This is a genomic window from Dactylosporangium sp. NPDC005555, assembly GCF_040605635.1.
Taxonomy (GTDB): domain Bacteria; phylum Actinomycetota; class Actinomycetes; order Mycobacteriales; family Micromonosporaceae; genus Dactylosporangium.
The window spans coordinates 55,486-111,807 of record NZ_JBEXDG010000012.1; the positions used below are offsets into that span (position 1 = coordinate 55,486).

The 56,322-nt window shown below is 71.6% G+C and carries 54 protein-coding genes, 1 pseudogene and 1 riboswitch (2 of these 56 cut by a window edge); of the genes and pseudogenes, 21 read left to right on the top strand and 34 right to left on the bottom strand.

The features are described 5' to 3' along the window. Both ABZS58_RS16100 and ABZS58_RS16105 read right to left on the bottom strand, forming a co-directional pair. On the bottom strand, positions 1-635 hold the 5' portion of the coding sequence (locus ABZS58_RS16100) for a TIGR03943 family protein (RefSeq protein WP_354781974.1). Its footprint begins 151 nt before the window's first position; only the first 635 of its 786 coding nucleotides appear in the window; it begins with the start codon at positions 633-635; the stop codon falls past the left edge of the window. Positions 636-888: 253 nt separating this feature from the next. Continuing rightward, complete coding sequence (locus tag ABZS58_RS16105) at positions 889-1,881, bottom strand: permease (protein WP_354782240.1); 993 nt, start codon at positions 1,879-1,881, stop codon at positions 889-891. Between the two features lie 48 nt (positions 1,882-1,929). Between ABZS58_RS16105 and ABZS58_RS16110 the strand changes: the two genes are divergently transcribed. Next, the gene (locus ABZS58_RS16110; protein WP_354781976.1) at positions 1,930-2,364 is read left to right on the top strand and encodes an XdhC family protein; all 435 of its coding nucleotides are present in this window, start codon (positions 1,930-1,932) and stop codon (positions 2,362-2,364) included. On the opposite strand, the gene ABZS58_RS16115 is transcribed toward ABZS58_RS16110, so the two are convergent. The 3 genes from ABZS58_RS16115 to ABZS58_RS16125 form a co-directional block, all read right to left on the bottom strand. Further along, positions 2,361-3,743 (bottom strand): glycine--tRNA ligase, encoded by a 1,383-nt coding sequence (locus tag ABZS58_RS16115; RefSeq protein ID WP_354781978.1) that lies wholly within the window; start codon positions 3,741-3,743, stop codon positions 2,361-2,363. The genes ABZS58_RS16110 and ABZS58_RS16115 overlap by 4 nt on opposite strands. Positions 3,744-3,891: 148 nt before the next feature. Then, the gene (locus ABZS58_RS16120) at positions 3,892-4,386 is read right to left on the bottom strand and encodes a hypothetical protein (protein ID WP_354781980.1); all 495 of its coding nucleotides are present in this window, start codon (positions 4,384-4,386) and stop codon (positions 3,892-3,894) included. A 30-nt stretch (positions 4,387-4,416) separates the two neighbouring features. After that, positions 4,417-4,740: an antibiotic biosynthesis monooxygenase gene (locus ABZS58_RS16125; RefSeq protein ID WP_354781982.1), complete on the bottom strand. Its 324-nt coding sequence runs from the start codon at positions 4,738-4,740 to the stop codon at positions 4,417-4,419. A 49-nt stretch (positions 4,741-4,789) separates the two neighbouring features. Between ABZS58_RS16125 and ABZS58_RS16130 the strand changes: the two genes are divergently transcribed. The 5 genes from ABZS58_RS16130 (at position 4,790) to ABZS58_RS16150 (ending at position 7,716) form a co-directional block, all read left to right on the top strand. Further along, complete coding sequence (locus tag ABZS58_RS16130) at positions 4,790-5,038, top strand: DUF6703 family protein (RefSeq protein ID WP_354781984.1); 249 nt, start codon at positions 4,790-4,792, stop codon at positions 5,036-5,038. A gap of 39 nt (positions 5,039-5,077) precedes the next feature. Beyond that, positions 5,078-5,833: a metal ABC transporter ATP-binding protein gene (locus ABZS58_RS16135; RefSeq protein WP_354781986.1), complete on the top strand. Its 756-nt coding sequence runs from the start codon at positions 5,078-5,080 to the stop codon at positions 5,831-5,833. Continuing rightward, positions 5,830-6,717 (top strand): metal ABC transporter permease, encoded by an 888-nt coding sequence (locus tag ABZS58_RS16140; RefSeq protein ID WP_354781988.1) that lies wholly within the window; start codon positions 5,830-5,832, stop codon positions 6,715-6,717. Before ABZS58_RS16135 ends, ABZS58_RS16140 begins: the two co-directional genes overlap by 4 nt. A gap of 23 nt (positions 6,718-6,740) precedes the next feature. Beyond that, positions 6,741-7,034, top strand: coding sequence for a metalloregulator ArsR/SmtB family transcription factor (locus tag ABZS58_RS16145; RefSeq protein ID WP_354781990.1), 294 nt, complete (start codon positions 6,741-6,743; stop codon positions 7,032-7,034). Between the two features lie 85 nt (positions 7,035-7,119). Next, positions 7,120-7,716 carry a hypothetical protein gene (locus ABZS58_RS16150; RefSeq protein ID WP_354781992.1) on the top strand — a complete coding sequence of 199 codons (597 nt, stop codon included), beginning with the start codon at positions 7,120-7,122 and terminating at the stop codon, positions 7,714-7,716. A gap of 150 nt (positions 7,717-7,866) precedes the next feature. Here ABZS58_RS16150 and ABZS58_RS16155 read toward each other — a convergent pair whose 3' ends face one another. Then, on the bottom strand, positions 7,867-9,810 hold the full coding sequence (locus tag ABZS58_RS16155; protein WP_354781994.1) for an acyl-CoA dehydrogenase family protein: 1,944 nt from the start codon (positions 9,808-9,810) through the stop codon (positions 7,867-7,869). Positions 9,811-9,963: 153 nt separating this feature from the next. Further along, positions 9,964-10,069: riboswitch (TPP riboswitch) on the top strand. A gap of 75 nt (positions 10,070-10,144) precedes the next feature. On the opposite strand from ABZS58_RS16155, the gene ABZS58_RS16160 reads away from it, so the two are divergent. The 5 genes from ABZS58_RS16160 to ABZS58_RS16180 all read left to right on the top strand — a co-directional run bounded on the left by ABZS58_RS16160 (position 10,145) and on the right by ABZS58_RS16180 (position 15,170). Further along, positions 10,145-10,711 (top strand): ECF transporter S component, encoded by a 567-nt coding sequence (locus tag ABZS58_RS16160; RefSeq protein ID WP_354781996.1) that lies wholly within the window; start codon positions 10,145-10,147, stop codon positions 10,709-10,711. 179 nt (positions 10,712-10,890) lie between these two features. Beyond that, on the top strand, positions 10,891-12,222 hold the full coding sequence (locus tag ABZS58_RS16165; protein WP_354782242.1) for an ABC transporter ATP-binding protein: 1,332 nt from the start codon (positions 10,891-10,893) through the stop codon (positions 12,220-12,222). Next, positions 12,219-12,956 carry an energy-coupling factor transporter transmembrane component T gene (locus tag ABZS58_RS16170; RefSeq protein WP_354781998.1) on the top strand — a complete coding sequence of 246 codons (738 nt, stop codon included), beginning with the start codon at positions 12,219-12,221 and terminating at the stop codon, positions 12,954-12,956. Before ABZS58_RS16165 ends, ABZS58_RS16170 begins: the two co-directional genes overlap by 4 nt. Positions 12,957-13,065: 109 nt before the next feature. Beyond that, a complete protein-coding gene (locus tag ABZS58_RS16175; protein ID WP_354782000.1) occupies positions 13,066-14,757 on the top strand; it encodes a PHP domain-containing protein in 1,692 nt (563 codons plus the stop codon). Continuing rightward, on the top strand, positions 14,757-15,170 hold the full coding sequence (locus ABZS58_RS16180; RefSeq protein ID WP_354782002.1) for a hypothetical protein: 414 nt from the start codon (positions 14,757-14,759) through the stop codon (positions 15,168-15,170). The genes ABZS58_RS16175 and ABZS58_RS16180 overlap by 1 nt, the downstream gene beginning before the upstream one ends. On the opposite strand, the gene ABZS58_RS16185 is transcribed toward ABZS58_RS16180, so the two are convergent. The 4 genes from ABZS58_RS16185 to ABZS58_RS16200 are packed head-to-tail and all read right to left on the bottom strand — an operon-like array spanning position 15,171 to position 20,884. Further along, a complete protein-coding gene (locus ABZS58_RS16185) occupies positions 15,171-15,965 on the bottom strand; it encodes an isoprenyl transferase (RefSeq protein WP_354782004.1) in 795 nt (264 codons plus the stop codon). Further along, positions 15,962-16,744 (bottom strand): DNA repair protein RecO, encoded by a 783-nt coding sequence (gene recO, locus ABZS58_RS16190; RefSeq protein ID WP_354782006.1) that lies wholly within the window; start codon positions 16,742-16,744, stop codon positions 15,962-15,964. Before recO ends, ABZS58_RS16185 begins: the two co-directional genes overlap by 4 nt. Before the next feature lie 9 nt (positions 16,745-16,753). Then, positions 16,754-17,641 carry a GTPase Era gene (era, locus tag ABZS58_RS16195; protein WP_354782007.1) on the bottom strand — a complete coding sequence of 296 codons (888 nt, stop codon included), beginning with the start codon at positions 17,639-17,641 and terminating at the stop codon, positions 16,754-16,756. 15 nt (positions 17,642-17,656) lie between these two features. Continuing rightward, positions 17,657-20,884 (bottom strand): FtsK/SpoIIIE domain-containing protein, encoded by a 3,228-nt coding sequence (locus ABZS58_RS16200; RefSeq protein WP_354782009.1) that lies wholly within the window; start codon positions 20,882-20,884, stop codon positions 17,657-17,659. 250 nt (positions 20,885-21,134) lie between these two features. Here ABZS58_RS16200 and ABZS58_RS16205 point away from each other — a divergent pair, with 250 nt between their 5' ends. Then, positions 21,135-21,833, top strand: coding sequence for an HAD family hydrolase (locus ABZS58_RS16205; RefSeq protein ID WP_354782011.1), 699 nt, complete (start codon positions 21,135-21,137; stop codon positions 21,831-21,833). Here the strand turns inward: ABZS58_RS16205 and ABZS58_RS16210 are convergent. From ABZS58_RS16210 to ABZS58_RS16230, 5 genes are all read right to left on the bottom strand, one after another. Beyond that, on the bottom strand, positions 21,803-22,717 hold the full coding sequence (locus tag ABZS58_RS16210; protein WP_354782013.1) for an aminotransferase class IV: 915 nt from the start codon (positions 22,715-22,717) through the stop codon (positions 21,803-21,805). The genes ABZS58_RS16205 and ABZS58_RS16210 overlap by 31 nt on opposite strands. An 86-nt stretch (positions 22,718-22,803) precedes the next feature. Continuing rightward, the gene (locus ABZS58_RS16215; protein WP_354782015.1) at positions 22,804-23,148 is read right to left on the bottom strand and encodes a cytidine deaminase; all 345 of its coding nucleotides are present in this window, start codon (positions 23,146-23,148) and stop codon (positions 22,804-22,806) included. Then, positions 23,141-24,472: a hemolysin family protein gene (locus ABZS58_RS16220; protein ID WP_354782244.1), complete on the bottom strand. Its 1,332-nt coding sequence runs from the start codon at positions 24,470-24,472 to the stop codon at positions 23,141-23,143. The genes ABZS58_RS16215 and ABZS58_RS16220 overlap by 8 nt, the downstream gene beginning before the upstream one ends. Next, complete coding sequence (gene ybeY, locus ABZS58_RS16225; RefSeq protein ID WP_354782017.1) at positions 24,460-24,912, bottom strand: rRNA maturation RNase YbeY; 453 nt, start codon at positions 24,910-24,912, stop codon at positions 24,460-24,462. Before ybeY ends, ABZS58_RS16220 begins: the two co-directional genes overlap by 13 nt. A 24-nt stretch (positions 24,913-24,936) precedes the next feature. Beyond that, positions 24,937-25,995, bottom strand: coding sequence for a PhoH family protein (locus tag ABZS58_RS16230; protein ID WP_354782019.1), 1,059 nt, complete (start codon positions 25,993-25,995; stop codon positions 24,937-24,939). Between the two features lie 256 nt (positions 25,996-26,251). Between ABZS58_RS16230 and ABZS58_RS16235 the strand changes: the two genes are divergently transcribed. Further along, positions 26,252-27,034, top strand: a complete 783-nt coding sequence (locus tag ABZS58_RS16235) for a VOC family protein (protein ID WP_354782021.1) — start codon at positions 26,252-26,254, stop codon at positions 27,032-27,034. A gap of 161 nt (positions 27,035-27,195) precedes the next feature. Here the strand turns inward: ABZS58_RS16235 and ABZS58_RS16240 are convergent, their stop codons facing one another. Both ABZS58_RS16240 and ABZS58_RS16245 read right to left on the bottom strand, forming a co-directional pair. After that, complete coding sequence (locus ABZS58_RS16240) at positions 27,196-28,545, bottom strand: serine hydrolase domain-containing protein (protein ID WP_354782023.1); 1,350 nt, start codon at positions 28,543-28,545, stop codon at positions 27,196-27,198. Then, positions 28,542-28,892: a histidine triad nucleotide-binding protein gene (locus ABZS58_RS16245; RefSeq protein ID WP_354782024.1), complete on the bottom strand. Its 351-nt coding sequence runs from the start codon at positions 28,890-28,892 to the stop codon at positions 28,542-28,544. The genes ABZS58_RS16240 and ABZS58_RS16245 overlap by 4 nt, the downstream gene beginning before the upstream one ends. A gap of 34 nt (positions 28,893-28,926) precedes the next feature. Between ABZS58_RS16245 and ABZS58_RS16250 the strand changes: the two are divergent. After that, positions 28,927-29,046 (top strand): annotated as a pseudogene (locus tag ABZS58_RS16250) (SDR family NAD(P)-dependent oxidoreductase); the annotation flags it as partial. A gap of 84 nt (positions 29,047-29,130) precedes the next feature. On the opposite strand, the gene ABZS58_RS16255 reads toward ABZS58_RS16250, so the two are convergent. From ABZS58_RS16255 to hrcA, 3 genes are read right to left on the bottom strand one after another with little or no spacing between them, the layout of a single operon-like run. Beyond that, a complete protein-coding gene (locus ABZS58_RS16255; protein ID WP_354782026.1) occupies positions 29,131-29,826 on the bottom strand; it encodes a 16S rRNA (uracil(1498)-N(3))-methyltransferase in 696 nt (231 codons plus the stop codon). A 58-nt stretch (positions 29,827-29,884) separates the two neighbouring features. After that, positions 29,885-31,009, bottom strand: a complete 1,125-nt coding sequence (dnaJ, locus tag ABZS58_RS16260; RefSeq protein ID WP_354782028.1) for a molecular chaperone DnaJ — start codon at positions 31,007-31,009, stop codon at positions 29,885-29,887. Between the two features lie 32 nt (positions 31,010-31,041). Beyond that, the gene (gene hrcA / locus ABZS58_RS16265; protein WP_354782030.1) at positions 31,042-32,064 is read right to left on the bottom strand and encodes a heat-inducible transcriptional repressor HrcA; all 1,023 of its coding nucleotides are present in this window, start codon (positions 32,062-32,064) and stop codon (positions 31,042-31,044) included. Between the two features lie 197 nt (positions 32,065-32,261). On the opposite strand from hrcA, the gene ABZS58_RS16270 reads away from it, so the two are divergent. Then, on the top strand, positions 32,262-32,885 hold the full coding sequence (locus ABZS58_RS16270) for a DUF4870 domain-containing protein (RefSeq protein ID WP_354782032.1): 624 nt from the start codon (positions 32,262-32,264) through the stop codon (positions 32,883-32,885). 41 nt (positions 32,886-32,926) lie between these two features. On the opposite strand, the gene hemW is transcribed toward ABZS58_RS16270, so the two are convergent. After that, positions 32,927-34,123 (bottom strand): radical SAM family heme chaperone HemW, encoded by a 1,197-nt coding sequence (gene hemW, locus ABZS58_RS16275; protein WP_354782034.1) that lies wholly within the window; start codon positions 34,121-34,123, stop codon positions 32,927-32,929. 17 nt (positions 34,124-34,140) lie between these two features. Between hemW and ABZS58_RS16280 the strand changes: the two genes are divergently transcribed. The 3 genes from ABZS58_RS16280 to ABZS58_RS16290 all read left to right on the top strand — a co-directional run bounded on the left by ABZS58_RS16280 (position 34,141) and on the right by ABZS58_RS16290 (position 36,962). After that, entirely contained in the window at positions 34,141-34,917 is a 777-nt protein-coding gene (locus ABZS58_RS16280) for an enoyl-CoA hydratase-related protein (protein WP_354782036.1), read from the top strand. Between the two features lie 86 nt (positions 34,918-35,003). Continuing rightward, positions 35,004-35,894 carry a hypothetical protein gene (locus ABZS58_RS16285; RefSeq protein WP_354782038.1) on the top strand — a complete coding sequence of 297 codons (891 nt, stop codon included), beginning with the start codon at positions 35,004-35,006 and terminating at the stop codon, positions 35,892-35,894. Positions 35,895-36,041: 147 nt separating this feature from the next. Continuing rightward, positions 36,042-36,962 carry a phytanoyl-CoA dioxygenase family protein gene (locus tag ABZS58_RS16290; protein WP_354782040.1) on the top strand — a complete coding sequence of 307 codons (921 nt, stop codon included), beginning with the start codon at positions 36,042-36,044 and terminating at the stop codon, positions 36,960-36,962. Between the two features lie 257 nt (positions 36,963-37,219). Here ABZS58_RS16290 and ABZS58_RS16295 read toward each other — a convergent pair whose 3' ends face one another. From ABZS58_RS16295 to ABZS58_RS16330, 8 genes are all read right to left on the bottom strand, one after another. Then, positions 37,220-37,501, bottom strand: coding sequence for a GlsB/YeaQ/YmgE family stress response membrane protein (locus tag ABZS58_RS16295; protein ID WP_354782042.1), 282 nt, complete (start codon positions 37,499-37,501; stop codon positions 37,220-37,222). A gap of 69 nt (positions 37,502-37,570) precedes the next feature. Further along, positions 37,571-38,068 (bottom strand): NUDIX domain-containing protein, encoded by a 498-nt coding sequence (locus ABZS58_RS16300; RefSeq protein WP_354782044.1) that lies wholly within the window; start codon positions 38,066-38,068, stop codon positions 37,571-37,573. Further along, the gene (lepA, locus tag ABZS58_RS16305; protein WP_354782046.1) at positions 38,065-39,942 is read right to left on the bottom strand and encodes a translation elongation factor 4; all 1,878 of its coding nucleotides are present in this window, start codon (positions 39,940-39,942) and stop codon (positions 38,065-38,067) included. The genes ABZS58_RS16300 and lepA overlap by 4 nt, the downstream gene beginning before the upstream one ends. A gap of 142 nt (positions 39,943-40,084) precedes the next feature. Beyond that, positions 40,085-40,639 carry a YbjN domain-containing protein gene (locus tag ABZS58_RS16310; RefSeq protein WP_354782048.1) on the bottom strand — a complete coding sequence of 185 codons (555 nt, stop codon included), beginning with the start codon at positions 40,637-40,639 and terminating at the stop codon, positions 40,085-40,087. Between the two features lie 170 nt (positions 40,640-40,809). Next, complete coding sequence (locus ABZS58_RS16315; RefSeq protein WP_354782050.1) at positions 40,810-41,442, bottom strand: hypothetical protein; 633 nt, start codon at positions 41,440-41,442, stop codon at positions 40,810-40,812. Continuing rightward, complete coding sequence (locus tag ABZS58_RS16320; protein WP_354782051.1) at positions 41,430-41,831, bottom strand: thioesterase family protein; 402 nt, start codon at positions 41,829-41,831, stop codon at positions 41,430-41,432. The genes ABZS58_RS16315 and ABZS58_RS16320 overlap by 13 nt, the downstream gene beginning before the upstream one ends. A gap of 1 nt (position 41,832) precedes the next feature. Continuing rightward, a complete protein-coding gene (ettA, locus tag ABZS58_RS16325; RefSeq protein WP_354782053.1) occupies positions 41,833-43,512 on the bottom strand; it encodes an energy-dependent translational throttle protein EttA in 1,680 nt (559 codons plus the stop codon). 80 nt (positions 43,513-43,592) lie between these two features. After that, a complete protein-coding gene (locus ABZS58_RS16330) occupies positions 43,593-44,180 on the bottom strand; it encodes a hypothetical protein (RefSeq protein WP_354782055.1) in 588 nt (195 codons plus the stop codon). A 110-nt stretch (positions 44,181-44,290) separates the two neighbouring features. On the opposite strand from ABZS58_RS16330, the gene ABZS58_RS16335 reads away from it, so the two are divergent. Both ABZS58_RS16335 and otsB read left to right on the top strand, forming a co-directional pair. Next, positions 44,291-45,691 (top strand): trehalose-6-phosphate synthase, encoded by a 1,401-nt coding sequence (locus tag ABZS58_RS16335; protein WP_354782057.1) that lies wholly within the window; start codon positions 44,291-44,293, stop codon positions 45,689-45,691. 93 nt (positions 45,692-45,784) lie between these two features. Further along, positions 45,785-48,349, top strand: coding sequence for a trehalose-phosphatase (otsB, locus tag ABZS58_RS16340; RefSeq protein ID WP_354782059.1), 2,565 nt, complete (start codon positions 45,785-45,787; stop codon positions 48,347-48,349). Between the two features lie 45 nt (positions 48,350-48,394). Here otsB and cobA read toward each other — a convergent pair whose 3' ends face one another. From cobA to cobC, 3 genes are read right to left on the bottom strand one after another with little or no spacing between them, the layout of a single operon-like run. After that, entirely contained in the window at positions 48,395-49,624 is a 1,230-nt protein-coding gene (gene cobA / locus ABZS58_RS16345) for a uroporphyrinogen-III C-methyltransferase (protein WP_354782061.1), read from the bottom strand. After that, positions 49,621-50,676 carry a nicotinate-nucleotide--dimethylbenzimidazole phosphoribosyltransferase gene (gene cobT / locus ABZS58_RS16350; protein ID WP_354782246.1) on the bottom strand — a complete coding sequence of 352 codons (1,056 nt, stop codon included), beginning with the start codon at positions 50,674-50,676 and terminating at the stop codon, positions 49,621-49,623. Before cobT ends, cobA begins: the two co-directional genes overlap by 4 nt. Before the next feature lie 2 nt (positions 50,677-50,678). Next, a complete protein-coding gene (cobC, locus tag ABZS58_RS16355; RefSeq protein WP_354782063.1) occupies positions 50,679-51,680 on the bottom strand; it encodes an Rv2231c family pyridoxal phosphate-dependent protein CobC in 1,002 nt (333 codons plus the stop codon). A gap of 143 nt (positions 51,681-51,823) precedes the next feature. Here cobC and ABZS58_RS16360 point away from each other — a divergent pair, with 143 nt between their 5' ends. Then, on the top strand, positions 51,824-53,911 hold the full coding sequence (locus ABZS58_RS16360; RefSeq protein ID WP_354782248.1) for a transglycosylase domain-containing protein: 2,088 nt from the start codon (positions 51,824-51,826) through the stop codon (positions 53,909-53,911). A gap of 86 nt (positions 53,912-53,997) precedes the next feature. On the opposite strand, the gene ABZS58_RS16365 is transcribed toward ABZS58_RS16360, so the two are convergent. Beyond that, positions 53,998-54,582 carry a GNAT family N-acetyltransferase gene (locus ABZS58_RS16365; RefSeq protein WP_354782065.1) on the bottom strand — a complete coding sequence of 195 codons (585 nt, stop codon included), beginning with the start codon at positions 54,580-54,582 and terminating at the stop codon, positions 53,998-54,000. Continuing rightward, positions 54,582-56,322 carry the 3' portion of a cobyrinate a,c-diamide synthase gene (locus ABZS58_RS16370; protein ID WP_354782067.1) on the bottom strand. It continues 1,085 nt past the right edge of the window, so only the last 1,741 of its 2,826 coding nucleotides appear in the window; the start codon falls outside the window, past its right edge; the stop codon is at positions 54,582-54,584. The genes ABZS58_RS16365 and ABZS58_RS16370 overlap by 1 nt, the downstream gene beginning before the upstream one ends.

Below are 56,322 nucleotides of genomic sequence, written 5' to 3' on the forward strand. Positions count from 1 at the left end.
GGCAGCTCCCCCGCCAGGGCCACCTTCACCGGCCGGGCGTCGGCCGCGCAGCAGCTGACCATCATCCGCGCCAGCAGCCAGGTGCCCTCCGGCCCGCGCATCGCGAACCCGGTCAGCTCGACCCGCCGCTCCCCGAGCGACACCCCCCGGTCGAACACCGCCCTGGAGGCGTAGTCGAGCATCGTCAGCTTGACCGGGTCACCGGCCGGCAGCGGCGCGAAGTCGGACTTCTCCACCAGCGCCGACCCGGCCCGGTTCGCCGCATACGACCCGAGCGCCGGCGGCGCGACCAGCAGCAGCCCGAGCACCGGCGCCAGCAGCAGCCAGGCCACCTTCGGCCCGCCCGCCCCGTGCCCGTGCCCGTCGTCATGCCCGTGCCCGGCCTCGTGGTCGTGCCCGCCGCCGTCGGCAGCGGGGCCGGCGTCGGCAGCGGGGCCGCCCGCGGTCGCCGCCCGGGCGGGACGCAGCTCATACCAGAGCGAGAAGATCCCGGCGACCACCAGGATCGCCCCGGACAGGATCAGATACGGCTGAAGCCCCGATTTGACATAGTTCAGGTACTGATCGGTGAGGCTGGCACGCAGCACCGCACCCCCGATCAGCAGCAGAATGACGGCCTGCGCCTGCCTGTTCACAACGACACCATCCCACCTGCCGTGGACACCCTGACCGCGCTCACACCCACCACACTCACATCCGCCACCGAAGCGCCACGCCCCGGCAACCCCGGCGACCCGCACCCGGCACCGCTCACCCACCCGTTCACGCCACCACCACGGCAACGCCCGCCACGACCCGGAGCGACCCGGACCGCGACGGCGCGATCCGGGACACCGGCCGCTCGCCCGGTCGAAGCACCACGGCCGGGGGCGGGATCGGGTCGGCGGGTCACAGCAGGATCGTCCCTACGACGGCGGAGACCGCGATGGCCAGCACGAACGTCGCCGGGGCGAAGCGCAGGGCGAAGGCCCGGCCGAAGATGCCCGCCTGCATGGCGAAGAGCTTCAGGTCGATCATCGGGCCGACGACCATGAACGCCAGGCGGGCGGTCATGGAGAACTGGGTCAGGGAGGCGGCGACGAACGCGTCGGCCTCCGAGCAGATGGACAGCAGGACGGCGAGCAGGCCCAGCACGAGGATCGCGACGAACGGGTCGGCGGCGAGGTGCGCGAGCCACGACTTGGGCACGACGACGGCGATGACGGCCGCCGACGCGGCGCCGATGACGAGGAACCCACCGGCGTGCAGCACGTCGTGCCGGACGCTGGCCCAGAACGCCGGCCACTTGGCCATGCCGTCGAGGTGGGCGCGGGACGGCATGCGCAGCCAGCTGCCCTTGCCGAACGCCTGCCACAGCCAGCCCATCGCGCACGCGACGACGAGGCTGGCGATGGCGCGGGCGACGACGACGCGGGGCTGGCCGGGAAACGCGACCGCGGTCGAGACGAGGACGATCGGGTTGACCGCCGGCGAGGCGAGCAGGAACGCGAACGCGGCGGCGGGGGTCACGCCGCGGCGGACCAGGGCGCCGGCGACGGGCACGGACGCGCACTCGCAGCCGGGCAGCACGACACCGGCGATGCTCGCGGTCGGCACGGCGAGCGCGGGGTGCTTCGGCAGGGCCTTGGCGAAGAACGACGGCGGCACGAAGACGGCGATGATCCCCGACAGCACGACCCCGAACACCAGGAACGGGATCGCCTGGGTCATGACCGACACGAACACGGTCAGCCACGTCTGCAGGGCGGGCGCCGACAGCGACTTCGTGAGCGGCCCGCGGAACAGCACCACCACGACGAGCAGCACGGCGAGCACCTCGACCGAGCCGATCCTCCGCCGCGGCCGGGCGGCGGCGGAGGGCGAGGAAGGCCGCTGAGTCATCGTCACGCCTGGAGGCTACCGTCCCGCTATGACACTTCGGCGAAGCGCATGAGCACAAACGCTGAAAGGGCGATCGTGGCGGTGTTCGACACACCCGTCGCCGCGCACCTGATGGACTTCGCGACGACCCTCGGCTTCCGGGTCGCCCTCGCCGATCCGGACCTGACGAACGTCGTCGTCGACGCGGAGACCGACGTCGTCGTCACCGATCACGACCGTCCGGAGCTGGGTGCCGTGCTGAGGGACGCCCTCACCACACCGGCCCGCTGGATCGGGGTCATGGGCAACCCGCGCCACCCCGGCCCGCACGTGCGGGCCCTGCGCGACCTGGGCGTCCCGGAGGACGAGATCGCCAGGGTGCACCGCCCGATCGGCCTGAACATCGGCTCGAGGACGCCGGCGGAGATCGCGCTCGCGACCCTCGCCGGCCTCGTCGCCGACCGCAACGGCAGACCGGGCGGCCCCTTCGGACAGCGCGGCTAGCAGCCGGGCAGCCGCTCGATCAGGTAGGTCTCGACCTGGTCCAGCGACACCCGCTCCTGCGTCATCGTGTCCCGGTCGCGGACCGTGACGGCATTGTCGTTGAGCGTCTCGAAGTCGACCGTGAGGCAGTACGGCGTGCCGATCTCGTCCTGCCGCCGATACCGCCGGCCGATGCCCTGCGCGTCGTCGAAGTCGACGGTCCACCGCTTGCGCAGCTGCTTGGCCAGGTCACGGGCCTTCGGCGACAGGTCCGCGTTGCGCGACAGCGGCAGGACGGCGGCCTTGACCGGGGCGAGCCGCTTGTCGAAGCGCATGACCGTGCGCTTGTCGACGCTGCCGCTGGTGTTCGGCGCCTCGTCCTCGTCGTAGGCCTCGAGCAGGAAGGCGAGGACCGCGCGGGTGAGACCGGCGGCGGGCTCGATGACGTAGGGGACCCAGCGTTCCTTCTTCTCCTGGTCGAAGTACGACAGGTCGACACCGGAGTGCTTGGAGTGCGTGGTCAGGTCGAAGTCGGTGCGGTTGGCGATGCCTTCGAGCTCGGAGAACTCCTGGCCGCCGAAGCGGAAGCGGTACTCGATGTCGACGGTGCGCTTCGAGTAGTGCGACAGCTTCTCTTTCGGGTGCTCGTAGAAGCGCAGGTTGTCGGCGGAGAGGCCGAGGTCGAGGTACCAGTTCCAGCGCTCCTGGAGCCAGTACTCGTGGGCCTCCTCGTCCTTGCCGGGCTCGACGAAGTACTCCATCTCCATCTGCTCGAACTCGCGCGTGCGGAAGATGAAGTTGCCGGGGGTGATCTCGTTGCGGAAGCTCTTGCCCACCTGCGCGATGCCGAACGGCGGCTTCTTGCGGGCCGCGCCCTCGATGTTCTTGTAGTTGATGAAGATGCCCTGGGCGGTCTCGGGCCGCAGGTAGTGCAGGCCCTCGTCGTTCTCGACCGCGCCGAGGTACGTCTTCATCAGGCCGTTGAACATGCGCGGCTCGCTGAACGTGCCCTTGTTGCCGCAGTTGGGGCAGTTGATCTCGCCGAGGACGAAGGGCTTGTCGGCGCCGTGCTTCTCGACGAACGCCTCTTCGAGGTGGTCGGCGCGGAAGCGCTTGTGGCACGACGCGCACTCGGTCAGCGGGTCGACGAACGCGTCGACGTGACCGGAGGCGACCCACACGTCGCGGGAGAGGATGACCGCGGAGTCCAGGCCGACGATGTCGTCGCGCTGCTGGACCATGGTGCGCCACCACTGCCGGCGGACGTTGTCCTTGAGCTCGACGCCGAGGGGACCGTAGTCCCAGGCGGAGCGGGTGCCCCCGTAGATCTCGCTGGACGGGAAGACAAAGCCGCGGCGCTTCGCGAGGCTGACGACGGAATCGATGCGATCGGCGGCCATGGTTCCTCCTCGGCCTCACGGCGACTGGCTGTCGGCAAGGCGTGCTGAAAATGTCGGTCAGGACGGGCAAACCGTCAACGTCCACATCGACGGTACGGTTACGCCCGGGCGAGCCGCACCAGATTAACCGCAGTGCCGCGGGACGGGATCAGTCGACCCCTCCGCAGATCACCCACCGGGTCGTCTGCTGCAGCATGGTGAAGGTCATGAGCGTCTCGCCCTGCCCGCGGCGCTGCACGGTCGCCGGGACCTGCAGGAGGTTGACGTCGACGTCGTTCTCGTGGACGGCGAAGTCGGTGACCTCCGAGCGGTCGTACTCGCTCTCATACCACGCGACGGTGTGGGTGCGCTGCTGCTCGGGGCACAGCTGCCCGCGGGCGGCCTCGTAGTCCGTGGCCCGCACCGCGGTCAGGTAGTCGTTGACGACGCTGGCCATCTGGGAGCGGGCGACGCCCTCCAGGCCGGCGAACAGGAACCCACCGCCCAGGACACCGCCGACGCAGCACAGCACGAGGACGAGCCCGCCGACGCCGAGGCCGATCCACAGGCCGCGCATGTCCCGGTCGCGGGGCGGCGACGCGAACGGCGTCACCACGCCGGGGCCGGGTGGCGGGGCCGGCACCTCGGCCGGCGGGGGCATCATGCCCCCAACATTAGCCAACTCCGCGAGAGGCTACGCGCGGTCGCTCGCGGTGACCGTGAGCGCACCGCCGGGAGCGACCTCCGCGAGCTCCTCGTACGCCGACGGCTCGTCGAGGGACTGGGCGAGCAGCGGCGTCGCGTACATCTTCACGTCAAAGGCCGACAATGCCCGCCGGTACGCGCCGACGGACTGCCACTCGGTGACGATGCTCCAGTGCGCCGGGTCGTCGAACGCGCGGGCCAGACGCCCGCGGAGATACCCTGGGCAGGCCGCGAGGGCACCGAGCGCGGTGTGGGCACGCTCGACGAAGCCTTCGTCGTCGCCGTCCAGCACGAACCTTGTCACCACCAGCATGCCGCGAGCATACGGACGCGCGCATCCAGACATGAGGAGCCTGCCCGAGATGACCCAGCGTGTTCTGACCCGGCTGGGCCGGATCAGCCCGACCGCGGCGTTCCTCGGCGTCGGCGTGATCGTGTTCGTGGCGCTGGTCCTGCCGGGTGCGGTGGGTGGCGTGCTGCTGCTCGCCCTGGCGGCCGGCGCCGGGTGGCTGCTCGCCCAGACGTGGTCGCTGCACCCGTCGCGGGCACGGGTGATGCGGGTGGTGATCCTGGGGTTGATCGTGGCCCTCGCCGTCGCGAAGCTCACCTGAAGTTGACAACGATTCCCATTATCGGGCACGCTCGGCTGCGTGGTACTTGAGGTGGACCGGGCCGTCGTCGCGTATGACGGCCGACCTGTGCTCGACGGGGTGTCGCTGAGCGTCGCCCCCGCCGAGGTCGTGGCGATCCTCGGGGCCAACGGTTCCGGCAAGTCGACGCTGGTGAAGTCGGCGCTGGGTCTGGTGCCGCTCGCGAGCGGCGAGGTCCGCCTGTTCGGCACCGCACTGAAGCGCTTCCGGTCGTGGCATCGCCTCGGGTACGTCCCGCAGCGCGTCGGCGCCGGAAGCGGTGTCCCCGCCACGGTGGGCGAGGTCGTCGCCGAGGGCCGCCTGGCCCGGCGCGGGTTCCTGCGCCTGCCGTCCCGCACCGACAAGCGGGCCGTCGAGGAGGCGCTCACCGCCGTCGGCCTCGCCGACCGCGCCCGCGAGCCCGTGTCGGTGCTGTCCGGCGGTCAGCAGCAGCGGGTCCTCATCGCCCGCGCCCTGGCCGGCGCACCCGAGCTGCTGGTCCTCGACGAGCCGACGGCCGGCGTGGACGCGGCCAGCCAGGAGGCGTTCGCCGCGTGCCTGCACCGCTTCGTCGACCACGGCGGCACCGTGGTCTTCGTGGCGCACGAGCTCGGCCCGCTGCGACCGCTGATCACCCGCGCGGTCGTCGTGCACCACGGCGAGATCATCCACGACGGCACGCCCCCGGAGCCGGCGGACCACCACGCCGAGCCCGGCCACGACCACGTCCACCCGCACGCCGCCGTCGAGGCGCCGGGTCTGCTGGGATCGGCATGAGCATCCTTCAGTACGACTTCATGATCCGCGCCCTGGTCGGCGCCCTGATCACGGGTGCCGCCGCGCCCGCCATCGGCATCTATCTCGTCCAGCGGCGGCTGTCGCTGATCGGCGACGGCCTCGGCCACGTGGCGCTCACCGGTGTCGGGTTCGGCCTGTTGCTGCACCAGTCCCCCGTGCTCATGGCCGTGATCGCCGCGGCGCTCGGCGCCGTCGTCATCGAGCTGGTCCGCGAACGCGGCAAGACCTCCGGCGACGTGGCCCTCGCCATGCTGTTCTACGGCGGCATCTCCGGCGGCGTCGTGCTGGTCAACCTGTCGGACGAGCAGAGCAGCCGCAGCCTCGTCACGTACCTCTTCGGCTCGCCGCTGACGACCAGCCGGCAGGACCTGACGGTGATGCTCATCCTCGGCTGCGCGGTCCTCGCGGTGGCCGTCCTGCTCCGCCCGTGGCTGTTCGCGGTCTGCCACGACGAGGAATACGCGCGGGTCTCCGGCCTGCCGGTGCGTGCCCTCAACCTCGTCCTCGCCGTGACGACCGCCGTCACCGTCACCGTCGCCATGCGGGCCGTCGGCCTGCTGCTGGTCAGCGCCCTGATGGTGGTGCCGGTGGCGACCGCGCAGCAGATCACCCGCGGCTTCAGGGCGACGATGCTCGTCGCGGTGGTGCTCGGCCTCGCCGTGTCCGGCGGCGGCATCTGGGTCTCCACCGCCGCCGACACCGGACCGGGCGCCACGGTCGTCCTGCTCGCCATCGCCGGCTTCTTCACCGTCACCGTCGGCGCCTCGATGTGGCGGGCGGTGCGGCGTCGTACCAGCGCCAGACCGGCGACCGATGAACGCACCAGACCCGAGGTGGTGCTCGACCGTGTGGACCATGGTTAACGACAACGGTTACCGTTGCGCATATGTCGAGCATTGAGGGTTACGAGGCGGCCGGCGAGCTGTTGCGTGCCCTCGCCGCCCCCCTGCGCATCCGCATCGTCACCGAACTCGCCGGCGGCCCCCGCTGCGTCCACGAGCTCGTCGACACGCTCGGCGCGCCGCAGCCGCTCGTGTCGCAGCACCTGCGCGTCCTGCGCGGGGCGGGCGTCGTGCGGGGCTCGCGCCGCGGCCGCGAGATCGCCTACGCCCTGACGGACGACCACATCGCCCACATCGTCGCCGACGCCGTCTCCCACGCGCGGGAGAACTCCCACTGAGCCCGGACCGGGCGAGGCCGGACACCACCGGGGGCATGCCGGCTCACACAGTGCGGGCACAGCGTCAGTAGGTCAGGCTTGAGCGGTGAAGCTCTATGCCGACCGTGCCCCCACCGCCCTGCGGCAGTTCCTCACCGACGTGTTCGTGGTCGTTTGGGTCTATGTCTGGGTCAGGCTGGGGATGACGCTGTTCGACCTCATTCAGAAGCTGGCGGTGCCGGGGCAGAAGCTCGAAGGTGCCGGGACCGGTCTCGCCGACAACCTGCAGAATGCCGGTGACAAGATCAATGGCGTGCCGGGCGTGCCGGACTCGGTGGCGGCACCGTTCACCAACGCGGCCAACGCGGCCCGCTCCCTCGCCGACGCGGGTCGGCAGCAGCAGGAGATCGTCAACGACCTGGCCTGGATCATGTCGGTGCTGCTGATCGCGGTGCCGGTCGCGGTGCTGGTCCTGCTGTGGCTGCCGCTGCGGATCCGCTGGATCCGCCGCGCCGGGTCGGCGGCCCGCCTGCGCAACGCCACCGCCGGGCGTGACCTCCTCGCGCTGCGCGCGCTGGCCACCCAGCCGCTGGGGAAGCTGGTGAAGATCGACCCCGAGATCGCCGCCCTGTGGCGCAAGGGCGACAAGCAGGCGGTCGAGGCCCTCGCCAGCCTGGAACTGCGCAGTCTCGGCCTGCGCTGAGAACGGCGGTGACCCCCACCGGGGCCACCGCCGTCAGCGTAAACTACGGGCGGTAGCGGCTTCGAAGATCGATTAGGATCAGCTCGCTAGGATGGAAAAGCAGGAGGAACGCCACCCCAGCCGGGCCGCGATGCGTCTCCCTGCAGCGGGTCAGAAGCGCCGGCGGGCGTCCTCGGCAGTCGATTCGCCGGGCTCCCAGGTCGCCAGCCACGGGCCCGACGCGGCGGGCGGGATGATGCCCTCCTCCAGCGACAGGTAGCGGCCCGCGATCACGCGCTTCGCGGCCGCCGACTCGACGGCGTCGGCGTTGTCCCACAGGTCACGGAAGAGGGCCTCGGCGCGCAGGGTGGCCTGGCGGCAGAAGAGGTCCGCGAGCTCGATCCCCTCGGGCCGGTCGGCCTGCTCGCTGCGGGCCTTGACGCAGGCGGCCGACATCGCGAAGAGCTCCGCCCCGATGTCGACGATCCGGCCGAGGAAGCCCTGCTTGTGTTCGAGTTTGCCCTGCCAGCGGGCCATGCCGTAGAAGGTTTCGCGGGCCAGGCGGCGGGAGGAGCGCTCGACGTGGCGCAGGTGCTGCGCGAGGGGGCCGAACTCGTTGAAGCCCGACGGCAGCTGGCCCTTGCCGGCGACCAGGGTCGGCAGCCACCTGGCGTAGAAGCCGCCCGCCTTGCCGGCCGCTCTGGCCTTCGCGCCGAGGCCCGCGTCGGGGTCGATGATGTCGCCGGCGACGGAGAGGTGGGCGTCGACGGCCTCGCGCGCGATCGCGAGGTGCATGATCTCGGTCGAGCCCTCGAAGATGCGGTTGATGCGCAGGTCGCGGAGGATCTGCTCGGCCGGGATGGGACGTTCGCCGCGGGCGGCGAGGGATTCCGCGGTCTCGTAGCCGCGGCCGCCGCGGATCTGGATGAGCTCGTCGGCGACCTTCCAGGCCAGTTCGCTCGCGTACAGCTTGACCAGGGCGGCCTCGATGCGGATGTCGTTGCGGTCGTCGTCCGCGAGGCGGCACGAGATCTCCAGCATCGCCTCCATGCCGTAGGTGGAGCCGGCGATGAACGCGATCTTCTTGGCGATCGCCTCGTAGGTGCCGATCGGGCGGCCCATCTGGACGCGCTCGGCGGCCCACTCGCGGGCGACGTTGAGGCACCACTTGCCGGCGCCGACGCACATCGCGGGCAGCGACAGCCGGCCGGTGTTGAGGGTGCTCAGCGCGATCCGCAGGCCCTGGCCCTCGCCGCCGATGACGTTGGCGGCCGGCACCCGCACGTCATGGAAGCGGGTCACGCTGTTCTCCAGGCCGCGCAGTCCCATGAACGCGTTGCGGCGCTCGACCGTCACGCCGGGGGCGTCGCCTTCGACCACGAACGCGGTGATGCCGCCACGGTGGCCCTCACTGCGAGGTACCAGCGCCATGACGACGAACAGGGTGGCCAAGGTGCCGTTGGTGGCCCACAGTTTCACGCCGTTGAGCAGGTAGTCGCCGTCCTCGGTGGGCACGGCGGAGGTGCGCAGGTTGGCCGGGTAGGAGCCGACCTCGGGCTCGGTCAGCAGAAACGCGGAGACCTCGCCGCCGGCGAGCCGGGGCAGGAACTTCTGCTTCTGCTCGTCGGTGCCGACGAGTTTCAGCGGCTGCGGCACGCCGATCGACTGGTGCGCGGACAGCAGCGCGCCGATCGACGGGTTGACGGAGCCGACGAGGGCGAGCGCCCGGCAGTAGTCGAGGTTGGACAGGCCGACGCCGCCGTAGCCGGGGTCGATCTTCATCCCGAAGGCGCCGAGCGAGCCGAGCTCCCGGAGAACCTCGTCGGGGATCTTCGCGTCGCGTTCGATCTGCTGGCCGTCGACGCCGCTCATGTACGAGCGCAGCCTGGCGAGAAACTCCCGGCCTGCCTCGGCGTGCTTGTCGGCGGGCGGAGGGTCGATCAGGTCGAGGCGGAAGCGGCCGAGGAACAGCTCCTTGCCGAAGCTCGGCTTGCGCCATTCCGTCTCGCGGCTGGCCTCGATGACCTTCCGTGCCTGCTGCTCCGTGTGGGCGGTCCGGGCGGTCTGAGCGGTCTGAGCGCTGGTGGCGGTCGAGTCAGAAGCGACCTGCGTCATTGCGGCACCCCCAGGTGTCAAGTCCTGTACCAGCCAGGCTATTACCCGCGAGTAGCGAAGACCATGCCTCGCCGGGAAGGATCAAGCGCCGTGATTTTGGCGACCTGAACCTTCGTGTGAAGTTCGTTCACTGTTACCGTCGGGAAACAACTCCACATCCGACAGGGGAGCGCACAGCGCTGAGAGTGCGGCCGAAAGCCGCAGACCCTTGAACCTGATCTGGGTAATGCCAGCGCAGGAAGCTCGGTCACCTCACGCAACACACCACGTCCAGGCGATCTGGACGTGGTGTCGCGTCTCCTTCTGGCTCACCCCCGATCCAGGAGGCACCGAAATGGAAACTCGTTGGCGGACCGTCGACATCATCGTCGCGTCGGTCATCGCGGTGGCGTTCGCCGCCGTGTTCTACGCGTGGAACAACCTGTGGAACGCCATGGACAGCGTCGCGCTGCCGTGGCGGGCCTTCATCTACGGCGTGTGGCTGATCCCGGGCGTGCTCGGCCCGCTGGTCATCCGCAAGCCGGGCGCCGGGCTCTACACGGAGTTCGTCGCGGCCCTCGTCTCGGCGCTGTTCGGCTCGACCTGGGGCCTCGGCGTGCTGCTGTCCGGCCTGGTGCAGGGCGTCGGCGGCGAGTTCGGCTTCGCGTTCACCGGCTACCGCAGCTTCAGGCTCGGCAACGCCGTCGTCGCGGGGGCGCTCGCGGGCGGCGGCGCGGCGCTGCTGGACCTCAACGTGTACTACGGCGCGTTCAGCAACACGGACAAGGCCCTGTACGCGGCGATCGTCATGGTCAGCGGCGCGGTGATCGCGGGCGCCGGCTCGTGGGCGCTGCAGCGTTCCCTGGCGACGACCGGTGTCCTGGACCGGTTCCCCTCGGGCCGCGAACGGGCCGCGGTCTGAGCGCCGCATGAGCGGCCAGCGCAGCGGCTCGGGCCGCTCATCATGTGACAGTTCTGGCTCAGGCCGACGCCGGAGCGAAGCGGAGGTGGCGGCATGAGCGGTCAGCGGAGCGTCTCGGGCCGCTCATCATGTGACAGTTCTGGCTCAGGCCGACGCCGGAGCGAAGCGGAGGTGGCGGCCTGAGCAGGGTCGAGTTCAAGGGATTCGGGTGGCGGCACGCCGGGCGCAAGGCCTGGGCGGTCCGCGACTTCGACCTGCGGATCGAACACGGCGAGCGGGTCCTCCTGGCCGGTGCCTCCGGTGCCGGGAAGAGCACCCTGCTCGCCGCCCTCGCCGGCCTGCTCGCCGAGGACTCCGGCGAGCAGGAAGGTGAGGTCCTCGTCGACGGCGCCCCGGCCCGGCAGCGCAGGGCCGGCACCGGGATCGTGTTCCAGGACCCGCAGACGCAGCTCGTGATGAGCCGCTGCGGCGACGACGTCGCGTTCGGCCTGGAGAACCGTGGGGTGCCCCGCGCCGGGATCTGGCCGCGGGTCGACGCCGCGCTCGCCTCGGTCGGCTTCCCGTACGACCGCGACCGGGACACCGCCGCGCTGTCCGGCGGGGAGCAGCAGCGGCTCGCGATCGCCGGCGTGCTCGTGTCGCGGCCCGGTCTGCTCCTGCTCGACGAACCGACCGCCAATCTCGATCCGGAGGGTGCGCAGCTGGTACGAGCGGCGCTCGGCAAAGCGCTGCACGACGTCGACGCCACCATGATCCTCGTCGAGCACCGCCTGGAGGAGGCGCTGACGCTGGTCGACCGGGTGGTGACGCTCGGCGAGGAGCAGCCGCCGCTGGTCGTGCCGGACCGCAGGGCGCGCACCGGCCCCGGCGACGTGCTGCTGACCGCCGGGCACCTGCGGCTGCGGCACACCGGCAACGTCGTCGACGAGGTGATCCGGGCCGGTGAGGCCCTCGCCGTCGAGGGCCCCAACGGCGCCGGCAAGTCGACCCTGGCCCTGCTGCTCGGCGGCCTGACGAAACCGCCGAAACCCGGCACGGTCACCGCACCCGGGCAGCGGCGGCCTCCGCACCGCTGGCGGGCCGGGAAGCTCGCCGCCCGGATCGGGTCGGTGTTCCAGAACCCGGAACATCAGTTCGTCACCTCGACCGTCCGCGACGAACTGCTGCTCGGCGGGCGCGGCGCCGCAGTCGTCGACGAGCTGCTGACCCGGCTGCGCCTCGACCGTCTCGCGCTCGCGAACCCGTACACCTTGAGCGGCGGGGAACAGCGCCGGCTCAGCGTCGCGACGGCCCTGGCCGCGGCCCCGGACCTGCTGATCCTCGACGAGCCGACCTTCGGGCAGGACCCCCGCACGTGGCGGGAGCTCGTGGACCTCCTCGCCGACCTGCGCGACGACGGGCGCGGCCTGGTCATCGTCACGCACGACCGCGAGCTCGTCGAGGCGCTCGGCGACCGCCGGCTGAGGCTGTCCTCCGGCGGTCGCATGCCCACGTGGAGCGGTCGCTCATGACCGCGTGGATCCGGGATCGGGACGCGACCGCGAAGCTGCTCGCCGCGGCGCTGCTCACCGCCGCCGTGCTGAGCACCGTCGACCCGTTCGTCACCGCGGTCGCGATCGGTGTCGAGCTGGCGCTGCTCCCGCTCACCGGCCTCGGCGCCCGGGGGCTCTGGCGGCGCGGCTGGCCGCTGCTGCTGTCGGCGACGTTCGTGCTGGTCTTCACCGTGCTGCTCGGCTCGAAGGAGGGACCGGTCGCCGCCACGATCGGCGGCGTCGAGGTGCACGAGCCGGCCCTCGGGTACGCGCTGCGGCTGATCGCGATCGGGCTGCCGGGGTTCGTGGTGTTCGCGACCATCGACCCCACCGACCTCGCCGACTCGCTCATCGCCCATCTGAAGGTGCCGCCGCGGTTCGCGATCGGGGCGCTCGCCGCGTTCCGGCTCGTGCCGCTGCTGACCGACGAGTACCGGCTGATCCGGCTCGCCCGGCGGGCCCGCGGCATCGACGCCGGCTGGAACCCCGTCGCCCACGTGCGGCTCGCGGCGTCGGCGACGTTCGGGCTGCTCGTCGGGGCGATCCGGCGCGGCATCCGGCTCGCCACCGCGATGGAGGCGCGCGGCTTCGACCGCGGACAGCCCCGCACCAGCGCCCGCGAGACCCGTTTCGGCTGGCCCGACGCATCGGTGGTGCTCGTCGGCGCGGCCCTCGCGGGCGCATTGATCTTGCTGAAGTTCGTGCATACATAGCCATGCCGCTACCTGATGTTCGTCCGGGCGGTCGAGGGTCCGAGGTGAGGACCATCGACCTGAACGGAGCCCCCACATGGGCCACGGCCACCCCCATCACCACGACGACATGCCGCAGGCAGCCGGCGACGTCCCCGCGGTGCTCGACGCCTCGATCCCCGACAGCGAGCTCTCCCCCGGCGACGTCTCCCGCCGCGGCTTCCTGCGCCGCGCGGGCCTGCTCGGTGCCGCGGCGGCGGCCGGCGGCGCTCTCGCGAACGCCGGTGTCGCGCACGCCCACGGCGACGACGACGACCACGCGGGCTTCGACGGCCACGACCGGCACGGCCACGGCCGCCCGACCGGTAACGGCTACAAGTGGCTCGCCGGCGACCACCACATCCACACGCAGTTCTCCAGCGACGGCATGTACCGCGTGGGCGACCACGTCAAGCACGCCTCCGCCTACGGGCTGGACTGGATGGTCATCACCGACCACGGCAGCGTCCAGCACGCCAAGATCGGCGTCGAGAAGGTCAACCCGGGCATCCGCGACGCCCGCGACGACTACAAGGACATGCTCGTCTTCCAGGGCCTGGAGTGGAACATCCCGGCCGCCGAGCACGGCACCGTCTTCGTGCACCCCGGTGCCAACGAGGTCGCGGTCCTGAAGGAGTTCGAGAACACGTTCGACGGCTCCGCCGTCGGCGCCGTCAACCCGTCGCTGGTCACCGAGGCCCTCGCGATCGCCGGCGTGAAGTTCCTCGGCGAGCAGGTCACGAAGCGCCGCGTGCAGGACGCGCTGTTCCTGGCCAACCACCCGGCCCGCAACGGCATCGACTCGCCGCACGAGATCCGCGCGTGGCGCGACGCCGACCCGCGCATCGCGATCGGCTTCGAGGGCGCGCCCGGCCACCAGGCCGCCGGCATCGTCAAGCCGCTCGGCGGCGGCTCGGCCCGCGGCTTCTACGGCAACGCGCCCGGCGCCGCGTCGTTCCCCGGCTACCCCCTGGAGAGCTACCGCACCTGGGGCGGCTTCGACTGGATGACCTCCACCGTCGGCGGTCTCTGGGACAGCCTCCTCGCCGAGGGCAAGGGCTGGTGGATCAGCGCCAACTCGGACTCCCACGTCGTCTACGAGGAGACCGCGAAGCGCCCCGACACCACCGACTTCAACACCAACGGGTTCCACTCGGACCCGGTGTACGGTCAGCCGACCAGCCTCACCCCCGGCGACTTCTGGCCCGGCTACTACAGCCGCACCCACGTCGGCGCGCGCAACTTCGGTTACGCCGCCGTCATGGAGGCCCTGCGCGCCGGGCGCGTCTGGGTCGACCACGGCGGCCTGATCAGCGGCCTCGACGTCCAGGTCCGCGCCAAGGGCACCGGCTCCGGCGTGACGCTGGGCGACACGCTCCTGGTCCGCCGCGGCCAGCGCGCCGAGCTCGTCATCAAGATCAACCTGGCGAACACGCCGAACTGGGCGAACTTCGTGCCGGCCCTCGCCCGGGTCGACGTGATCCGCGGCGCCGTGACGGGTGCCGTGTCCGACAAGGACACGATGAAGGCCCCCGACACGAAGGTCGTCAAGTCCTTCGAGGTCAACAAGTCCACGGGCACCGTCTCGTTCACCTATGACCTCGGCCCGGTCGACCAGCCGTTCTACGTCCGCCTCCGCGGCACCGACGGCAACCGCACCGCGCCCGGCTACCACGGCGCGGCGGTCGACCCGGCCGGCCCGGCGATCGACGTCGTCGGCGACGCCGACCCGTGGAAGGACCTCTGGTTCTACGCGAACCCGATCTGGGTCTTCGCCCGGTAATGGCTTTCCCCGACGTCAAGGCGGCCGACCACCACATCCTGGTGGGCGGCCGCCCCGCGTTCACGTACTTCGAGGGCGGCGAGGTCCACGTCGGCACGTACCCCGAGGACGGCGAGGGCCGGGGCGCCCAGGACGGCACGCCACCGCAGGGCGCCCGCGCGGTCCTGTTCCCCGGCTGGGAAACCCTCACCGGCGTGGTCGCGGTCTCGGCGGTCCTGGCCGGCTCCGCGATCGACAAGGTGGTCATCCTCGGCGGCATGACCGCGGTGCCCGAGATGCTGATCGACACGGGCGGCTTCGTCCGCCCGATCTGGCGCGACGGGGTGCTGACCCTCGTCACCCAGTTCGGCCGCGGCGGCGTCCTGACCCCGTTCGAGGCCCAGTCCCAGATCCCCTGCTGCCACGACCACTGATCAGCTGGTCAGCGTGGGGACGACCGGGTTGGGGATCGCGCCACCGAACCGGCGGTCACGTTTGGCGTAGACCTCGCAGGCGTACCAGAGGTGGCGGCGGTCGAAGTCGGGCCAGAGGGTGTCGACGGAGACGAACTCGGCGTACGCGGCCTGCCAGATCATGAAGTTGCTGGTGCGCATCTCGCCGGAGCTGCGCACCAGCAGGTCGACGTCCGGCAGGTCGGGCTCGTCGAGGTAGCGGGCGAACGTCTTCTCCGTGATCCGGTCGGGCTTCAGGCGGCCCGCCTGCACCTCGGCGGCGATGCGGGCGGCGGCGTCGGCCACCTCGGCCCGGCCGCCGTAGTTGACGCACATGGTGAACGTGAGCAGATTGTTGCGCTTGGTGAGTTCTTCGGCGTACTCCAGCTCGTTGATGACGCTGCGCCACAGGCGGGGGCGGCGGCCCGCCCAGCGGACGCGGATGCCCATCTCGTGGAACTCGTCGCGCCGGCGGTGGATCGTGTCGCGGTTGAAGTTCATCAGGAAGCGGACCTCCTCCGGGGACCGCTTCCAGTTCTCCGTCGAGAAGGCGTAGGCGCTCACGTACTTGACGCCGAGCTCCAGGGCACCCTCGATGACATCGAAGAGGGCGGCCTCGCCGGCGGTGTGCCCGGCGGTGCGCGGCAGGCCGCGTTGCTTCGCCCAGCGGCCGTTGCCGTCCATGATGATCGCCACGTGCTGCGGCACGGTCTCCTTCGGCAGTGCCGGCGGCCGGGCCCCGGTCGGGTGCTGCGACGGCGGGCGGAATGTGTTCACGAGCTGTCCTTTCGGCCCCGGGCGGTGTCGTCCCGGTCTACCAGCGGGAGCGAGCGTAACGCCCGCTCCAGGTGCCACTGCAGATGCGCCGCGACCAGCCCGCTGGCCTCGCGCCGATGGTTGGCCTCGCTGGCGTCGGCGACCAGCCAGTCCGACGAGGCGAGCGCCGCCATCAGTTCGATCGTCGCAGGCGCCGGGTGCGACGCGCCCGGCGGGCGGCAGTCCGGGCAGACGGCGCCGCCGGCGGGGACGGAGAAGCCGCGGTGCGGGCCGGCGGTGCCGCAGACGGCGCAGTCCCGCAGTGCGGGCGCCCAGCCGGCGACGCCCATCGCGCGCAGCAGGTACGCGTCGAGGATGAGGCTGCTGCCGTGCTCGCCGAGGGAGAGGGCGCGCATGGCGCCGAGCGTGAGCAGGAACAGCCGCAGGGCGGGCTCCTCCTCGACGGGGGTGAGCCGCTCCGCGGTCTCGGCGATCGCCGAGGCGACCGTGTACCGGGGGTAGTCGACCATGATCCGGCGTCCGTACAGCTCGACGCCCTCCACCTGGCTGATCACGTCGAGGCTGCGGCCTTCGAGGAGCTGCACGTCGACGTGGCCGAACGGCTCGAGCCGTCCGCCGAACTTCGACATGGTCTTGCGGACGCCCTTCGCGACCGCGCGGATCCGGCCGTGCCGGCGCGTGAACAGGGTGATGATCCGGTCGGACTCCCCCAGTTTCTGCACCCTGAGGATGACCGCGTCGTCACGGTACAGCTTCCCCTTGAACCCGACCCCGGACACCGCAGGACCTCAGAAGCCCAGGCGGCGCAGCTGCTTCGGGTCCCGCTGCCAGTCCTTCGCGACCCGCACGTGCAGGTCGAGGTAGACGCGGCCGCCGACGAGCTCCTCGATGGAACGCCGGGCGCGGGTGCCGACGTCCTTGAGGCGGCTCGCCTGGTGCCCGATGACGATCGCCTTCTGGCTGGAGCGCTCCACGTAGATGTCGGCGAAGATCCTGGTCAGGCCGCTCTCCTCGACGAAGACCTCCTCGACCAGGACGGCGATCGAGTGCGGCAGCTCGTCGCGGACGCCTTCGAGGGCGGCCTCGCGGATCAGCTCCGCCATGAGCACGTGCTCGGGCTCGTCGGTGAGCATCCCGTCGGGGTACAGCTGCGGCGACTGCGGCAGGTGTTTGATCATGACGTCGACGAGGGTCTGGACCTGCGCTCCGGAGACGGCGCTGACGGGCACGATGTCGGCGAAGTCGCCGAGCTCCTGCACGGCGAGGAGCCGCTCGGCGAGCTTGCCGCGGTCGACGAGGTCGGTCTTGGTGACGACCGCCACAAGGGTGGCCTTCAACGCGGCGATCTCGCCGGTGATGAACCGGTCACCGCGGCCGATCTCCTCGTCGGCGGGCAGGCAGAGGCCGATCACGTCGACCTCGCTCCAGGTCGCCCGGACGAGGTCGTTGAGCCGCTCGCCGAGCAGGGTCCGCGGCCGGTGCAGCCCCGGCGTGTCCACCAGCACGAGCTGCGATTCCGGCCGGTGGACGACACCGCGGACGGTGTGCCGGGTGGTCTGCGGCTTCGCCGACGTGATCGCGATCTTCTGCCCGACGATCGCGTTGGTGAGCGTCGACTTGCCCGCGTTGGGCCGGCCGACGAAACACGCGAAGCCTGCGTGATAGTTGTGCTGCACGGTGGTTCAGCGTACTCAGACCTCGAGGCGCAACTGGCGGGGGCGTTGTGCGGGTGTTGTGACGACCGGCGCGGACAGGGCCACCTGCAGCTCGATCGTGCCCTCCACGAGCCCCCGGCCGGCGGCGCGGAGCACGATCCGGCCCGGCATGAGCCGCGACAGTGAGGTCGGCACGGCGCTGCGCTGTTCGGTGGCGAGGACGACGTGCACGCCGACGGCCTTGCCTTTGCCGGCGAGGCGGATGAGGGCGTCGTTGAGCCGCGCGTCGTGGCCGTCGACCAGGACCAGGACCCGGGCGCCCTCGTGCTCGGCGAGCGCGGCCCGTTCGACGACGAGCTTGTCGATGGTGGCGAGCAGCGCCTCGGCCTGCTCCACGGCGGTGCCGTCGACGCGGTACACGCGCAGCCGGGTGCCGTCGAAGCGTTCGGCGAACGACGCGGCGACCGTGTCGAGAAAGCTGCTCTTGCCGCCGCCGGTGGGCCCGAAGACCAGCAGGTGGCCGAGTTCGTCGAGGTCGAGCTGCCAGACCTTCAGGGCCTGCGAGTTGGGCAGGTCGACCATGCCGATCGCGGCGGCGAACGCGGCCGTCTCCGGTTGGGCCAGCTCGTCCAGGGTGTAGGAGACGGCGAGCGGCGGCTGCCAGGGGCGGGGCTGGTCGGGGACGCGGGCCTCGCGGTGCGCGGCGGTGATCGCCTCGACGAGCCGTTGCAGGTCGGTCGGGGCGGAGTCGTCGCCGCCGACGGGCGCTTCGAGCGCTTCGCGGTCGACGAGCCCGGATTCGAAGCGGACCTCGGTGACGGTCGTCGGTGTGGCGCGGCGCCCGGCCGGGGACCGGAAGCCGCCGTAGGCGACCTGGACGGCCTGGAAGCCGCCTTCCACGGTGCGGACGAACGCCCGCCCGGCGAGCAGCGGCGACAGGTGCGCCGCGTCGGGCCGCTCGAGGACCTCGAGGCTGTCGGCCTCCTCCTCGACGCGCAGCGCGATGCGCAGATCGGTCTCGGCGCGCAGGTCGTCGTCGACGGCGCCGTGCGGCTTCGCGGTGGCGAGGAGCAGGTGGACGCCGGCGTGCCGGCCGCGGCGGGCGAGCTCGCGCAGGCCGGGCACGAAGTCGGCGGGCGCGTCGACGAACTCGGCGACGACGACGAGGAGGTTCGCGGGGGCGGCGGCCGGGAACTTCCGCTCCATCTCGACGATGTCCTTGACCGAGTGCCGGCGCAGGATGGCCTCGCGGCGGCGCAGTTCGGCGTTGAGGGACACGAGGACGCGGCGGGCCTGGTGCGCGTCGGTGTCGGTGAAGACGCCGACGGTGTGCGGCAGGTCGGCGCATTCGGAGAACGTGCCGCCGGGGATGTCGACGAGGACGAAGGTGAGCCGGTTCGCCGGGTACGTCGCGGCGAGCGCGGCGAGGTAGGAGCGCAGCAGCCAGGACCGGCCGGAGCCGCCGACGCCGGCGATGAGGCCGTGCGGCCCGTCGCGGCGCAGGTCGACGGTGACGGGGCCGACCCCGCCGGACGCCGTGCCGCCCAGGCCGATCGGGGCGGCGAGGCCGCGGTCGCGGGTCGACGGCACCCAGCGTTTGACGATCGCGCTCGGGCTCAGGTCGGTGAGGTTGAGCACCTCGGCGAGGGGCGCGACCCGCGGCGCGGCGCTGCCGGCGGCGTCGGGGGTGGCGGCGAGCGCGTGCGCGACCCGGGACGCGACGTCGGCGCGCAGCGGCTCGCCGTCCTGCACCGACACGCCCGGTGGGAGCTCGTCCCGGGTCCGGGCGCCGACCAGCAGGCTGATCCCGCAGCGGGGTCCTTCCTCGACGAGCCGGGTCAGGGACGCCGGTGGCACCAGCGACGGATCGGGCAGCACGAAGACGACGTGCGGCACGAACGACTCGGCGATCGCGTGCCGTCCCCGGCGCCGCTGCCGCTGCAGGGCCTCGACGAGCGCCAGGACCTGCGCCCGGTCCTCCTCGGTGGCGGCGATGGTCCGGGCGCCGGGAGCGATCGCGGCGGTCAGGGTCCGGGTGTGCGGGAGCCAGCCGGTCCACGTCCACCCGGGTGCGTCGCTGAGCACGACGACGGCGAGGTCGGTCGGGTTGGCGAGGGTCGCCAGCTGGGTCAGCCAGGACCGCAGCACCCCGTCGGTGACCTCGGCGGGGCCGGTGACGCCGAGCGCGCCGAGGACCCGCAGGTCGGCCTCGGCGGGCACGTCCCGGTCGACGGCGTGCCGTTCGCGCAGCGCGTCGGTGCGTTCGACGTGGGCGGGGTCGGCGCCGGGGCCGGCCGGTGGCTGTTCGAAGCGGAGCCGGCCCGGCAGGTCGGCGGTCCGCAGCCGCAGGGTGAGGAAGTCGCGGTCGTCGGGGCGGCGGGTCCACAGCCCGCCGGTCCTCGGCGGCGCGGTGTCGTCGGTGTCGCGGGGTTCGCCGCGGCCCTGGCGGGGTTCCGGGTTGTCGATGCCGCCGGCGAACCGGTCGGCGGCGCGCGCGAGGTGTGCCAGGCTCGGCGTCGCGGCCCGCCGCATCCGCAGGACCGCCCGGTGCTTGACGGCGGCGTCGGCTTCGGCGCGTTCGACGGCGGCGGCGAACTCGGCGACCGGGTCGAGGGTCGAGCGCCGGAACGCGAGACGGCGTTTCTTCGGCGGCTGCGGCACCGCGGGCAGCCACACCGCCGGTGGCGGGCCGGCGGGCACGTCGGACGCTGGGACCTCCTCGACGGTGACGAGGGTGTCGCCGAGCCGGAGCAGCTGCCCGGGGGTGAGGGTGACGGTGCCGGTCAGGGGTTCGCCGTCGATGCCGGTGCCGGCCGGTGAGCGCAGGTCGGTAGCGGCGACCTCGTGGCTGCCGATGCCGAGGTGCAGGTGGCGGCGGCCGGCGGACGGGTCGGCGAGGACGAGGTCGCCGGACGGGTCGGTGCCGATGACGAACTCGCCGGCGGGCAGCGGCAGCCACCGGCCGGCGTCGGGGCCGGCGACGACGAGGAGCTCGAAGCGGTGCTCGTCGGCCGGGACCGGCGCGTCGGGTGCCTGCTCGGGCGGGCCGAGCACGATCGTGTCGCCGCAGCGCAGCCCTTGCCCGCCGAGCGGGCGGGCCGGGTCGAGCCGCCGGCCGGTGCGCAGGTTCCAGGCCCAGGTCGCCTGCTGCGGCCGCTCGGCGGGGTCGAGGTCGGCCAGGAGCGCGGCGATCAGGTCGGCGACCGTCCCGGAGTGGTCGGCCCGCAGCCGGACCGTCCGGTCCCGAGCGTCGCAAGACGTCATGGAATCTCGTCGCGCCACACGCACGTCGATCAGCAGGTCCATCGACCGGCCCCTTCCTTCCCGCGCAGTGCTGTCCGTCGGCTACTTGCGTTGTACCCAGTAGGCCTGGTGGCGGGGCGGGCGCACTGCAGGGCTCCGCATCCGACAGTAAGCGTCGCAAGCCCGAGTGGATCGCATCGACGCGCACCAGGATTCCGTCACATACAGCAGTAAAACTGGCGGAAAGCCACGTCGGTTACCCTCGTCAGCCATGACGGTACGAGTGGCGATGTGGTCCGGCCCCCGCAACATCTCCACGGCGATGATGCGCAGCTTCGGCGCGAGAGCGGACACGGTCGTCGTCGACGAGCCGTTGTACGCGCACTACCTGGCCGCCACCGGCATCGAGCACCCCGGCCGCGAGGAGATCCTGGCGTCCCAGCCGGTGGACCCGGCGGCTGCCGTGTCGTCGTTGCTGGCCCATGTACCGGCGGCGGTGCACTACCAGAAGCACATGACCCACCACCTGCTGCCGGACGTCGGCCGGGACTGGCTCGGCTCGGTGCGCAACGCGTTCCTCGTCCGGGATCCCGCCTACGTGGTCGCGTCGTACTCGAAGGTGCGTGGCGAGCCGACCCTCGCGGACCTGGGTTACGAGCGGCAGGTGGAGATCTTCCGCGCGTACGGTGGCCCGGTCGTCGACGCGGCGGACGTGCTGCGGGACCCCGCGGGCACGCTGTCGCGGCTCTGCGAGGCGCTCGGCATCGGCTGGGACCCGGCGATGCTCGCCTGGCCGGCCGGGCGGCGCGCCACGGACGGGGTGTGGGCGCCGCACTGGTATTCGGCGGTCGAGGCGTCGACGGGGTTCGCCGCGTACGACCCACGGCCCGCCGACGTGCCGCCGCACCTGCGGTGGCTGGTCGACGCCGCCGCTGCCCTCTACTCGGAGCTGTCGGCCCACAGCCTCTGAGCGTTGCTCCTCGCGAAGTCCCGGTAGGCCGCGGCCAGTCTCGTCGTGACCGGTCCCACGGTGCCGTCGCCGATGGGGCGGCCGTCGATGCGGACGACGCCGGCGATCTCGCCCATGGTGCCGGTGCAGAAGACCTCGTCGGCGGTGTACATCTCGACCTGCGACACGTCCCTGACCGCCACACCCAGGCCCTCGCCGGGCGCGATCCGGATGACGGTGTCGCGGGTGATGCCCTCCGGGCAGGCGACCGCCCGCGGCGTGACCAGGCCCTGGCCGTACACCGCGAACAGGTGCGTGGCGTTGGTCTCCGCGACGAACCCGCGGCCGTCGAGCATCATCGCGTCGTCGGCGCCGGCGAGGTTCGCCTCCATCTTCGCCAGGATCGAGTTGATCAGGTTGTTGTGGTGGATCTTCGGGTCGAGCACGTCCGGGCCCGGCCGCCGCACGCTGGCGGTGGCCAGGGTGAGGCCGCCCGTGTCGTACACCGGCGGCTTGTGCTCGGCGAGCACGATCAGCGTGCAGCCCGCCTGGTTGAGCCGCGGGTCCATGCCGCTGGTGACCTTGACGCCCCTGGTCAGCGTGAGGCGCACGTGGACGCCGTCGCGCATCCCGTTGGCCTCCAGCGTCGCCCGGACCGCGGCGACGATGTCGTCGTCGTCCGGGATCCGCTCGAAGCCGAGGGCCCGCGCCGACCGTCGGAGCCTGGCCAGGTGCTCGTCGAGGCCGTAGACGCCGCCGTCGTAGACCCGCAGCCCTTCCCAGACGGCGTCGCCGCCCTGCACCACGGAGTCGAACGGCGAGATCCCGGGCTCGTCCCGGTGCCGCAGCACCCCGTCGACCCAGTAACGGATGTCGGCGTTGCGTGGGTCGTACCGCTGCAGCACGGCTCAGACTCCCTCTGCTCGTGATCCGGAAGACATTTCGCCGCCCTGGCGACCAGAACTCTTCCGGATCATGGCTGATCCGCCTGTCAGTCGGTGACGGTGGCGAAGACGGTGGCGTCCGGGGCGGCCAGGTGGATGGGGGCGGCCGGGGAGACGTCGCGGACCGCTGCGTGGCCCAGGGTGTCCAGGGACGACGCCTCCGTGACGACCGCGGCGGCCTCGAGCTTGCCGGCGCCCGACGCGACCGCCGACGCGACCGCGAGCTGCAGGGCGGTGAGCGACAGGGACGGCAGGGCGACGGAGGCCGCGTTGTACGTGCGGCCGTCGCCGTCGCGGACCGCGGCGCCCTCGACGGCGCCGGTGCGGGCGCGGGCCGCGCGGGCCAGGGTGACCAACTTGGTGTCCTCCGCGGACAGGTCGGACTCAGGCATCGGCGTGCTGCCTTTCGCTGTCGTGGCCGGCGTGCTCCTCGTCCTCGGGGTCGGCCCGGCGGACGAGGAGGGTGTCGATGCGGTTGCGGCGGCCGGTGGTGCCCTCGGCGACGAGGACCAGGCCGCCGACGACGGCGGTCGCGCCGGGGATCGGGACGCGGCCGAGGGCCTGGGCGAGGAGGCCGGCGACGGTCTCGACCTCGTCGGCGGGCAGTTCGACGTCGAACAGCTCGCCGAGGTCCTCGACGGGCAGGCGGCTGGTCACGCGGTACGCCCCGTCGGGGAGCTCCTCGATCGGGGGGCGTTCGGCGACGTCGTACTCGTCGGTGATCTCGCCGACGATCTCCTCGAGGATGTCCTCGATGGTGACGATGCCGGCGGTGCCGCCGTATTCGTCGATGATGACGGCCATGTGGGTGCGGGCGGCCTGCATCTCGCGGAGCAGGTCGTCGACGGGTTTGGACTCGGGGACGAAGGTGGCGTCGCGCATGATCTGGGCGACGGGGATATCGCCCGCGGTGGCGTCGCCGCCGGACGTGCGGCGGACGAGGTCCTTGAGGTAGGCGATGCCCAGGACGTCGTCGACGTTCTCGCCGACGACGGGGATGCGGGAGAACCCGCTGCGCATGGCGAGCATGAGGGCCTGCCGGACGGTCTTGTGCGTCTCGATCCAGACCATCTCGGTGCGCGGGACCATGACCTCGCGGGCGATCGTCGTGCCGAGGGCGAACACGGAGTGGATCATGTCGCGTTCGCCGTGCTCGACGACGCCGCGCTGCTCGGCGAGGTCGACGAGCTCGCGGAGCTCGATCGTGGTGGCGAAGGGGCCTTCGCGGTAGCCCTTGCCGGGCGTGACCGCGTTGCCGATGAGGATCAGCAGGCGGGCCAGGGGGCCCAGCGCCGTGCCGAGCCAGCGGACCGGCGGCGCCGCGATCCGGGCCACGGCATAGGCGTGCTGCCGGCCGAGGGTGCGCGGGCCGACGCCGACGACGACGAAACTCACCACCGTCATCGAGCCGGCCGTGATGAGCGCGGCCAGCCAGTCGCGGTCCCCGCCGACCGCCGCGGCGGTGACCAGGGCGACGAGCGTGGTCGCGGTGAGCTCGCACAGCAGCCGCAGCAGCAGGAGCAGGTTGATGTAGCGGGCCGGGTCGGCCGCGATGACCTGCAGGGCGTTGGCGCCGGGCTTGCCCTCGCGGGCCAGCTCGTGGGCGCGGGCCGGCGACACCACGTTGAGCGCGGCGTCGGACATCGCGAACAACCCTGCCACCACGACCAGCCCGGCGGCCGTCGTCAGCAAGGTCACGTCACTCACTTGCGCCAGCTCTCCAGAAGCCGCGCCTGCAGGCCGAACATCTCGGCCTCCTCCTCGGGCTCGGCGTGGTCGTAGCCCAGCAGGTGCAGGATGCCGTGGACGGTGAGCAGCGCCAGCTCGTCGATCGTGGCGTGCCCGGCGGTCGCGGCCTGTTTCGCCGCCACCTCCGGGCACAGCACGATGTCGCCGAGCAGCGCGGGCTCGCCGCCGCCCTCACCGGGGCCGTGGTCGACGCTGCCCTCGTCCATCGGGAAGGCGAGCACGTCGGTCGGGCCGTCGCCGTCCATCCAGCGGTGGTTAAGTTCCGTCATGTACTCGACGTCGACGGCCAGGATCGACAGCTCGGCGAGCGGGTTGACCCCCATCTCGTCGAGTGCGTGCCGGGCCACCGCCAGAATGGTGTCGGAGTTGACGTCGACGCCGGACTCGTTGGCGATCTCGATGGACAACAACTGCTCCTGATTGAAGGGGGCTTACCTGCGTCGGCCGCGGTCCGGGACGGCGCGCACCGGAGGCTGTTGCTGCGCCTCCTGCGCCTCGTCCCATTTGGCGTAGGCGTCGACGATCTCACTGACCAGCCGGTGGCGCACGACATCGGCGCTGCCGAGCTGGGCGAAGTGCACGTCCTCGACGTCACCGAGGATCTCACGGACCACCCTGAGGCCGCTGCGGGTGCCCCCGGGCAGGTCGATCTGCGTCACGTCGCCGGTGACCACGATCCGCGAGCCGAAGCCGAGCCGGGTCAGGAACATCTTCATCTGCTCGGGCGTGGTGTTCTGGGCCTCGTCGAGAATGATGAAGGCGTCGTTGAGGGTCCGGCCGCGCATGTACGCGAGGGGCGCGACCTCGATCGTCCCGGCGGCCATCAGCTTGGGGATGGACTCCGGGTCGAGCATGTCGTGCAGCGCGTCATACAGCGGGCGCAGGTAGGGGTCGATCTTGTCGTAGAGCGTGCCGGGCAGGAAGCCCAGCCGCTCGCCGGCCTCGACCGCGGGGCGGGTCAGGATGATCCGGTTGACCTGCTTGGCCTGCAACGCCTGGACGGCCTTCGCCATGGCGAGGTAGGTCTTGCCGGTGCCGGCCGGGCCGATGCCGAACACGATCGTGTGCTGGTCGATCGAGTCGACATACCGCTTCTGGCCGAGGGTCTTGGGCCGGATGGTGCGGCCGCGACGGGAGAGGATGTTGAGGGTCAGCACGTCGGCGGGGCGCTCGGCGGTGTTCTGCTGGAGCATGCCGACGGTCCGCCGGACGTTGTCCGGAGTGAGGGTCTCCCCCTTGCGGACCAGCTCGATGAGTTCGCCGAAGATGCGCTCCGCGAGCGCGTTGTCCGCGGCGATGCCGGTGATGGTGATCTCGTTGCCCCGCACGTGCACGTCGCTGTTGACGGCCCGCTCGACGAGCTTGAGAATCTCGTCTCCCGCGCCGAGCAGCCTGACCATCGTGTGCGGATCGGGAACCGTGATCTTGCTGATGGCCCGCACGGGCGGCTCCGACGACACTGCCGGTGCGGGGGTCGGGGTCTCGGTCATACGTCGGCCGCGTAGGGCCTCAAGCACCTGCTTCCGGGCTCGCTCCTGCTGGCTTCATGTCCAGGCTCTTCATGGTATCGGCTGACCGCCGCTGAAGCCGTTCCCATTTCTTGCCGATGCCCTTTTCATGCCATATGCAAGGTATATCCGGATGAGTGTCGCCCGATCATGTCAATCGTGCCCGAAAGTCCGGACAGGCCCGCTTCCACGGTGGTACTGAGGCAGGTGACGACATCGACAGGGAGGGCCTGCACCTATGGTCGAGCGCAGCGGATACGTCGACGGTGAGCCCTGCTGGGCGGACCTGGTGGCCCCCGACCTCACCGCCGCCCAGCGGTTCTACTCGACGCTGTTCGGCTGGACGTTCTCAGACCCGGCCACAGACACCGGCGCCGACTTCGGGCACTACGTCATGTGCCTCAAGGACGGCAAGGTCGTGGCCGGGATGAGCCCGCCGATGCCGGGAGCGGAGCAGACACCGGCCGCCTGGAGCCTGTACCTGATGTCACATGACCTGGAGGACACCGCCCGGCGGGTCGACACGGGCGGCGGCAAGGTCATCGTCGCGCCGATGGACATCCCGAACAACGGGCGGATGCTCTTCGCCCTCGACCCGTCCGGCGCCGCGTTCGGCGCGTGGGAGCCCGGCCAGCACACCGGCTCGCAGCTGTTCGACGAGGACGGCGCGCTGTGCTGGGCGGAGGTCAACACCCGTGACCCCGCCGCCGTCGACGTCTTCTACCAGGGGCTGTTCGGCTACCGGCAGGCCCGGGTCGATGCCGAGGAACAGTTCGACTACACGGCGTGGAGCCTCGGCAACGCCGACCCGGTCGCGGGCCGGCTCACGATGACCGAGGCGTGGGAGGGCATCCCGCCGCACTGGATGGTGTACTTCGCCGCCGCCGACACCGACCGCGTCGCCGACCGGGTCCGGGCGGCGGGAGGCCAGGTGCAGCACGGCCCGTTCGACTCCCCGCACGGCCGCATCGCGGTCGTCGTGGACCCGAACGGGGCCGTGTTCACCGTCATCAGCCGCTAAGGCGTGTTTGGTAAGTGGATGCCGGGCTGCGGCGGGTCCAGACGCCGCCTGGAACCACGCCGGTCACACCTGGATACAACACCGGTATCCAAGCGCGCCCAGCGCGGCCCCAGCCGACGCCTGGACCTCGCCTCGCTCCGACCCCACTTACCAAACACGCCTTAGAACCGGTGCCGGTCGAACGTCTCCTGCCCGCGCGTGAAGCGGTACGTCGCCCAGTGCAGCCGCTCCACGGTGCCGTCCTCGGCGCGGGTCAGCCGCAGCAGCTCGCCCGTCTCCCGTCCCGACACGGTCCGGAACACGTCCGGCTGGCCGTCCACCGGCGCGAACACCGCCGGCGGCCGGTTGCCCGGCTGGTCCACGGCCCGCGCCTGCAGGGTGCCGGCGTGCCAGCTGAAGACGTACTCGAAGCCCTCGCCCCACCAGCGGCCGAGCACCGAGCGGTACCGCTGCGGCGGGGGCGGCGCGGGCACCCACGGCGCGATGTCGGCGGGGTCGCTCTCCACCGCCGCGGCGAGCAGCTGGTGCGCGAGGTCGATGACCTCACCGGCGGTGCCGGACGAGCCGAGGGCCGCCGCACCGAACGCCCCGGGGGTCGCGGCGCCGCCGACCCGGCCGTAGGCGCCGGCGAGGAAGCCGGGCATGGCCCCGTCGTGGCCGACGTGCACGATCCGCTCGGTGCCGGGCTGCGGCTGCAGGATCAGCCCGAGGCCGAGCCCGCGCGCCCACAGGACGTCGTCGGTGACGGCCCGCGGCGCCCGCATCTCCTCGACCGTCTCGGCGGCGAGGACCGCGCCGGCGGCGTCGACGGCGCGGGGGTCGGCCAGGAACGCCGCCCATTTCGCCAGGTCCGCGGCGGTGCTCCAGAGCTGCGCCGACGGGCCGACCGCGCCGAAGTCGTCGGGCGGCTCGGGGTGCGCGTAGTCCGACCAGGCGTCGACCTGGTAGCCGACGACCGGGCGGGCCGGCGTGACGGCGGTGTCGTCCAGCCCGAGCGGGTCGAGGATCCGGTCCCGCAGCACCTCCTCCCAGGTGCCGCCGCGCAGCCGCCCGACGAGGTGCCCGAGCAGCGAGATCGCCAGGTTGGAGTAGTGGAAGCGCCGGCCGGCGGGCAGCACCCGCTCGGCCCGGTCCAGCTGGTCCAGCAGCGTGTCGACGTCCGGCGCCTGCATGGTGTCCCAGACGTCGCCGTACGGCTCCCGCTGCAACCCTGACAGATGCGACAGCATCCGGCCGACGGTCAGGTCGCCGTGCGCCTTCACCGGCAGGTGCCGCGAGACCGGGTCGTCGAGGTCGAGGCGCCCCTCGTCGCGGCACTGCATGACCAGCACCGCGGTGAACGTCTTGGTGACCGAGCCGATCCGCAGCTGGCTGTGCGCGTCGACGTCGGTGCCGACCGTGAACGTCCACAGCGGCCGGTCCGCCCGGTGGATCGCCACGCTCAGCGCCGGGACGCGCGCGTCGGCCTGGACCTGCCGGACGAGCCGCTCGTACCGTTCGTGCGCCGTCATGCGGACAGCATCCGGCCGAGCGGCTTGCCGCCGACGACGTGCCCGTGCACGTGGAAGACCTCCTGGCCGCCGAACCGGCCGGTGTTGAAGATGACCCGGTAGCCGTCCCCGGCCAGGCCCTCCTGCTCCGCGACCAAGGCGCAGGCCGCGAGGACCCGCCCGGCGAGCGCCGGGTCGGCGGTGACGAGCGCGGCGACATCGGTGTGGTGCGCCCTCGGGACGACCAGCACGTGCACCGGCGCCTTCGGGTCGATGTCGCGGAACGCCAGGGTGTCGTCGGTCTCGTGGACCACGGTCGCCGGGATCTCGCCCGCGACGATGCGGCAGAACAGGCAGTCATCAGTCACAGCTCGCATCGTAGGCGGCTTGTAGGGTGCTGCCGTGACATCGACCCGGCCCGGGCGCAAGGTCCTGGTGACAGGCGCCTCCCGCGGCATCGGCGAGGCGGCCGCGCACGCGTTCGCCGCGGCGGGCGACACGGTGGCGGTGCACCACCGCGACTACTTCCGCTGACCCCCTTTACTCATCATCCGGAAGACTTCGTGTCGCCTTGACGACGAAACGTCTTCCGGATCACGGAAAGACCTACCAGCGGCCCAGGCGGATCGACAGGGCCGCCAGGGCGGCGGCGCCGGCAGTCGAGGTGCGCAGGATCTCCCGGCCCAGGCGGACCGGGAGGGCGTCCGGGAACGCGGCCAGCTCCTCGGGCGCGATACCGCCCTCGGGGCCGACGACCAGGGTGATGTCGCCGTCGAGGGGGGCCTCCGACAGCGGTACCGACGCCTCCTCGTGCAGGAGGAGGACCGTGCCGGACAGGGTGAGCTGCTTCGTGGTGCGGGCGTCGGTGACCTCGGGCAGCCAGGCGCGGCGGGACTGCTTGACCGCCTCGCGGACCGTGGCGCGCCACCGCTCGAGCGGCTTGGGGTCCTTCCACCGGGCGATGCTGCGGGCCGCCTGCCACGGGACGATGCGGTCGACGCCGAGCTCCGTCATCAGCTGCACGGCCAGCTCGGCCCGCTCCCCCTTCGCGATGCCCTGCACGACCGTGATCCGGGGGTCGTGGGCCGGCACGAACGTCGAATCCCCGAGGTCGAGATCGAGGGCGCCTTTGGCAGCAGCCGACACGACGGCGTGCAGCAGGCCGCCGCGGCCGTCGGACAACAGCAGCGACTCCCCTGCGGAGAGCCGCTGCACGTTGGCCGCGTGATGGCCCTCAGGACCGTCCAGCCGCCACCGGTCCCCGTCAGGAAGATCGGGGACCAGGAAGAGCGGCAGGCTCACGCTGTCACGCCAGAACCGGCACCACACACGTGAGCGTCCTGCGCTGCGCTCCGGCCGCTCACGCGTGCCCGTTGAAGGCGTCACGCACCCTGGAGAAGAAGCCGCCCTGCTTGGACAGCTCGGCGACCTCCTCGCCGCGGGTGCGGGCGAAGTCGCGCAGCAGCTTCTCCTGCTCCGGCTCCAGGCGCGTCGGGGTGCGCACGTCGAGGTGGACGTGCAGGTCGCCGCGGCCGGTGCCGCGCAGGTGCGGGACGCCCTTGCCGCGGATACGCAGGGTCTGGTTGGGCTGGGTGCCGGCCTTGACGTCGACCGTCTCCTCGCCGTCGAGGGTCTTGATCGTGAGCCGGGTGCCGAGCGCCGCCGCCGTCATCGGGACGGTGACCCGGCAGTGCAGGTCGTCGTCCTTGCGGGAGTAGACGTCGTGCGGGCGCTCGTGGATCTCGACATACAGGTCGCCGGGCGGACCGCCGCCGGGACCGACCTCACCCTGCTGGGCGAGGCGGATGCGCATGCCGTCCTCGACACCCGAGGGGATCTTCACGGTCAGGGTGCGGCGGGTGCGGACCCGGCCGTCGCCGCCGCAGGTCGCGCACGGGTGCGGGATGACGGTGCCGAAGCCCTGGCAGGCCGAGCACGGGCGGGCCGAGACGACCTGGCCGAGGAACGTGCGCTGCACCGACTGGACCTCGCCGCGGCCGCCGCAGATCTCGCAGGTGGTCGGGTGGGTGTTGGGCGCGGTGCCGGCGCCGGTGCAGGTTGTGCAGACGACCGCGGTGTCGACGGTGATCGGCGCCTCGACGCCGAACGCGGTCTCGTGCAGGTCGAGGTCGAGCCGCAGGATCGCGTCGGCGCCCGGCCGGATCCGCGGGCGCGGCCCGCGGCTGGCGGTCGTGCCGAAGAACGCGTCCATGATGTCCTGGAAGCCGACGAACGCGCCGCCCTGCGGGCCGCCACCGCCGCCGCCGGGCGCCAGGGGGTCGCCGCCGAGGTCGACCATCTCCCGCTTGCGCGGGTCGGACAGCACCTCGTAGGCCGCGTTGATCTCCTTGAACTTCTCCTGCGCCACAGGATCGGGATTGACGTCCGGATGGAACTCGCGCGCCAGCTTGCGATAGGCGCGCTTGATCTCGTCGGCCGTGGAGTCCCGCTTGACACCGAGAATCCCGTAGTAGTCCTTCGCCACTGAGTCCTATGCCCCTGACTCGTCCATGAGGTTCAACCTTGTCCCAGCAGATCGCCGACGTAGCGTGCCACGGCGCGCACCGTGGCGATGTTGGCGGGGTAGTCCATCCGGGTGGGCCCCAGCACGCCCATGCCGCCCACGACGATGGAGCCCGGCCCATAGCCGGTCGCCACGATCGAGGCGCTGCGCAGGTCTTCGATCTCGTTCTCGTCGCCGATGCGGACCCGGGTCATGCTCGGCTCGACCTCGCCGAAGAGCTTGAGGAGGATGACCTCCTCCTCGAGCGCCTCGAGGATCGGGCGCAGCGAGCCCTGGAAGTCCAGCAGGCCACCGCGGGCGAGATTGGCGGTGCCGGCGAGGGCGATCCGCTCCTCGGCGCGCTCCACCAGGGTCTCCAGCAGCACGGTCGACAGGACGGTCATCGGTGGGCGCAGGCCCGGCCCGGCCTCCTCGACGAGCGCCTCGACCAGTGGCGGGGTGTCGACGAGGCGCTTGCCGACGAGCTTCTCGTTGACCCTGCGGCGCAGCTCGGTGACGTCGTCGGCCAGGATCGGGCCGGGCAGGTCCACGAGCCGCTGCTCGACCCGGCCGGTCTCGGCGATCATGACCACCATCAGACGGGTGGTGGAGATCGGCACCAGCTCGAAGTGACGCACGCTGGCGCGCGACAGGCTCGGATACTGCACGACGGCGACCTGCCGGGTCAGCTGCGCGAGCAGCCGCACGGTGCGGTGCACGACGTCGTCGAGGTCGACGGCGCCGATCAGGAACCGCTCGATGGCCCGGCGCTCGGCGGGACTCAGCGGCTTGACGCGGGACAGTTTGTCGACGAAGAGCCGGTAGCCGGCGTCGGTGGGCACGCGACCGGCGCTGGTGTGCGGCTGCCGGATGTAACCCTCCTCCTCGAGGACGGCCATGTCGTTGCGCACCGTCGCCGGGGACACCCGCAGGTTGTGCCGCTCCACGAGGGCCTTGCTGCCGACCGGCTCCTGCGTCGCCACATAGTCCTCGACGATGGCGCGCAGCACCTCGAGCTTGCGCTCGTCAAGGGCCATGTGCACCTCCCCGGGAACTCACTGACGCCACTGGCACTCCCACTTCGCGAGTGCCAGTCTACGTCGCGCCCGCCGCCCACGGAATGATCGTCATGTGTACGAACCGTCGCTATTGCGCCGGTCTGCGTGAAGTTTGTCCAAAAGAAGTCATGCCGCGTCGCTGGCCATACTTGATCGGTGCACCTACCGTGGCCCCCATGAGTGAACCACCTCGCCCCGGGGAATACGGCGTGCCGCAGGACCCCAACAATCCTTACTCCACGCCGGGCGGGGCACAGTATCCGCCGCCGGGCCCCGACTACGGCCAGCAGCCGCCGGTGTCCGGTGGAGGCTACCCGCCGCCCACCAGCGGCGCGGGCTACCAGGACCCGAACGCCTACCAGCAGCCGGGTTACCAGCAGCAGGGCGGTTACCAGCAGCCCGGCGGTTACCAGCAGCCCGGCCAGTACGGCGGCGGCTACCAGCAGCCCGGCGGCTACCCCGGTGCCTCGCCGGTCGGCTACGCCAACAGCGACGAGAAGACCTGGGCCCTGATCGCCCACTTCGGTGGCATCTTCATCGGCTTCATCGCGCCCCTCATCGCGCTGCTGGCCAAGGGCAACGAGTCGCCGACGGTGAAGGCGCACGCCAACGAGGCGCTCAACTTCCACATCACGTGGGGCATCATCCTGTTCGTGGGTGCCCTGCTGTCGGTGTGCACGTTCGGCCTCACGCTCATCGTGCCGTGGATCGTCATCATCGTCTTCGCGATCATCGCCGGCATGAAGGCCAACGGCGGCGAGCTGTACCGCTACCCGATGACCTTCCGCTTCATCAAGTAGTCACCACACGTAGAGGGGCGGCCGGCGCGGCCGCCCCTTTTTCACGTCAGGTCCCTGGCGACGGCGTCGGCGAGCAGCCGCCCCCGCAGCGTGAGCACGGCCAGGCCCGCGTCGAAGGCGCCGGCCTCCAGCAGCCCGTCGGACACGCAGCGCCGGGCCGCGTCCACGGCCCCGGCGTCCAGGACGTCGAGCGGCAGGCCCTCGGCGAGCCTGATCCGCAGCAGGACGTCCTCGAACCGCCGCTCCTCGGCGGTGAGCACCTCCCGCGCCTGCCCCGGCGACGCCCCGGCGGCCAGCCGCGCGGCGTAGGCGTGCGGATGCTTCACGTTCCACCACCGCACGCCCCGCACGTGGCTGTGCGCGCCGGGACCGAGCCCCCACCAGTCGCCGCCGCGCCAGTACAGCTCGTTGTGCCGGCAGGGCGAGTCACGGGACCAGTTCGACACCTCGTACCACGTCATGCCGGCGCCGGTGAGGGCCTGCTCGGCGGCGAGATACCGGTCGGCGGCCACGTCGTCGTCGGGGAACGGCAGCTCGCCGCGGCGCATCCGGGCCGCCAGGCGGGTGCCGTCCTCGACGATCAACGCGTAGGCGCTCACGTGGTCCACCCCGGAGTCGATCACCGTCCGCAGCGAGGCGGCGAAATCCTCGGGCCGCTCCCCCGGCGTGCCGTAGATCAGGTCCAGGTTGACCCGCTCGAACCCGGCGGCGTGCGCCTCGGCGACCGCGGCGGCGGGCCGGCCCGGTGTGTGCCGGCGGTCGAGGACCCGCAGGACGGCCGGCGCGACGGACTGCATGCCGAGGGAGATCCGGTTGAACCCGGCCGTCCGCAGCCGCCGCAGCCCGGCCGCGTCGACGGACTCCGGGTTGGCCTCCGTGGTGACCTCGGCGTCGCCGGACAGGCCCCACGTGCGGTCGATGCCGTCCAGGATGCGGGCCAGCTCCGAGGGCGGCAGCAGCGTCGGCGTGCCCCCGCCGAAGAAGACCGTGTCCACCCGCGGCGGCGCGACCACCTTGGCGGCCAGGGCCAGCTCGTCGAGGACCTGCTCGGCGTAGCCGGCGCTGAGCACGCCCTCGTCGGCGGTGTAGGTGTTGAAGTCGCAGTATCCGCAGCGGGTGGCGCAGAACGGGACGTGGACGTAGACCCCGAACCCGGCCTCCCCCGCCGCGTCGGCGACCCCGTCGGGCAACGCGCCGTCGGTCGGGATCGGCTCGCCTTCTGGCAGTGTTCCGGGCATTTCACTAGTGTGCCCGCATGCCACTCGTACGGTCACAGACGGCGCACGGCGTGGCGACGGTCACGCTCGACAGCCCCACGAACCGCAACGCGCTGTCGACGGGCCTGATCGAGGAGCTCCTCGCGGCGCTCGCGGCCGCCGCCGGGGACGACACCGTGCGGGTCGTCGTGCTCACCCACACCGGGCCCGTGTTCTGCTCCGGGGCCGACCTCAAGGAGACCGCGGCCGCGTTCGGGTCGGGCCGGCCGCCGATCAACCGGCTCGGCGAGGTGCTGACCGCGATCTGGGAGTGCCCGAAGCCGGTCGTCGCGCGGCTGACCGGGCCGGCGCGCGCGGGCGGGCTCGGGCTCATCGCCGCCGCGGACATCGCGGTCTGCTCGCTCGACGCGACGTTCGCGTTCTCCGAGGTGCGCATCGGCGTGATCCCGGCAGTGATCTCCGCCACTGTCCTGCCGCGGCTGTCCCCGCGCGCGGCCGCCGAGCTGTTCCTGACGGGGGCGACGTTCGACGGCGCCCGGGCGCGCGAGATCGGACTGGTCACGGCCGCCGTGCCCGCCGACGGGGTCGACGAGGCCGTTTCGTCGTTCGTCGCGGCGTTGGTCCGCGGTGCGCCCGGCGCCCTGCGCGGGACGAAGGAGCTCCTCCGGCGACGCAAAGCCGACACGTTCAGTGACGAGGTCGCGGCGATGACCGAGCTTTCGCTGCGGTATTTCGGTTCCGAAGAGGGAATCGAGGGAATCACCGCGTTCCGGGACAAAAGAGACGCAAACTGGATCCCTGACGGCGTCGCCTGAATGGCCCGACTTGCGTCGACCCCGCGTGCGACGCGGGGATGCCGTGGCGTACGGGACGTACGCTGGTCGAGTTCCCAGGTCAGGAGGTGACGATGCGTACACGGCACGTGCTGGTGGCTCTGATGGTGCTCGGCATCGTCGGCTCCGTCGGCGTGTACGTGCTGGTCCAGCGGCTCGGTGATCACCTGCCGCAGCTGCTGCCGCCGGGCCGCGCCTGCGTCATCACCGGCGGCAGCACGGCGAGCGCCCCGTCGTCGGGCGCCGACGCCGACGTCCCGCTCGACGCGGAGCAGGTCGCCAACGCCGCGACCATCACCGCCGTCGGCCTGCGCCGCGGCGTGCCGCAGCGGGGCCTGGTCGTCGCGCTCGCCACCGCCTGGCAGGAGTCGAAGCTGGAGAACCTCGCCGGCGGCGACCGCGACTCGATCGGCCTGTTCCAGCAGCGGCCCAGCCAGGGCTGGGGCAAGCCCGAGCAGATCGCCGACCCGCGGTATGCGGCGAACGCCTTCTACACCGCCCTGCTGAAGGTCAAGGGCTGGGAGAAGATGCGCGTCACGGACGCCGCGCAGGAGGTCCAGCGCAGCGCCCACCCCGAGGCCTACGAGAAGTGGGTCGACGAGTCGGAGATCATGGCCCGCGCCCTGAGCGGCGAGGCCACCGGCGCGGTCTCCTGCACCGTCACCGAGGCCTCCAGCCACGGCGTGGAGGCCGCGAAGACCCTCGGCGCCAGCGTCAGGCTCGACTGGGGCGACGTGCGCACCGCCGACGTCACCGACCTCGTCGGGGTGGCGCTGAAGGTCCGCGAGCAGAAGACCGGCTGGCAGTACGCGCACTGGATGGTCGCGCACGCCCAGGACCACGGCGTCAAACGGGTCGCGTTCAACGACATGGAGTGGACCGCGAAGCGCGGCGGGTGGACCCGGATCACGCAGCGTGGCGGCGCCGACGGCGAACGGGTCGTCGCCGAGGTCTACTGACCGTCCCTGACGTTGTGGACGACCCGCAGGTTGTCGGCCGTACGGACGGGTTTTCCGCACTGTCCGGCAGCCAACTCCCGGATCGGGCCCGTGTGCACCTCGCGTTACCATCGGTCGTTCCCTGGTCGACGAAAGTAAGGGGAGGACATGACGTCCGCTGCACCCGACTACGGCGGTCTGACCGGCTATGAGCCGATCAGCGAGGCCGACCGCAAGGAATTCCTGGATCAGGGCTTCCTGCTGGTCCGCAACGTTCTGAAGGAAGACCACCGGGCACAGCTCGAAGCGGCCATGGACCGGGTCTACGCCGAGGAGCAGGCGGCCGGCTCCAGCAGCATGAAGAAGGACGGCACGCTGCACCTGCTGGGCTTCCTCAACCGCGACGAGCTCTTCGGGCACCTGCTGACCCAGCCGACCCTCTTCCCGTACATGTGGGGCCTGGCCGGCTGGAACATCTACACGCACCACAACCACCTCGACATCACCCCGCCCGCGGCGATGACGGAGGCCCCCTCGTGGGGCTGGCACCAGGACGGGTACCGGCAGAACTCCGACCCGGAGACGATGGACCCCAACCTGCCGCGGCCGATGTTCTCGCTGAAGATCGGCTACGTCATCTCCGACCTGTCGGAGACCGGCCGGGGCGCCACGAAGGTCATCCCGGGCAGCCACCTGTGGAACTCGCTGCCCCGCCCCGCGGACACCACGGTCGAGAACCCCGACCCCGAGGGCACCGTGGAGATCACGGCCAACCCGGGTGACTGCTTCATCTTCGACCGGCGTCTCTGGCACTCGCGGTCGCCGAACTACTCCGACGTCACCCGCAAGATGCTCTTCGTCGGGTACACGTACCGGTGGATCCGCAACCTCGACGACATGCCGATCGACTTCGACGGCGAGTGGTGGGCCAACCGCACCCCCGTCCAGCGCCAGCTGCTGGGCGAGGCCACGCACACGGCCAACTACTGGGGCATCAACTGGAACGGGTACATCGACGAGGAGATCCCGCTGCGCAAGGAGCTCAAGACGCGCGGCCTGCTCGACCGCTCCGTCCCCTGGCTCCGTTAGTCCCTGGCTTCCGCCGAAGGGGTCGTGCGCGATGGTGCACGGCCCCTTCGCCGTAAGATTCCCTGCTCACGTCCGCCGTGGCGGACCTCCGTCGCTCCCGTCAGACGACGGTCAGGCCTTGACGGCCTTCCCTTTCCCGCCGCCTGCGGTGGCCCAGCCACGCCCGTGCCGGGCGTGAACACCCACCAGGGCGCCGCCGGGGACGCGAAAGGGCCCCCAGTCCGGGGAGGCTGGGGGCCCTACGCTGGGTGCGGGTGTTACAGGGTGCTGCGGCGGCCACGGCCTGCGAAGCCGGCCACGAGGGCGACACCGATGGCGGCGACGATCACCTGGACCAGCAGCTCGCCCCAGTCGACACCCGGGGTGTTGGTGGAGATGCCGATGGCGTTCGCGATGACGGTGCCGATCAGGGCGGCGACCACACCGATCACCATGGTCAGCCAGATCGGGATGTTCTGACGGCCGGGAACGACCAGCCTCCCGAGCGCACCGACGATCAGACCGACGATCAGTGCCGTGATGATTCCGGTGACAGTCACGGTGTCCTCCTTCAGAGCCTCAACCAGGGGGGTCTTGCAGTTGCGGTTGCGCTCTTATTGCCCGTGACCTCAGGGGACCAAACGCCCCGGCGATCGACGAACTTCGCGTATCGCCGATTCCATCGTGGGGAACGCGAGAGGTGGCGGATCGGACAAAGGCACCCACGCGAGCGCGCTGCCCTCGGCCGGGTCGAGGGTGATGGCGGCACCCGCGGGCACCCGGGTGGCCCAGAAACAGTCCAGGACGGGCACCGTCTCGTCCTGGAACTCGTACGCGCCGATCCACATGCCGATGAACGCGCCGAAGTCGAGGTCGACGCCGAGCTCCTCGCGGGCCTCCCGGGCGGCGGCGTCACGGGGGTGCTCCCAGCCGTCGCAGAAGCCGCCGGGAAGCTCCCACAGGCCCTGCTGGGGTGGGCGGGCCCGGCGGATCACGAGGAACCGGTCGCCGTCGAGGACGACGACGGTGCCGGTCGGGCGGGGATTGACGAAGGTCTCGTAGCCGCAGGCCGGGCACGCCGCCGGCGGGGCGTCCGACGACGCCCCGCAGCGCGGGCAGTGCCTCACTTCTTCGGCTTGTCCGAGGTCGGGGCGTCCGACGTGGACAGGGCGGCGATGAACGCCTCCTGCGGCACCTCGACGCGGCCGACCATCTTCATCCGCTTCTTGCCTTCCTTCTGCTTCTCCAGCAGCTTGCGCTTACGGCTGATGTCACCGCCGTAGCACTTGGCGAGCACGTCCTTGCGGATGGCGCGGATCGTCTCGCGGGCGATGATCCGGCTGCCGATGGCGGCCTGGATCGGCACCTCGAACTGCTGGCGCGGGATGAGCTTCTGCAGCTTGCCCGCGATGGTGACGCCGTAGTTGTACGCCTTGTCCTTGTGCACGATGGAGCTGAACGCGTCCACCGGCTCGCCGTGCAGCAGGATGTCCACCTTCACCAGGTCGGAGGCCTGCTCGCCGCTGGGCTCGTAGTCGAGGCTGGCGTAGCCCTTGGTGCGGCTCTTCAGCTGGTCGAAGAAGTCGTAGATGATCTCGCCGAGCGGCAGGGTGTAGCGCAGCTCGACCCGGTCGGCGGACAGGTAGTCCATGCCGAGCAGGACGCCGCGCCGGCCCTGGCACAGCTCCATGACCGCACCGACGAAGTCGTTGGGGGTCAGCACCGTCGCCCGGACGGTCGGCTCGAAGATCTCGCCGGTCTTGCCGTCGGGGAACTCGCTGGGGTTGGTCACCGCGACCTCGGTGCCGTCGGTGGTGATCACCCGGTAGACCACGTTGGGCGCGGTGGAGATCAGGTCGAGGTTGAACTCCCGCTCCAGACGCTCCTGGATGATCTCCAGGTGCAGCAGGCCGAGGAAGCCGCAGCGGAAGCCGAAGCCCAGCGCGAGGCTGGTCTCCGGCTCGTACACCAGGGCGGCGTCGTTGAGCTTGAGCTTGTCCAGGGCGTCGCGCAGCAGCGGGTAGTCCGAGCCGTCGATCGGGTAGAGCCCCGAATAGACCATCGGCTTCGGGTCCTTGTAGCCGCCGAGCGGCTCGGTGGCCGGCTTGGCGTTGATGGTGACCGTGTCACCGACCCTGGACTGGCGCACGTCCTTCACGCCGGTGATGAGGTAGCCCACCTCGCCGGCGCCCAGGCCGTCGCTCTTGATCGGCTCGGGCGAGATGACGCCGATCTCCAGCAGCTCATGGACCGCGCCGGTCGACATCATCTTGATCCGGTCGCGGGCGCCGAGGCGGCCGTCGACGACCCGGACGTAGGTGACGACGCCGCGGTACACGTCATACACGGAGTCGAAGATCATCGCGCGGGCCGCGCCGCCGGCGCCCGGCTGCGGGGCGGGCAGCTGCCGGACGATCTCGTCGAGCAGGTGGGCCACGCCGACCCCGGTCTTGCCGGACACCCGCAGGCAGTCGTCGGGCTCGCAGCCGATCAGGTGGGCGAGCTCCTCGGCGTACTTCTCGGGCTGCGCGGCCGGCAGGTCGATCTTGTTGAGCACCGGGATGATCGTCATGTCGTTCTCGAGCGCGAGATACAGGTTGGCGAGGGTCTGCGCCTCGATGCCCTGCGCCGCGTCGACCAGCAGCACCGCGCCCTCGCAGGCGGCCAGGCTGCGGGACACCTCATAGGTGAAGTCCACGTGGCCCGGGGTGTCGATCATGTTGAGCACGAACTGCTCGCCGGTCAGGTCGCCCTCGCGGACCCGCCACGGCATGCGCACGGCCTGGCTCTTGATCGTGATGCCGCGCTCGCGCTCGATGTCCATGCGGTCGAGATACTGCGCCCGCATCTGCCGAGCGTCGACCACCTCGGTGAGCTGCAGCATCCGGTCGGCCAGCGTCGACTTGCCGTGGTCGATGTGCGCGATGATGCAGAAGTTGCGGATCCTGTCCGGCACGGTGGCACCGGGACGGTTCACGCCGGGGTCGTTCGTCGGTGGCACAGGCGTCCGTTCTCCATGAAGGCGGGGATCAGACCTCTATCGTCCCATGCCCGCCGACCACCTCGAACCGGCCGCCAGTCTCGCCGGTACGAAGCCCCGCCATTATCGGACTTGTCCGCATAAGGCGGGGCATACAGCATCGTCAGAGCAGGGCGCCCTCGTCGTGGAGCCAGTCCACGAAACCCATCGCGACGACGGCCGCGCAGTCGACGAGCTCGGCGATGAGCTCGGGGTGCGCACCGGAGAGCAGCGGCACCTGCATCTCCGCGTAGATCGGAAGCTGGCCGCGGTCGGTGGGGTCACCGACATAGGCCTTGTAGAAGCGGCGTGTGTGGTTCCACTCGTTGACCACCCGGTAGGACCGGTCGGCCCAGTCCGGCGGCACGGTGGCGTGTGGCCTGGCGCGGACGACCAGGATCTCGTCCGACGGCCCCTCGAGGGCGAACAGCACAGCGTGGCGCTCCCACAGCGCGAGAAGGCTGCCATCCCCATCGGTCAGGTATCGAATCTCAAGCTGCTCGAGGGCCTCCGCGACCCGCAGCAACGTCACCGGTGCGATCACGCCCGCACCCACGTCCGGGGTCCCGCCGCACACCGCGTCGGTCACCGGAGTCGGCTCTTCCCGTGCCAGTTGCGCGACGGTCGTGTCGGTCTGCGACCCGTCCGTCTGCTCGGCACGCCATGGCCACTTTGGCATCGTCCCGCGCTCCCTAGCTCCCCCGTGGCCTCCACCCGCAATTGCGGTCCGTCGCCGAGTGATTTCGCTCGGCGGTGGACCCGAAAGAGGACGGTACCCGTTCGGACGAGTTTCAGCAGCCCCCAATTTCACCCTCGCCCCACCCGTTCGGGTGAGGGTCTTACCACCGTCTATCCGATGAGAAGAGTCTTGGCAGCACGATGCCAGGCAGAGCCATATGCGCAGGCCAGAGCCGTCCATGGACCCGATTTCCGAACATCGACAAAGTCTCGTGCAACTGCACGGTCGCTCATCGTGAACCCCATTCGCACGACCGCCTGCACGAGCCGTTGCGGTATCTCGACGCGTTCTCCGGCGTCGGTTGTCACGACGATCGGTACGTGATCCAGAAGCGCGTCCCGCAGGACCCTGGAGCCGACCGCGCGGCCCCCCACACCCTCCGCCGCGGCGGTCCGCAACGTGTCCGCGGCGGCCGCCCCGACGCGCCTGATGTCGGCGCCCGGGATCCGCTCCACGACGGTGCCGGGGCCGCCCGGGATGGACCACCGCCACTCACTGTCCCGGAATGCGGGAAGACCGTCATCGAGGGTCGTCAGGAGCTCCCGGGCGAGGACGGTGTGATCGCCGTCGACGTGTCCCGGGACGCCGCGGCTCACCAGGACCCCCCACGGCAGACGTGACCAGAGGGTGACCCGGTCGTCACCGGCGGGCCGCAGCCGGACCACGGCGCCGGCGTCGAGGCGGACCGCCCGGGCCAGGAACGCCCGTGCGTCCGGGACCCCCGAGCCGTTCAGCCAAGCCACGGGGAAAGGAACTCGCGCTCGACGTCCTTGACCCGGCGGGGGCGGCCGGCGGCCAGGTCGAACGGCACGCAGACGGTCCGCGCACGGGACGCGACCGCGTCGCCGTCGAAGAGCTCGTAGGCGACCGTCAATCGACTCGCCTTGATCTCCTCCAGCCACAGCTCGATGCGCACGGGATCGCCGTAGTCGATGGGTCGCAGATAGTCGATCTCATGACGTGAGATGACGATCCCGTCCTCGAACGTGCTGAGCCCGGCGTTCTTCGCCGCGGTGAACATCAGCGCCACGCGCGCCTCCTCGTACAGGGTGAGGAAGCGCGCGTTGTTGACATGCCCGTACGCGTCCAGGTCGGACCAGCGCAGGGCGCAGTGGTAGATGAAGCGGGCCACCTCAGTCGCGCGTGAGCTTGCGGTAGGTGACGCTGTGCGGGCGCGCCGCCTCCTGGCCCAGGCGGTCGACCTTGTTCTTCTCGTAGGACTCGAAGTTGCCCTCGAACCAGAACCACTTGGCCGGGTCCTTCTCGTCGCCCTCCCAGGCGAGGATGTGGGTCGCGACCCGGTCCAGGAACATCCGGTCGTGGGAGATGACCACGGCGCAGCCCGGGAACTCCAGCAGCGCGTTCTCCAGCGAGGAGAGCGTCTCGACGTCGAGGTCGTTGGTCGGCTCGTCGAGCAGCAGCACGTTGCCGCCGATCTTCAGCGTCAGCGCCAGGTTGAGCCGGTTGCGCTCGCCGCCGGACAGGACCTTCGTCGGCTTCTGCTGGTCGGGGCCCTTGAAGCCGAACGCCGCGACATACGCCCGGGACGGCATCTCGACCTTGCCCACCATGAGGTGGTCCAGGCCGTCGGAGACGACCTCCCAGACCGTCTTGTCGCCGTCGAGGCCGGAGCGGCTCTGGTCGACGTAGGACAGCTTGACCGTCTCACCGACGCGGACCTGGCCGGCGTCGGGCTGCTCCAGGCCGACGATGGTCTTGAAGAGCGTGGTCTTGCCGACGCCGTTGGGCCCGATGATGCCGACGATGCCGTTGCGCGGCAGCGAGAACGACAGGTTCTCGATCAGCACACCGCGCTCGTCGAAGCCCTTGAGCAGGTCCTTGGACTCGATGACCAGGTTGCCCAGGCGCGGGCCCGGCGGGATCTGGATCTCCTCGAAGTCCAGCTTGCGGGTCTTCTCGGCCTCGTTGGCCATCTCCTCGTAGCGCTCGAGGCGGGCCTTCGACTTGGTCTGCCGGGCCTTGGCGTTGGAGCGGACCCACTCCAGCTCCTCGGTGAGGCGCTTCTGCAGCTTCTGGTCCTTGCGGCCGGAGATCGCCAGCCGCTGGGCCTTCTTCTCCAGGTAGGTGGAGTAGTTGCCCTGGTAGCCGTGGACCTGGCCGCGGTCGACCTCGGCGATCCACTGGGCGACGTGGTCCAGGAAGTAGCGGTCGTGGGTGACGGCGAGCACGGCGCCGGCGTACTTCTGCAGGTGCTGCTCCAGCCAGTTGACGCTCTCCGCGTCGAGGTGGTTGGTGGGCTCGTCGAGCAGCAGCAGGTCGGGCGCCTCGAGCAGCAGCTTGCACAGCGCGACGCGGCGGCGCTCACCACCGGAGAGGGTGGTGACGTCGGCGTCCGGCGGCGGGCAGCGCAGCGCGTCCATGGCCAGGGCGAGGGCGGAGTCGATGTCCCACGCGTCGGCGTGGTCGAGCTCCTCCTGGAGCTTGCCCATCTCCTCCATCAGCGCGTCGGAGTAGTCGGTCGCCATGAGCTCGGCGATCTCGTTGAAGCGGGCGAGCTTCGCCTTGGTCTCCGCGACCGCCTCCTCGATGTTGCCCAGGACGGTCTTGGACTCGTTGAGCGGCGGCTCCTGCAGCAGCATGCCGACCGTGTAGCCGGGCATGAGGCGGGCCTCGCCGTTGCTCGGCTTGTCGAGCCCGGCCATGATCTTGAGCAGGCTCGACTTGCCGGCGCCGTTGGGGCCGACCACGCCGATCTTCGCGCCGGGCAGGAACGACAGCGTGACGTTGTCGAGCACGACCTTGTCGCCGTGCGCCTTGCGCGCCTTCTCGAGCACGTAGATGTACTGAGCCACGGTGCGCCCCTACCTCCGGTAAGTCTGTGTTCGCGTCGGGCCAATCTTTCCAGGCCCGGGTCCCGCCCCCAAATCGGGCGTCACTTCTTCGGGAACGACTCCCTCACGTCATCGCTCAGCGTCTGGTTGCCGCTGACCGCGAGCTTGTCCCGGGACACGGTGTAGGTGGTGGCGCCGTTGGTCGCCGTGTACTTGTCGTTGCCCACGCTGCCGGAGAACGTGACGCTGCTCAGCAGCAGCCCGTTGTCGCCCTCGACGGGCGTCTCGCCGGAGCCGTCGACGCCGGAGAAGCTCCTGCGCTTGTCGTGCCCCTGATACCACAACCCCGAGGTGTCGGCCTCCCGGCAGATCCAGACCTCGCGCTTGTCGGTGCGGATGTAGAGCTGCAGGGCGAGGGGCAGGGCCGCGTTGCTGTCGCGCTGCTTGATCGCGGTCTCCATGAAGGCGGGACAGGGCGTGGCCTTGGGCGAGGCACCCTGCGTGCTGACGTTCGTCGATGGTCGTGGAGACTGTCCGCTATCGGGACCCGACGCAGCGTCGCCCTTGGCCCGGTTGCCGAGCACGAAGCCGACCAACGCACCGATGACGGTCAAAATCAGCAACGCGAGCAGGACGACGGTGAGCGTCCGGCCCCGTTCGGGCTCGGCATAGGCATCGTGCGAGGACATGCCCAGCAGGATCGCACCTGTGAGCCAGCCCGCTGCATGCTGCCAGGCACCTACGGGGATCAGTAGGCTGAAAGTACGAGGGTGGATCACCCAGGGGGAGGACACGACACGTGGCTGGAGACAGTGCATTCGTGGTGGTCGCCAATCGGCTGCCGGTCGACAAGGTCGTCGGGCCGGACGGCGAGATCAGTTTCCGCAGAAGCCCAGGAGGCCTGGTCACGGCGCTGGAGCCGGTGCTCCAGCAGCGCAACGGCACATGGGTGGGGTGGTCGGGCGGCGTCGGGGACTCGCAGCTGCCGGACGAGACGTTCGAGGCCGGCGGGGTGAAGCTGCACGCGGTGGCGCTGAGCGCGGGCGAGGTCGAGCGGTATTACGAGGGCTTCTCCAACTCCAGTCTGTGGCCGCTCTACCACGACGCCGTGGAGACGCCGATCTTCAAACGACGATGGTGGGAGGCCTACCGGCTGGTCAACGAGCGCTTCACGAAGGCCGTCGCCGACGACGCGGCACCCGGTGCCACCGTATGGATCCAGGACTACCAGTTGCAGCTCGTGCCGGCCCTGCTGCGCGAGACCCGGCCCGATCTCAAGATCGGGTTTTTTCTGCACATCCCATTCCCCCCGGTCGAACTGTTCATGCAACTACCCCGCCGGGCCGAGGTTCTCAAGGGTTTGCTCGGTGCCGATCTGGTTGGTTTCCAACGGCCACTCGGCGCACAGAACTTCGTCCAACTGTCCCGACATCTGCTGGGCACCCGCGTGCGGCGCGGCGTCGTGGAGTACGAGGGCCGCACGGTGCGGGCCGAGGCCTTCCCGATCTCGATCGACGTCGAGGAGATGGAGCGGCTCGCCGCCTCACCCGAGGTGCAGGCCAGGGCGAAGGCGATCAGGACGGAACTGGGTGAACCGAAGACCGTCATCCTCGGGGTGGACCGGCTGGACTACACCAAAGGCATCGAGAGAAGACTCAAGGCATTCCGCGAACTGTTGTCGGATGGACGACTCACGGCACCGGATACGGTGATGGTACAAGTGGCTACGCCGAGTCGGGAGCGGGTGGAGCACTACCAGACGCTGCGGGTGAACGTTGAACGTGAGGTCGGGCGGATCAATGGGGAGTACGGACGAGTTGGCCAACCGGCCGTGCACTACCTCCATCAGTCGTACAGTCGGGCTGAGCTGGCCGCGTTGTACGTCGCGGCCGACGTCATGATGGTGACTCCCCTGAGGGACGGCATGAATCTCGTGGCCAAGGAGTACGTCGGCGCCCGCGCCGACGGTGGCGGCGCCCTCGTGCTGTCGGAGTTCGCCGGTGCGGCCGCCGAGCTGCGTCAGGCATTCCTGTGCAATCCGCACGACCTCGACGGGGTGAAAGACGCACTCATGCGTGCGATCCACGTCGACCCGGTCGAAGGGCGCAAACGGATGCATGCTATGCATTCCCACCTGCGCTCACACGACGTCCGCGCATGGGCGGACGCGTTTCTCGACGCACTCGGCGCAGCATCATGACCAGCATCCCGCTCAGCACACGCCCGCCCTTGCACCGCCGTGTGCACGTCAATCGCTCAAACGACCTCCATCGCTCCCACGAACAGGCCGGACATGAACCAACACTCGGCGACAGGCACCGCCCTCTCGCTCGACCCGGACCTCCGCGCGGCGGTGCTGCGCGTTGCCCGCGTGCCGAACCTCCTGGTGGCATGTGACTACGACGGCACTCTCGCGCCCATCGTCGCCGACCCTACGAAGGCGACCCCCAGCCCAGAATCCGTAGCGGCCGTCCGCGCGTTGTCCTCGTTGCCACAGACAACCGTCGGCGTGATCTCGGGTCGTGCCCTGCGCGACCTCGCCGCGCTGTCGCGCCTCCCCGCCGAGGTGCGGCTGGTCGGCAGCCACGGCTCCGAGTTCGACGTCGGTTACGTCGACGAACTGCCGCCCGAGCGTCAGCAGCGCCGCGCGGAACTGCACGCGGCGCTCAACGCGATCTGCCGCGACCAGCCGGGGGTGCGCCTGGAGGCCAAGCCGGCCAGCGTCGCGGTGCACACCCGCGCGGCGCCGCGGGACGTCGCCGGGCGGGTCTTCGACGCCGTCCGCAGCGGCGCCGCCCTGTGGCCCGACATCGAGGTGACCACCGGCAAGGAGGTCATCGAGCTGTCGGTGGTGCCGACCGACAAGGGCCTCGCCGTCGACGCGCTGCGGATGCAGGTGTCGGCGAGCGCCATCGTCTACCTCGGCGACGACGCGACCGACGAGAAGGCCTTCGCCCACCTGCACGGCCCCGACCTCGGGATCAAGGTCGGCGGCGGCGAGGGCGGCACCGACACGCTCGCCCGCTTCAGCATCACCGACGCCGAGGCGGCGGTCGGCGTGCTGGAGCTGCTGCTGCACACCCGGCGGCGGTGGCTCTTCGGCGAGCAGGCGGTGCCGATCGAGCGGCACTCGATGCTGTCCAACACGCACACCGTCGCGCTGCTGACGCCCGCCGCCCGGGTCACCTGGCTGTGCCACCCGAAGCCGGACTCCGGGGCGGTCTTCGCCGACCTGCTCGGCGACACCGCCGCGGGACACTTCACGGTCCAGCCGGAGCGGGGCGGCATCCCGCTCGGCCAGCGCTACCGGCCGGGCACGATGACGGTGGAGACCCGCTGGTCGGGCCTCACCGTCACCGACTGGCTCGACCACCACCGCACCGGCAACTCGCTCATCCGCGTGCTGTCGGGCAGCTCCCGGGCCCGGATCGACTTCGTGCCGCGGCCCGACTTCGGCCAGGTGCACATCCGCCTGCAGCCCATCGGCGACGAGGGCCTGCTGGTGCTCGGCTCCAACGAGCCGATGGTGCTCTACTCCCCCGGCATCACCTGGGAGATCAGCTCCGACGGGCACAGCGACCTCGCCCGGGCCACGGTCGACCTCGGCTCCACCGGCGGCACCGCCATGCTGGAGCTGCGGCTGGGCACCGACTCGATCGAGCCGCCGCGGGTGCGGCTCGACGAGCGGCAGATCGCCGCGGAGGCCGCGTGGCGGGACTGGTCCGACGCGCTGAAGCTGCCGTCGGTCGCCCGTGATCTGGTCAAGCGCAGCGCGCTCACGCTTCGCGGGCTGTGGCACAAGCCGACCGGCGCGATCCTGGCCGCGGCGACGTCGTCGCTGCCGGAGGAGGTCGGCGGCTCGCGCAACTGGGACTACCGGTACTGCTGGCTGCGCGACGCGTCGCTGACCGCCAAGGCGCTCGTGGACCTCGGATCCACCGAGGAGGCCGAGTCGCTGCTGAAATGGACGCTGAAGGTCGCCGAGAACACCGACGGGCACCCGGAGCGGCTCCACCCGCTCTACAACCTCGACGGCACGGAGCTCGGCCCCGAGGCGGTCATCGAGGCGCTGCCCGGCTACGCGGGCTCCCGCCCGGTGCGCGTCGGCAACGCGGCCAACGGCCAGGTGCAGCTCGACGTGTTCGGCCCGGTCGCCGACCTGGTCACCACCCTGGCCGAGCTGCGCCCGCCGGAGGACGGCGACTTCGCCCTCATGGACCAGATGGTCGAGGCGGTCGAGCGGCGCTGGCACGAGCCCGACCACGGCATCTGGGAGGCGCGCCGCCGGCCCCGGCACTACGTCTACTCGAAGGTCATGTGCTGGATGACCGTCGACCGCGGCATCCAGCTCTTCGAGCGGGCCGGCCGGCCCGTGCCGGAGACGTGGCGGCCGCTGCGCGACACCATCGCCGAGAACGTCCTGGACAAGGGCTGGGACGAGAAGCTCGGCGCCTACACCGTCGCCTACGGCTACGACGAGATGGACGCGTCGGTGCTGTGGATCGGGCTGTCCGGTCTCCTCGCCGACGACGATCCGCGCTTCCTGGCGACGGTACTGGCGGTCGAGGCCGACCTGCGGGAGGGCCCGACGGTGTACCGGTACCGCTGGGACGACGGTCTGCCCGGCGTCGAGGGCGGCTTCCACCTGTGCACGACCTGGATGATCGAGGCGTATCTGCGCACCGGCCGGCGGGCCGACGCGGAGGAGCTCTTCGCCCAGTTCATCGAGTGCGCCGGCCCGACCGGGCTGCTGCCGGAGGAGTACGACCCGCTGACCGAGCGCGCCCTGGGCAACCACCCGCAGGCGTACTCGCACCTGGGTCTCATCCGCTGTGCCCTGGAGCTCGACCGCTCCTGACCCGCACGGTAGGCCCTCACCCGTGATCCGGAAGACCTGTTGCCGCTATGGCGACGAAGACGCTTCCGGATCACGGGTGAGGGCGTCCACCACCGGGCCGACGACGATGACGGCCGGTGGGCGCAGCGCCGCCTCCTTCACCGCGTCGGCGACCGTGGACAGCCGCGCCCGCACGACCTTCTGGTCGCGGGTCGTGCCCTCCTGGATCACCGCCACGGGGGTGTCCGGCGCGCGGCCGTGCTCCTGCAGGACCGCCGCGATCGCCGGCAGGTTCTTCAGGCCCATCAGGACGCTGATCGTGCCGCGCAGCCGCGCCAGGGCGGCCCAGTCGACCAGCGACTCGGGGTGCGACGGCGCCAGGTGGCCGGAGACGACCACGAACTCGTGCGCGAGGCCGCGGTGGGTGACCGGGATGCCGGCCGCCGCCGGGACCGCGATCGAGCTGCTGATGCCGGGCACGACGCTCACCGGTACCCCCGCCGCGACACAGGCCAGCAGCTCCTCACCGCCGCGTCCGAAGACATACGGGTCGCCGCCCTTGAGCCGCACGACGAACTTCCCCTGCCGGGCCCGGTCGACGAGGACCCGGTTGATCTCCTCCTGCGCGGCCGACGGGCCGTAGGGGATCTTCGAGGCGTCGAACAGCTCGACCTCGGGCCGCAGCTCGTCCAGCAGCAGCCCGGCGGCGAGCCGGTCGATGACGACGACGTCGGCGGCGGCCAGGAGCCGGCGGCCGCGGACGGTCAGCAGCTCCGGGTCGCCGGGGCCGGAGCCGACCAGCGCGACCCGGCCGGGAGCCGCCTCGGGCGGGGTCGCGGCCACGATCGCACCGGCGGCGAGCCGCTCACCGATCGCGTCGCGGACGGCCACGGCCCGGGCCGGGTCGCCGCCGCCGAGCACCGCCACGGTCACCGGTCCCTGCCGGGTCACCGCCGGGGTCCAGGCGGTGGCGGCGTGCCGGTCGTCGGCGCGGACGCAGAAGACCCGGCGGGCCGCGGCGAGCTCGCTGATCCCGGCGGCCGCGGCGGGGTCGCTGACCGCCACGTGGACCAGCCAGGCGTCCTCGATGTCGGACGGCTCGAAGCGCCGGGCGTGCCAGGTGACCCGGCCCGCGTCGACGTGCGCCCGCAGTGCGGGGGTGATGTGGGGGGAGACGAGCACGACGTCCGCGGCCGCGTCGAGCAGCGCGGGAACGCGCCTGGTGGCCACGGCACCGCCGCCGACCACCAGGACACGCAAACCTTGGAGCACCAGACCGAGGGGGTATGGGTTCACTTGTGGGCAACTCCAGCTGAGTCGAAAGTGGCTACCTCGTGCAACACGCGGACAGCACTGGCCACGATCGGCAGCGCCAGGACGGCGCCGGTGCCCTCGCCCAGGCGCAGGCCAAGGTCGACGAGCGGTTCCAGCTCAAGATAGCCGAGCGCCACGCTCGCGCCGGGCTCGGCCGACCGGTGCCCGGCGACCATCGCCGCGGTGGCGGCGGGGGCCAGCGCGGCGGCGGCGAGGGCCGCGGACGCGGCGATGACCCCGTCGATGATCACGGGAACGCGCAGCGCCGCGCCCCGCAGAATGTAGCCGACGAGGGCGGCGTGCTCCAGACCGCCGACCGCGGCGAGGACGTCGACCGGGTCCTCGGCGTGCAGCCCGACGACCGCGGACGTGACGACCGCCACCTTCCGGGCGTGGGTCTCGCTGTCGATGCCGGTGCCGAGGCCGGTCACCGACGCCGGGTCCGCGTGCGTGAACGCCGCGATCAGCGCCGCCGAGGGGGTGGTGTTGGCGATGCCCATGTCGCCGGTCAGCAGCACCTTCGCGCCGCCGTCGACGAGCTGCTGGGCGATCTCGATGCCGGTCTCGATCGCCTGCAGCGTCTCCTCGCGGGTCATCGCCGGCTCGACGCTCAGGTCGCGGGTGCCGGCGCGGACCTTGCGGATCTCCAGTCCGTCGGCGGGGTCGAGGGTGGCCTTCACACCGACGTCGACGACGGTGACGCTCGCGCCGCACTGCCGGGCGAACGCGTTGACGACCGCGCCGCCGGCCAGGAAGTTGGCGACCATCTGGGCCGTGACCTCCTGCGGCCACGGCGTCACACCCTGGGCGTGCACGCCATGGTCACCGGCGAAGATCGCCAGGGCCGCGGGCTGCGGGATCGGCGGCGGGCAGGTGCCGGCCAGGCCCGCCAGGCGCACCGCCAGCATCTCCAGCGCGCCGAGGGAACCCGGCGGCTTGGTGAGCCTGGCCTGCAGCGACCTGGCCGCCGCGATCGCCTCGTCGTCGAGCGGCCGGATCGCCGCGAGTGTCCCCGGCAGCGTCTTGTCCAGCATGTTCATCCTCCAAGGAGCTTCGACAGCACGGCGACGAACACGTCACTCGTGGCAGTGTCCCGCACCGCAATACGTAACCAGTCCGGGCCCAGTCCCGGGAACGTTTCGCCACGTCGCACCGCGAAGCCGCGGGCCCGCAGCGCTTCGCGCACCCGGCGGCCGTCGGCGACCCTGATCAGGACGAACGAGCTGCGCGGCGCGCCGGCGACCTCGACACCCGCGGCGCGCAGGGCGGCGACGAGATGGTCACGGTCGGCCGCGAGGCGCTCGGCGATCGCCCGCTCGGTCCGCACCGCGAGGGGCGACGCGCAGGCGAGGGCGGCGGCGAGGGCGGGTGTCGAGACGCTCCACAGGGGGGCGTGGCGGTCGAGCTCGGCGATCAGGTCGCCGGGGCCCAGGACGTAGCCGATGCGCAGGCCTGCGAGGCCCCAGGTCTTGGTCAGGCTGCGGATGACGACGACGTCGCGGTTGCCGGTGAGGGTTTCGGGCTCGCCCGGGATCGTGTCCGCGAAGGCCTCGTCGACGACGACGGTCCGCCCGGGGCGCACCCAGCTCGCTATCTGCCCGGATCTATGCAGACATGAGGTTGGATTGGTGGGATTCCCGACGATGACGAGATCTGCCGATTCCGGCGGATTTTTCAGTGCAAATCCATCTTCGACGTCCAGCAGCAGCCGGTCCACCTCGTGACCGGCGGTCAGCAGGGCGCTCTCCGGCTCGGTGAACTGTGGATGCACCACCACCGCGTGCTCAGGACGCAGCGCCTGCGCGAGCAGCGTGAACGCCTGCGCCGCCCCCGCCGTCAGCAGCACCTCGTCCGCGGCCCGGCCGTGCCGCGCCGCGATCGCCTCGGTCGCCTCCGTCCGGTCCGGGTACCGCGCCAGATGCGCGAGGGACGCCGCGATCGGGCCGGTGAGCCACGGCGGCGGGGTCTCCTGTCGCACGTTGACCGCCAGGTCGACCAGACCCGGCGCGACCTCGGCATCGCCATGGAAGCGCAGCATCAGGCGATCGTCGCGTACGCCGAGACGATTTGTCCTAGCTTGGAGATGTGATCGCGCGCACGCTGCGAGTGGCCGGCGGATTCCTGGCCCTCGTCCGGACCGGGCTCATCGTCGGCCTCGCGATCGCCGCGCTGGTCTACCCGATGGTCGCCCTCACCGGCGTCGGCGTGAAACGCGGCACGGACGCCCTGGCCGTGCCGGTCGGCGCGCTGCGCTCGTCGCTGCCGGCGCAGACCAGCCACGTCTACGCGGCCGACGGCACGACCCTCCTCGCCCAGTTCTACGAGGAGTACCGCACGTACACCACCCTCGACACGATCTCGCCCAACGTCCAGCGGGCGATCGTCGCCGCCGAGGACGCCCGCTTCTGGGAGCACCACGGCGTCGACTTCAAGGGCGTCGCCCGCGCGTTCGTCGCGAACCAGAAGGCGGGCGCCGTCTCGCAGGGCGCCTCGACGCTCACCATGCAGTACGTGCGCAACGTGCTGCGCGACAGCGCCGACACCCCGGCCGAGGTGTCCGAGGCGACCGAGCAGACCGGCGCACGGAAGCTGCGGGAGATGAAGCTCGCGATCGAGCTCGAGAAGCACATGAGCAAGCCGGAGATCCTGGAGCGGTACCTCAACGTCGCCTACTTCGGGCACCGCGCCTACGGGGTGCTCGCGGCGGCCGAGGTGTACTTCTCGAAGCGGCCCGCCGACCTCACCGTCCCGGAGGCCGCGCTGCTCGCCGGGCTCGTGCAGGCGCCGTCGTCGTACGACCCGGCGGCCACCGACGCCGCTGCGGCGACCGCCCGGCGCGACTACGTCATCGACCGGATGGCGCAGCTCGGGTACCTCAGCGCGACCGACGCCGCGGCCGCCCGCACCACCCCGATCGCGTTGAAGCTCAGCGAGCCGCCGAACGACTGCCTGGAGACGAAGGCCGGCTGGGGCTTCTTCTGCGCCATGTTCCGCTCCTGGTGGAGCGCGCAGCCGGGGCTCGGCGCCACCCCGCAGGAGCGCCTGGACCGGCTGCGGCGCGGCGGGTACACCGTGGTCACGTCCCTCGATCCACGCATCCAGGGGATCGCGCAGGCGCAGGTGCTGAAGCGGGAGAAGACCCGCAGCTCCTACGCGCTCGGGCAGGTCGCCGTCGAGCCCGGCACCGGCCTGGTCCGCGCGATGGCCGTGAACCGCACGTACTCCCTGGACCGGGCCAGCAACGGCCCGCACTCCGACCCACGGCAGCGCAAGCGGCTGCGCGGCAATTACCCGAACACCGTCAACCCGCTGCTCGGTGGCGGCGACATGGCCGGTTACCAGGCCGGGTCCACGTTCAAGATGTTCACGATGCTCGCCGCGCTCGAGCAGGGCATGCCGCTGTCCACCGCGATCAACTCGCCGAAGACGTTCGTGTCCAAGTACAAGACCGGCCGCGACAGCCCGGCCCGCTGCGGTGTCGACAGCTGGTGCCCCTCCAACGCGTCGGGCTCCATGACCGGCCGGCAGACCATGTGGTCGGGCTTCGGCAAGTCCGTCAACACGTTCTTCGTCCAGCTGGAGCAGCGCGTCGGCGCCGAGGCGGCGGTCCGCATGGCCGAGCGCCTGGGCCTGCGCTGGCGCACCGGCATCGACAAGCTCCAGGCCTCCCCCGCCAAGGCGAAGACGTGGGGCGCGTTCACGCTGGGCGTCGCGGACACCACCCCCCTCGAAATGGCCGGAGCGTTCGCCACCGTCGCCGCCGACGGCACCCACTGCGAGCCGATCCCGGTCATCTCCATCAGGCAGCCCGACGGCTCCGAGGCTCTGGACGCGGCAGGGGTACCGGTGGCGCGCCCCCGCTGCTCCCAGGTCCTGTCGCCGGACGTCGCGCGGGGTGCGATGGACGCGGCGCGCTGTGTGACCGGCTTCAGGGCGGCGGCCGGGGACTGCGGCGGCGGGGGCACCGCGTCGAGGGTCTACCCGACCGTGCAGCGCCCGGTCGCCGGGAAGTCCGGCACCACCGACGACAACCGGGCCGCCTGGTTCGTCGGCATGACGCCGGGCCTGACGATCGCCGGGTTCATCGCCGACCCGGACAACCCGCTGCACCGGGTCGGCTCCGCGAACGCCGGCAAGCCCCGCGAAACGGTCGCCGAGACGCTCCGCGACGCCCTCGCGGGCACCGCCGTCCGCCAGTTCACGCCGCCGAGCAGCATCGTCGCGTACGGCGCGAACGCCAAGCCGCGCGTCTTCAAGAACCATCGCTGACGGTCCTCACGAGCCGGCGGCTCGTCTTTCACGAACCGGCGGCTCGTCGTCCACGAGCCGGCGGTTCGCCACGGGCCGGCGGTTCGTCAGGAGCCGGCGCTGATGTCGGCCTGGACCAGTGACCAGCTCTCGAGGTCGACCCGGCCGCTGTGCAGCGACCCGGCGTTGCGCATCAGGCCCTCGTAGGTGAAGCCGGCCTTCTCCGCGACCCGCCGCGACGCCACGTTGCCTGGCGCGACCCGCAGCTCGACCCGCTGGAAGCGGTGCTCCAGCAGCAGCGACAGCGCGAGCACGTCGACGGCCTCGGGCGCGACGCCGTAGCCGCGGGCGTCGGCGGCCACCGCGTACGCGATCTCCGTCGACCTCGTCAGCCAGTCCGTGTTCTTCGTCCACAGGCAGCCGACGAGCCGCTCGTCCTCGCGCCGCACGATGCCGTAGTGGTCGCCGGCGCCGCTGTCGCGCCGCTCGACGGCCAGCTCGGTGCACCACGCGTAGCCGTCGAACTCGCTGCGGTCGTCCTGGGCGATCGGCAACCACCGCCGCACCAGCCGGTCGGCGAAGATCTCACCGACCCGTTTGTCGTCGTCGGCGCACAGCGGCCGCACCGACAACCTGGGGGTCTGCACCGACAGCGACGGGAAGCGGCGCAACGCCACCGACCAGGTGGACACTAGGCGGCCTCCGTCGCCCCGCCCGCGGGCGGACCCGACGTCGGCGGCCCGTCCTCCTCCTTCGCCGCCCCGGCCCCCGCCGTGGCGGGCGGCGCGGAGACGGGGCTGTGGTCGCCGGCGCCGAGCGGGACGCTCTGCTGGGCGGGCAGCTGCAGGTACGCGGTCGGCGCCTCGTCGGCGGCCACCAGATCCGACCCTGCGGGGATCGCGGTCATCCCGGCGGGCGCGGCGGACACGGGCGCGGCCACGGTCGGCATCGGCGCCGAGGACACCGGCACCGCGGACGACGTGGCCGGCGCGTCCGCCCACGGGTTGCCGGTCTGCGCGACCGGCGAGCTCAGCGGCGGCGTCGACACCGGCTGGACCCCACCGCCGTCGGCGATCCTCGCCCCCGCGACGCCTGCCCCGGACACCGGCCCGGACGCCCCGACGGTGCCGGCCGGCTCCGCTGCTCCGACCTCCTGCGGTGTCGCGCTCACGGCTTCCGCGGTTGCCGCGGCTCTTGCGGGATCGGTGGTCGATGGCTGGGTGGTCGCTGGCGGAGCTGAGACGGTCGTCGGCACAACCCCAGACTGTGGCAGCTCGGCGGGGTCCGCGGGCGCGTTCGGGGTGGAAGGCACCCCAACGCTCGCCCCAGCGGTCGCGGTGGACGGACCGGCCCCGGGCGCCACCGCAGTGCCCGCCCCCGCCGCCTGGCCTACGCCCACCTGGCCTACGCTCGCCGCTTGGCTCGCGGATGCCAGGGCGACGCCGGCCCGGCTCGTCGGCCCGAACGGGCTCGAAGCGATCCCTTCCGCTTCCCCGTCGCCGTCCTGGGCCGGGACCTGGATGGCCGCGGTCGGCGCCTCGGCGGCTTCCTCCGGCGTCTCCGGGGCTTTTCCGGTCCCGGCGTACGTCGGCGGCGCCGGGGACACGTACGTCGCCGGGACCGGGGACGCATACGTCGCCGGTGCCGGGGGCGCATACGTCGCCGGGGCCGAAGACACGTATGTCGACGGGGCCGAGATCGGTGCGGCGGGCACCGAGCCGGGGCCCACGACGGGTGCCGGCGGCGAATAACCGGCCGGCGGCCCGGAGAACCCACCCGGCGCGGACACCGGACCGGGGACCGACACCGGCGCGGCAGGCGGAGCACTGGGCGCCGTCCAGGTGCTGCTCACAGCGGGAGCCGCCGCGGCGACCGCGGCAGCTGCGGCGGCAGGGACGGCAGCGGCGGCTGTGGCGGGGACGGTCGGGGCGGCAGGGACGGTCGGGGCCCGGTTCGGGTCGGGCTTGGTCAGGCCGAGGGGCGCGGAGCCGCCGGCACCGCCAGGGGCCGAGGACGTCGCGGCGGCCGGGAGCTGCAGGGTGGAGCTGCTGCCGGACGGGGACTGCGACGCCGGCACCACGGACGGCCGGTTGTACGGGTGCGTGCTCGGCGTCGTCCACTGACCGTGGACGGGCGTGGCGGTCGCGCCGGCGGCCGCCACGAAGCGCGACGCGATCGACGGCGTGCCCGCCCAGTGCAGGCCCAGGTAGGAGGCGTGGACCCCGCGGTGGACGAAGCCCTCCGCCGGCCCGCCCGCCCAGGTCCACGCGGCCTGGAGACCGGCTCGGGGGCTGATCGTCGTGCGGTGCATCTTGTGGCCCACGACCTGGGCGCCGACGGGCAGCAGGACCGACGAGCTGCGGGCGGTGGCCTCGCGGTAGCCCAGGACGACGAGGTCGGTCTCGCGCGCGGACGCGTCGACGACGCCGCAC

Coding starts and splice junctions, on each gene's coding strand:
- ABZS58_RS16105 (WP_354782240.1), bottom strand. CDS start 1,881: ATGACTCAGCGGCCTTCCTCGCCCTCCGCCGCCGCCCGGCCGCGGCGG.
- ABZS58_RS16110 (WP_354781976.1), top strand. CDS start 1,930: ATGAGCACAAACGCTGAAAGGGCGATCGTGGCGGTGTTCGACACACCC.
- ABZS58_RS16115 (WP_354781978.1), bottom strand. CDS start 3,743: ATGGCCGCCGATCGCATCGATTCCGTCGTCAGCCTCGCGAAGCGCCGC.
- ABZS58_RS16120 (WP_354781980.1), bottom strand. CDS start 4,386: ATGATGCCCCCGCCGGCCGAGGTGCCGGCCCCGCCACCCGGCCCCGGC.
- ABZS58_RS16125 (WP_354781982.1), bottom strand. CDS start 4,740: ATGCTGGTGGTGACAAGGTTCGTGCTGGACGGCGACGACGAAGGCTTC.
- ABZS58_RS16130 (WP_354781984.1), top strand. CDS start 4,790: ATGACCCAGCGTGTTCTGACCCGGCTGGGCCGGATCAGCCCGACCGCG.
- ABZS58_RS16140 (WP_354781988.1), top strand. CDS start 5,830: ATGAGCATCCTTCAGTACGACTTCATGATCCGCGCCCTGGTCGGCGCC.
- ABZS58_RS16145 (WP_354781990.1), top strand. CDS start 6,741: ATGTCGAGCATTGAGGGTTACGAGGCGGCCGGCGAGCTGTTGCGTGCC.
- ABZS58_RS16155 (WP_354781994.1), bottom strand. CDS start 9,810: ATGACGCAGGTCGCTTCTGACTCGACCGCCACCAGCGCTCAGACCGCT.
- ABZS58_RS16160 (WP_354781996.1), top strand. CDS start 10,145: ATGGAAACTCGTTGGCGGACCGTCGACATCATCGTCGCGTCGGTCATC.
- ABZS58_RS16170 (WP_354781998.1), top strand. CDS start 12,219: ATGACCGCGTGGATCCGGGATCGGGACGCGACCGCGAAGCTGCTCGCC.
- ABZS58_RS16175 (WP_354782000.1), top strand. CDS start 13,066: ATGCCGCAGGCAGCCGGCGACGTCCCCGCGGTGCTCGACGCCTCGATC.
- ABZS58_RS16180 (WP_354782002.1), top strand. CDS start 14,757: ATGGCTTTCCCCGACGTCAAGGCGGCCGACCACCACATCCTGGTGGGC.
- ABZS58_RS16200 (WP_354782009.1), bottom strand. CDS start 20,884: ATGACGTCTTGCGACGCTCGGGACCGGACGGTCCGGCTGCGGGCCGAC.
- ABZS58_RS16205 (WP_354782011.1), top strand. CDS start 21,135: ATGACGGTACGAGTGGCGATGTGGTCCGGCCCCCGCAACATCTCCACG.
- ABZS58_RS16215 (WP_354782015.1), bottom strand. CDS start 23,148: ATGCCTGAGTCCGACCTGTCCGCGGAGGACACCAAGTTGGTCACCCTG.
- ABZS58_RS16230 (WP_354782019.1), bottom strand. CDS start 25,995: ATGACCGAGACCCCGACCCCCGCACCGGCAGTGTCGTCGGAGCCGCCC.
- ABZS58_RS16235 (WP_354782021.1), top strand. CDS start 26,252: ATGGTCGAGCGCAGCGGATACGTCGACGGTGAGCCCTGCTGGGCGGAC.
- ABZS58_RS16240 (WP_354782023.1), bottom strand. CDS start 28,545: ATGACGGCGCACGAACGGTACGAGCGGCTCGTCCGGCAGGTCCAGGCC.
- hrcA (WP_354782030.1), bottom strand. CDS start 32,064: ATGGCCCTTGACGAGCGCAAGCTCGAGGTGCTGCGCGCCATCGTCGAG.
- ABZS58_RS16270 (WP_354782032.1), top strand. CDS start 32,262: ATGAGTGAACCACCTCGCCCCGGGGAATACGGCGTGCCGCAGGACCCC.
- hemW (WP_354782034.1), bottom strand. CDS start 34,123: ATGCCCGGAACACTGCCAGAAGGCGAGCCGATCCCGACCGACGGCGCG.
- ABZS58_RS16280 (WP_354782036.1), top strand. CDS start 34,141: ATGCCACTCGTACGGTCACAGACGGCGCACGGCGTGGCGACGGTCACG.
- ABZS58_RS16290 (WP_354782040.1), top strand. CDS start 36,042: ATGACGTCCGCTGCACCCGACTACGGCGGTCTGACCGGCTATGAGCCG.
- ABZS58_RS16310 (WP_354782048.1), bottom strand. CDS start 40,639: ATGCCAAAGTGGCCATGGCGTGCCGAGCAGACGGACGGGTCGCAGACC.
- ABZS58_RS16330 (WP_354782055.1), bottom strand. CDS start 44,180: ATGTCCTCGCACGATGCCTATGCCGAGCCCGAACGGGGCCGGACGCTC.
- otsB (WP_354782059.1), top strand. CDS start 45,785: ATGAACCAACACTCGGCGACAGGCACCGCCCTCTCGCTCGACCCGGAC.
- cobT (WP_354782246.1), bottom strand. CDS start 50,676: ATGCTGGACAAGACGCTGCCGGGGACACTCGCGGCGATCCGGCCGCTC.
- cobC (WP_354782063.1), bottom strand. CDS start 51,680: ATGCTGCGCTTCCATGGCGATGCCGAGGTCGCGCCGGGTCTGGTCGAC.
- ABZS58_RS16360 (WP_354782248.1), top strand. CDS start 51,824: ATGGTCGCCCTCACCGGCGTCGGCGTGAAACGCGGCACGGACGCCCTG.